Annotated in this window: 41 protein-coding genes (1 of these 41 running past the window's edge); 21 read left to right on the top strand and 20 right to left on the bottom strand. The window is 70.3% G+C overall.

What is annotated here, in order from left to right; genetic code table 11:
• Positions 1-49: 49 nt before the first annotated feature.
• The 3 genes from AB0M88_RS14985 to AB0M88_RS14975 form a co-directional block, all read right to left on the bottom strand.
• Complete coding sequence (locus AB0M88_RS14985) at positions 50-1,294, bottom strand: phosphatidylserine decarboxylase (RefSeq protein WP_364101088.1); 1,245 nt, start codon at positions 1,292-1,294, stop codon at positions 50-52.
• A 65-nt stretch (positions 1,295-1,359) separates the two neighbouring features.
• On the bottom strand, positions 1,360-1,722 hold the full coding sequence (locus AB0M88_RS14980; RefSeq protein ID WP_364101085.1) for a hypothetical protein: 363 nt from the start codon (positions 1,720-1,722) through the stop codon (positions 1,360-1,362).
• Positions 1,719-3,509, bottom strand: a complete 1,791-nt coding sequence (locus tag AB0M88_RS14975; protein WP_364101083.1) for a PspC domain-containing protein — start codon at positions 3,507-3,509, stop codon at positions 1,719-1,721. The genes AB0M88_RS14980 and AB0M88_RS14975 overlap by 4 nt, the downstream gene beginning before the upstream one ends.
• Positions 3,510-3,662: 153 nt before the next feature.
• Between AB0M88_RS14975 and AB0M88_RS14970 the strand changes: the two genes are divergently transcribed.
• The 7 genes from AB0M88_RS14970 to AB0M88_RS14940 all read left to right on the top strand — a co-directional run bounded on the left by AB0M88_RS14970 (position 3,663) and on the right by AB0M88_RS14940 (position 11,480).
• A complete protein-coding gene (locus AB0M88_RS14970) occupies positions 3,663-4,931 on the top strand; it encodes a PspC domain-containing protein (protein ID WP_364101097.1) in 1,269 nt (422 codons plus the stop codon).
• Complete coding sequence (locus AB0M88_RS14965) at positions 4,928-5,596, top strand: response regulator transcription factor (RefSeq protein WP_364101080.1); 669 nt, start codon at positions 4,928-4,930, stop codon at positions 5,594-5,596. Before AB0M88_RS14970 ends, AB0M88_RS14965 begins: the two co-directional genes overlap by 4 nt.
• 251 nt (positions 5,597-5,847) lie before the next feature.
• A complete protein-coding gene (locus tag AB0M88_RS14960; protein ID WP_364101077.1) occupies positions 5,848-7,482 on the top strand; it encodes an ABC transporter substrate-binding protein in 1,635 nt (544 codons plus the stop codon).
• 134 nt (positions 7,483-7,616) lie between these two features.
• Positions 7,617-8,543 carry an ABC transporter permease gene (locus AB0M88_RS14955; protein WP_364101075.1) on the top strand — a complete coding sequence of 309 codons (927 nt, stop codon included), beginning with the start codon at positions 7,617-7,619 and terminating at the stop codon, positions 8,541-8,543.
• Positions 8,536-9,468 carry an ABC transporter permease gene (locus tag AB0M88_RS14950; RefSeq protein ID WP_364101072.1) on the top strand — a complete coding sequence of 311 codons (933 nt, stop codon included), beginning with the start codon at positions 8,536-8,538 and terminating at the stop codon, positions 9,466-9,468. Before AB0M88_RS14955 ends, AB0M88_RS14950 begins: the two co-directional genes overlap by 8 nt.
• A 4-nt stretch (positions 9,469-9,472) precedes the next feature.
• Positions 9,473-10,504, top strand: a complete 1,032-nt coding sequence (locus AB0M88_RS14945) for an ABC transporter ATP-binding protein (RefSeq protein ID WP_364101070.1) — start codon at positions 9,473-9,475, stop codon at positions 10,502-10,504.
• On the top strand, positions 10,497-11,480 hold the full coding sequence (locus AB0M88_RS14940; RefSeq protein ID WP_364101067.1) for a dipeptide ABC transporter ATP-binding protein: 984 nt from the start codon (positions 10,497-10,499) through the stop codon (positions 11,478-11,480). The genes AB0M88_RS14945 and AB0M88_RS14940 overlap by 8 nt, the downstream gene beginning before the upstream one ends.
• Before the next feature lie 5 nt (positions 11,481-11,485).
• Here the strand turns inward: AB0M88_RS14940 and AB0M88_RS14935 are convergent, their stop codons facing one another.
• Complete coding sequence (locus tag AB0M88_RS14935) at positions 11,486-11,782, bottom strand: chorismate mutase (protein WP_364101064.1); 297 nt, start codon at positions 11,780-11,782, stop codon at positions 11,486-11,488.
• A gap of 223 nt (positions 11,783-12,005) precedes the next feature.
• Positions 12,006-13,304, bottom strand: coding sequence for a hypothetical protein (locus AB0M88_RS14930; RefSeq protein ID WP_364101061.1), 1,299 nt, complete (start codon positions 13,302-13,304; stop codon positions 12,006-12,008).
• A 293-nt stretch (positions 13,305-13,597) separates the two neighbouring features.
• Here AB0M88_RS14930 and pcrA point away from each other — a divergent pair, with 293 nt between their 5' ends.
• Positions 13,598-15,976, top strand: coding sequence for a DNA helicase PcrA (gene pcrA / locus AB0M88_RS14925; RefSeq protein ID WP_364101058.1), 2,379 nt, complete (start codon positions 13,598-13,600; stop codon positions 15,974-15,976).
• Positions 15,977-16,052: 76 nt separating this feature from the next.
• On the opposite strand, the gene AB0M88_RS14920 is transcribed toward pcrA, so the two are convergent.
• Positions 16,053-16,799, bottom strand: coding sequence for a M23 family metallopeptidase (locus tag AB0M88_RS14920; protein WP_364101055.1), 747 nt, complete (start codon positions 16,797-16,799; stop codon positions 16,053-16,055).
• A 395-nt stretch (positions 16,800-17,194) separates the two neighbouring features.
• Between AB0M88_RS14920 and AB0M88_RS14915 the strand changes: the two genes are divergently transcribed.
• The 4 genes from AB0M88_RS14915 (at position 17,195) to AB0M88_RS14900 (ending at position 21,732) form a co-directional block, all read left to right on the top strand.
• Positions 17,195-17,599 carry a cobalamin B12-binding domain-containing protein gene (locus AB0M88_RS14915; protein ID WP_364101052.1) on the top strand — a complete coding sequence of 135 codons (405 nt, stop codon included), beginning with the start codon at positions 17,195-17,197 and terminating at the stop codon, positions 17,597-17,599.
• A gap of 429 nt (positions 17,600-18,028) precedes the next feature.
• On the top strand, positions 18,029-19,207 hold the full coding sequence (sucC, locus tag AB0M88_RS14910; RefSeq protein WP_364101049.1) for an ADP-forming succinate--CoA ligase subunit beta: 1,179 nt from the start codon (positions 18,029-18,031) through the stop codon (positions 19,205-19,207).
• 4 nt (positions 19,208-19,211) lie between these two features.
• Positions 19,212-20,093 (top strand): succinate--CoA ligase subunit alpha, encoded by an 882-nt coding sequence (sucD, locus tag AB0M88_RS14905; protein ID WP_364101046.1) that lies wholly within the window; start codon positions 19,212-19,214, stop codon positions 20,091-20,093.
• Between the two features lie 112 nt (positions 20,094-20,205).
• Entirely contained in the window at positions 20,206-21,732 is a 1,527-nt protein-coding gene (locus tag AB0M88_RS14900; protein ID WP_364101043.1) for a DUF6350 family protein, read from the top strand.
• 21 nt (positions 21,733-21,753) lie between these two features.
• On the opposite strand, the gene AB0M88_RS14895 is transcribed toward AB0M88_RS14900, so the two are convergent.
• Positions 21,754-22,098 (bottom strand): hypothetical protein, encoded by a 345-nt coding sequence (locus tag AB0M88_RS14895; RefSeq protein WP_364101041.1) that lies wholly within the window; start codon positions 22,096-22,098, stop codon positions 21,754-21,756.
• A 67-nt stretch (positions 22,099-22,165) separates the two neighbouring features.
• Here AB0M88_RS14895 and purN point away from each other — a divergent pair, with 67 nt between their 5' ends.
• The 4 genes from purN (at position 22,166) to mdh (ending at position 25,968) form a co-directional block, all read left to right on the top strand.
• The gene (purN, locus tag AB0M88_RS14890) at positions 22,166-22,783 is read left to right on the top strand and encodes a phosphoribosylglycinamide formyltransferase (protein WP_364101038.1); all 618 of its coding nucleotides are present in this window, start codon (positions 22,166-22,168) and stop codon (positions 22,781-22,783) included.
• Positions 22,780-24,345 (top strand): bifunctional phosphoribosylaminoimidazolecarboxamide formyltransferase/IMP cyclohydrolase, encoded by a 1,566-nt coding sequence (gene purH / locus AB0M88_RS14885; protein WP_364101035.1) that lies wholly within the window; start codon positions 22,780-22,782, stop codon positions 24,343-24,345. The genes purN and purH overlap by 4 nt, the downstream gene beginning before the upstream one ends.
• Entirely contained in the window at positions 24,345-24,941 is a 597-nt protein-coding gene (locus AB0M88_RS14880; RefSeq protein ID WP_364101032.1) for a pentapeptide repeat-containing protein, read from the top strand. Before purH ends, AB0M88_RS14880 begins: the two co-directional genes overlap by 1 nt.
• Before the next feature lie 76 nt (positions 24,942-25,017).
• Positions 25,018-25,968 carry a malate dehydrogenase gene (gene mdh / locus AB0M88_RS14875; protein ID WP_364101029.1) on the top strand — a complete coding sequence of 317 codons (951 nt, stop codon included), beginning with the start codon at positions 25,018-25,020 and terminating at the stop codon, positions 25,966-25,968.
• A gap of 51 nt (positions 25,969-26,019) precedes the next feature.
• Here the strand turns inward: mdh and AB0M88_RS14870 are convergent, their stop codons facing one another.
• Positions 26,020-26,814 carry an MBL fold metallo-hydrolase gene (locus AB0M88_RS14870; protein ID WP_364101026.1) on the bottom strand — a complete coding sequence of 265 codons (795 nt, stop codon included), beginning with the start codon at positions 26,812-26,814 and terminating at the stop codon, positions 26,020-26,022.
• A gap of 308 nt (positions 26,815-27,122) precedes the next feature.
• Between AB0M88_RS14870 and AB0M88_RS14865 the strand changes: the two genes are divergently transcribed.
• Complete coding sequence (locus AB0M88_RS14865; protein ID WP_364101023.1) at positions 27,123-27,734, top strand: DUF6082 family protein; 612 nt, start codon at positions 27,123-27,125, stop codon at positions 27,732-27,734.
• On the opposite strand, the gene AB0M88_RS14860 is transcribed toward AB0M88_RS14865, so the two are convergent.
• Complete coding sequence (locus AB0M88_RS14860; RefSeq protein ID WP_364101020.1) at positions 27,705-27,971, bottom strand: DUF397 domain-containing protein; 267 nt, start codon at positions 27,969-27,971, stop codon at positions 27,705-27,707. The two genes, AB0M88_RS14865 and AB0M88_RS14860, sit on opposite strands and share 30 nt — an antisense overlap.
• Before the next feature lie 129 nt (positions 27,972-28,100).
• Between AB0M88_RS14860 and AB0M88_RS14855 the strand changes: the two genes are divergently transcribed.
• Both AB0M88_RS14855 and AB0M88_RS14850 read left to right on the top strand, forming a co-directional pair.
• On the top strand, positions 28,101-29,315 hold the full coding sequence (locus tag AB0M88_RS14855) for an NADP-dependent isocitrate dehydrogenase (RefSeq protein ID WP_364101017.1): 1,215 nt from the start codon (positions 28,101-28,103) through the stop codon (positions 29,313-29,315).
• Between the two features lie 701 nt (positions 29,316-30,016).
• The gene (locus AB0M88_RS14850; protein WP_364101014.1) at positions 30,017-30,286 is read left to right on the top strand and encodes a hypothetical protein; all 270 of its coding nucleotides are present in this window, start codon (positions 30,017-30,019) and stop codon (positions 30,284-30,286) included.
• 57 nt (positions 30,287-30,343) lie between these two features.
• Here the strand turns inward: AB0M88_RS14850 and galT are convergent, their stop codons facing one another.
• The 4 genes from galT to AB0M88_RS14830 form a co-directional block, all read right to left on the bottom strand.
• Positions 30,344-31,432 (bottom strand): galactose-1-phosphate uridylyltransferase, encoded by a 1,089-nt coding sequence (galT, locus tag AB0M88_RS14845; RefSeq protein ID WP_364101011.1) that lies wholly within the window; start codon positions 31,430-31,432, stop codon positions 30,344-30,346.
• Positions 31,429-32,205, bottom strand: a complete 777-nt coding sequence (locus tag AB0M88_RS14840; protein ID WP_364101008.1) for a DeoR/GlpR family DNA-binding transcription regulator — start codon at positions 32,203-32,205, stop codon at positions 31,429-31,431. The genes galT and AB0M88_RS14840 overlap by 4 nt, the downstream gene beginning before the upstream one ends.
• 72 nt (positions 32,206-32,277) lie before the next feature.
• Positions 32,278-33,204, bottom strand: a complete 927-nt coding sequence (locus AB0M88_RS14835) for a glycosyltransferase family A protein (protein ID WP_364101006.1) — start codon at positions 33,202-33,204, stop codon at positions 32,278-32,280.
• Positions 33,204-34,190: a sulfotransferase gene (locus AB0M88_RS14830; protein WP_364101003.1), complete on the bottom strand. Its 987-nt coding sequence runs from the start codon at positions 34,188-34,190 to the stop codon at positions 33,204-33,206. The genes AB0M88_RS14835 and AB0M88_RS14830 overlap by 1 nt, the downstream gene beginning before the upstream one ends.
• A gap of 33 nt (positions 34,191-34,223) precedes the next feature.
• Here AB0M88_RS14830 and AB0M88_RS14825 point away from each other — a divergent pair, with 33 nt between their 5' ends.
• Together AB0M88_RS14825 and AB0M88_RS14820 are read left to right on the top strand one after the other, a co-directional pair.
• Entirely contained in the window at positions 34,224-35,018 is a 795-nt protein-coding gene (locus AB0M88_RS14825) for a WecB/TagA/CpsF family glycosyltransferase (RefSeq protein ID WP_364101000.1), read from the top strand.
• A gap of 3 nt (positions 35,019-35,021) precedes the next feature.
• Positions 35,022-35,150 carry a hypothetical protein gene (locus tag AB0M88_RS14820; protein WP_364100998.1) on the top strand — a complete coding sequence of 43 codons (129 nt, stop codon included), beginning with the start codon at positions 35,022-35,024 and terminating at the stop codon, positions 35,148-35,150.
• Here the strand turns inward: AB0M88_RS14820 and AB0M88_RS14815 are convergent.
• The 7 genes in view from AB0M88_RS14815 to AB0M88_RS14785 are tightly spaced (at most 5 nt apart) and all read right to left on the bottom strand, a layout consistent with a single transcriptional unit that may run on beyond the window.
• Positions 35,140-36,129, bottom strand: a complete 990-nt coding sequence (locus AB0M88_RS14815) for a glycosyl hydrolase (RefSeq protein ID WP_364100995.1) — start codon at positions 36,127-36,129, stop codon at positions 35,140-35,142. The genes AB0M88_RS14820 and AB0M88_RS14815 overlap by 11 nt on opposite strands.
• Positions 36,122-36,850, bottom strand: coding sequence for a methyltransferase domain-containing protein (locus tag AB0M88_RS14810; protein WP_364100992.1), 729 nt, complete (start codon positions 36,848-36,850; stop codon positions 36,122-36,124). Before AB0M88_RS14810 ends, AB0M88_RS14815 begins: the two co-directional genes overlap by 8 nt.
• Positions 36,847-38,379 carry an MATE family efflux transporter gene (locus AB0M88_RS14805; RefSeq protein WP_364100989.1) on the bottom strand — a complete coding sequence of 511 codons (1,533 nt, stop codon included), beginning with the start codon at positions 38,377-38,379 and terminating at the stop codon, positions 36,847-36,849. Before AB0M88_RS14805 ends, AB0M88_RS14810 begins: the two co-directional genes overlap by 4 nt.
• Entirely contained in the window at positions 38,379-39,254 is an 876-nt protein-coding gene (locus AB0M88_RS14800) for a sulfotransferase domain-containing protein (RefSeq protein ID WP_364100986.1), read from the bottom strand. The genes AB0M88_RS14805 and AB0M88_RS14800 overlap by 1 nt, the downstream gene beginning before the upstream one ends.
• A gap of 5 nt (positions 39,255-39,259) precedes the next feature.
• A complete protein-coding gene (locus AB0M88_RS14795) occupies positions 39,260-40,489 on the bottom strand; it encodes a hypothetical protein (protein ID WP_364100983.1) in 1,230 nt (409 codons plus the stop codon).
• On the bottom strand, positions 40,486-41,862 hold the full coding sequence (locus AB0M88_RS14790) for a hypothetical protein (RefSeq protein ID WP_364100980.1): 1,377 nt from the start codon (positions 41,860-41,862) through the stop codon (positions 40,486-40,488). Before AB0M88_RS14790 ends, AB0M88_RS14795 begins: the two co-directional genes overlap by 4 nt.
• Positions 41,859-42,538, bottom strand: partial view of a Wzz/FepE/Etk N-terminal domain-containing protein gene (locus AB0M88_RS14785; protein WP_364100977.1) — the 3' end only. 1,099 nt of this gene lie beyond the right edge of the window; 680 of the gene's 1,779 nt are visible here — the last part of the coding sequence; the start codon falls outside the window, past its right edge — the gene reads right to left on this strand; it ends in the stop codon at positions 41,859-41,861. The genes AB0M88_RS14790 and AB0M88_RS14785 overlap by 4 nt, the downstream gene beginning before the upstream one ends.

The following is a 42,538-nucleotide window of genomic DNA, read 5'->3' as shown; positions in this document are numbered from 1 at the left end:
GATGCGGACGCCCTCTACGACCTGGGATGGATCCGTTTTGCCCTGGGGCCTAGACCCAGCGGGCGATGACCGTCGAGCCGCCGACGACCTTGTCCTGGACGGCGACCAGGGGCTCGGCCCGGTCGGCGGGGAGGTAGACGTCGGTGCGGGAGCCGAAGCGGATCAGGCCCATGCGCTCGCCCCGGGCGACCAGCGTGCCCACCGGCACCCGCTGCACGATGCGGCGGGCGATCAGGCCCGTGCGCTGGGCGACCACGACCGTGCCGCGCTCGGTGTCGAGCACCGTGTAGGCCGCCACGTTGTGCTCGGCGGCCGCGGTCATCGCGTTGGCGTAGCCGCCGTCCTCGACGAAATAATCGGCCACCCGGCCGGCCACCGGCACCCGGTTGACGTGCACGTCGAGCACCGACAGGAACACCGCGACGCGCAGGAACTCGCCCGAGCCGAACCGCTCGTCGGTCATCCGCTCGACCGACAGCACCCGGCCGTCGGCCGAGGCGACGACCGCGGCTGGGTCGGACGGGATCTCGCGCTCGGGGTCGCGGAAGAACGCCGCCACCGGCGCGGCGGCCAGCGCGGGCAGCAGCCACAGCTTCGACTTCGGCCGGGCGACGCGGGCCACCGCGGCCAGGCCGAGCGCGATGCCGGCCGCGACCACACCGTTGGAGTCGAGGTGCATGCCGCGGGTGATGGGCACGCTGGACGGCCGGTAGGCCGGGGAGAGGGTGGCCGCCACCCGCGGCGACGCGGCGGTGAACCGCAGCTTGTGCACGCGCAGCGGGGGCTGGTTGCGCACGACCAGGTCGGATCCGACCCCGAAGAGCGCGCTCTGCCGGAACAACTCGGCCGCGGCCCCGCCCGTACGCCCCGGGAGCGCCGGCGTCGCGAGGGTGACCACCGCGCCGTCGGTGAGGTATTTGCCCACCCGCTCGAGTAGGCCCCGCACCTCGTCGGCCGTGCCGGTCAGCGGCTCACCCAGGATGACCACGTCGGCCGGCTGCGCCTCGTCGAGCGAGTCGACGATCTTCACCCGGTCGGCGATCCAGCTGCCGAGCCCGTTGATGTGGTCACGGAGCAGGTCGGCGGTGCTGCGCTCACCGGCCACCAGGGTGAGCGTGTCACCGGGCAGCAACGCCTCGACGGCCGACGCCACCACGAGCGAGGCGTGGTCGGCTCCGACGACCAGGGCGGACGTCGCCGCGTTGGGCCGGGCGAACTCGGCGGTCAGGGCACGCGCGGCGATGGGGCCGACGCCGGCGACGGGCGCATTGGACACGGCGGGAAACGGGGTCATGAAGTCGAGCATAATGACGCCGCCCGCAGGCCATTGACCTGCGGGCGGTGTCTTCGTGCCGGTTGTCAGTCGCGGTCGCCGGTCTCCGGCCGGGCGTCCGGGTGCTCCTGGTGGAAGCGGTCGGCCGGGTCGTCCAGCAGTTCCCGCACGATCGAGGCGTGCATCTCGGGCGGCAGATCGCCCGGGGTCTCGACGGCCGGCGCCTCGGGGGTGGTCGCGGCCACGTGCAGCGGCTGCGGGGTGCGGTGGCCCGAGCGGATCGCCCCGAACAGGCCGATCACGCCGAAGAGGATGAGCGCGCCGGCGATCAGCCAGCCCACGGCCGGCAGGTGGATGTTGACCACCCGCGAGACCGCCCACCAGAGCGCGACCAGCAGGAAGATCACGCCGAAGCTCAGCGAGACGCCGTCGGTGCGGTGCGGCTTCATCGGGCCACCTCCAGGTTGCCGGTGTCCATCTGCAGGTCGAGCTTGAGGGTGCCGCCGCCGGCGCCGTCCGGGCCCTGGTCGGAGACGGTCGTGTCGACGTTGTGGTCGTTGAGCTCGTGGCCCAGCACGACCGCCCGCCCGTTCTTGAGCTGCACGGTGGCGGTGGTGTCGACGTTCGGCGGGAGCAGCACCTTGAGCTGGCCCACCTTCATCGTCGCGGTGACCGTCTGCTGCTGCCCGTCGAAGGCGACGTCGCGCAGGTCGAGGGTCGCGTTGCCGGCCGTGAAGTCGTAGCGGTCGGCGACCGCGGCCAGGGTGGCCGGGCGGTAGACGCTGTTGCCGAACTGGCTCCCGAAGCGTTCGGCACTGGTCGAGGCGCCCAGGCCGAGCGAGACGAGCAGGGCGAGGAAGATCAGCCCGCGGGCCCGGCCGAACCAGGTCCCCACGATCAGGCCGAGCGCGACGACGACCAGGGCGGCCGCGAAGTACGCCGAGATCGCGATGTGGGCTCCGGCGTTGTCGAGCACTGCCATCAGGCCGATGACCACGACGACCGCGAAGAAGGTCAGCCGGCCGAGTTTGGAGCGCTCGCGCGGCGGCTTCGGTGGGCGGGGCTGACGCGGGTGCCGTTCGGGCTGCGGGTACGGCTGCTGCCCGCTCGGCGGTCCCCACGGGCCGTGCGGCGCGAACGGCGGCCGGTAGCCCTCGGCCGGCGGGGCCGACGAGTAGCTCGGCGCGGCCGGCGGCTCGGGCGGCAGCGGGGGCAGCGGCGCGGTCACCGGTTCCTCGGTCGCAGTGCTCGCGGCCGGCGCGGTGAACTGGGGCGCGCCGTACGACGGCGCGGTGAACTGGGCCGTCGGAGTCGTCGCACCCGCAGGCGGCGGAACCGGGCCCGCGGCCGCGGCCGGAAATGTCGCGGCGTCCGAGGACGGACTCGAGCCGCTCCGCTTGATCAGCAGGATCGCGCCGAGGATGACCGCGGCGGCCAGCACCGCCGCCCGCATGCCGTCGTGCACGATGAACGCGAACGAGAGCACCGCGGCGGCGCCGAGCACGACCACCGAGAGCGGCGCCATGCCCGAGCGGCCCTTGCCGAGCAGCGACTCGATCGGCGAGGCGGTGTCGCCCTCGGCCGGGATGATCAGCCAGCCGATCAGGTAGAGCAGGACGCCGACGCCGCTGAGGATGCCGAGCACGGCGAGCAGCACGCGCCAGAGCACCGGGTCGGTGTTGGTGGCCCGGGCCAGCGCGGCGCAGACGCCGGCGATGTAGCGACCCTGGCGGGGCCGCACCAGCTTGTCGCGGGAGAACCCGGGACCGCCGAGGTTGGTCATCCACGGCGGCATGTTGTTGGCGCCGGGCGGCGGGGGCGGTGGCGTCGTGCCGCCCGGTGGCGGCGTGCTGCCGTGCGGCGGCGTGCTGCCGTGCGGCGGCGTGCTGCCGTGCGGCGGGGTGTCGGCCTCCGGGATGCCGCCGGTGGGCGGTGCCCAGGCGGCCGGCTTCTCGTCGGCCGGGCCGGTGGCCGCCGGGATCTCGGTGGCCGGGATCTCGGTGGCCGGGATCTCGGTGGTCGGCGTCTCGGCGGGCGTCTCGGCCGTGGGTGCCTCGGCCGCCGGCATCTCCAGGGTGGGTTCGGCCCGGGTCGTCCCGGTCTGAGTCGCCTCGGCCGTCTCGGTCGGGACCGCCTCGGTCGGTGTATCGGAATCGGGCGTGGCGGGGACCGAAGGCGCCGGTGCGTCCTGCGACGGACCGGACGGGCCCCGCGATTCGGCAGCTTCGTCGTTCATGCCATCGATCCTGGCCGTGACGGCACCCGAGACGCTTCCGGCGCCGACCCTGACGCCACCCTGAGATCCCCGGGCTCCGATCCTCGGGGAAGTTCCCCGTGGCCCGGCGCCCCCATACGTGTGACGATCGGAGTACACGACCGAGGAGGAGCCATCACCGCCGCCGCCCACCCGCCCGTCCGCCGGCTGTACCGGCCACGCGACCACCGGATCATCGCCGGGGTCGCCGCCGGTCTGGCCGAGCATCTGGGTCTTCCCGTGCTGGCGGTCCGCATCGCTCTCGTCGTCCTCCTCGGCTTCTCCGGTCTCGGCCTGCTGCTCTATGCCGCCTTCTGGGCCGTGCTCCCGCAGCAGCAGCTGACGGGGGGCGAGGCCCCGCCGCGCCGCGAGCTCGCGATGCTGCTGCCGTTCGCGGCCATCGGCCTCGGGGTGATTCTCCTGCAGGCGCTGGTCTTCCGCGACAATGTCGCGGGCACCGTCGGCTGGCTGGTCGCGGTGATCGCGGTCGGCGCCGGCATCATCTGGCACCAGTCCGACCCGAGCCGGCGCGGCCTCGGCCTGCGCGGCGGCAGCCTGCCCCAGGCGCCCTGGCTGGCCGCCGTGGTCGCCGAGAGCGACCGCCGCGCCTTCCTGCTGCGTTTCGTCGGCGGCGGCGTGCTGGTCGCCACCGGCATCATCGGCGTGGTCGCGGTCTATGCCCCGGCCGGCAACCTGACCTCGGTGATCAACGGGGTGATCTTCGCGCTGGTCGGTCTGCTCGGGGTCGGCGTGGTCGCGGCGCCGCTGCTCTGGCGCATGTTCAACCAGCTGCGGGCCGAGCGCGAGGGGCGCATCCGGGAGCAGGAGCGGGCCGAGGTGGCCGCCATGATCCACGACCAGGTGCTGCACACGCTGGCGCTGATCCAGCGCAACTCGGCCGATATCAAAGAGGTGCAGCGGCTGGCCCGGGGCCAGGAGCGCAGCCTGCGCAACTGGCTCTACAAGCCCAGCGCCTCGCCGACCGAGCGCTTCGCGGCCGCCCTCGAGCAGGCCGCGGCCGAGGTCGAGGACACCTATGCGATCAGCGTCGAGACCGTGGTGGTCGGCGACACCCAGTGCGACGAGCGGGTCGCGGCCCTGGTCGCGGCCGCCCGCGAGGCGCTGGTCAACGCGGCCCGGCACGCCGGCGTGCAGACGGTCTCGCTCTACGCCGAGGTCGAGGCCGACGAGTTGAGCGTTTTCGTCCGGGACCGCGGCGCCGGTTTCGACATCAACGGCGTGGAAGAATCACGCCACGGCGTCCGAGGTTCGATCATCGGGCGGATGAAGCGGCACGGGGGCCGCGCCGAGATTCGCAGCACGCCGGGCGAGGGCACCGAGGTCCGCCTCACGATGTCCGTCGCCCGAGAGAGCATGACGAGCGGGAAGGAGACCGCACGATGACCGAACCCATGGGTGCGACCGACGGCGGGCGGCTCAAGGTCTTCCTGGTCGACGACCACGCGATGTTCCGCGCCGGCGTGCGATCCGAGCTGGGCGCGCACGTCAACGTGATCGGCGAGGCCAGCACGGTCGCCGAGGCGATCAGCAGGATCGGCGCGCTGGAGCCCGACGTGGTGCTGCTCGACGTGCACATGCCGGACGGCGGCGGCCGCGCGGTGCTGGACGCGATGCGCCGCAGTCACCCGCACATCCGCTTCCTCGCTCTCTCGGTCTCCGACGCGGCCGAGGACGTGATCGGCCTCATCCGGGCCGGCGCCCGGGGCTACGTGACCAAGACGATCTCGCCCGACGAGCTGGCCGCCGCGATCAAGCGGGTGGCCGACGGCGACGCGGTGTTCAGCCCGCGGCTGGCCGGGTTCGTGCTCGACGCGTTCGCCTCCCGGCCCGACGTGCCGGTCGCCGACCCCGAGCTCGACCAGCTCACCAACCGCGAGCGCGAGGTGCTGCGGCTGCTCGCGCGGGGTTATGCGTACAAGGAGATCGCCAAGGAGCTGTACATCTCGATCAAGACGGTCGAGACCCACGTCTCCAACGTGCTGCGCAAGCTGCAGATGAGCAACCGTTACGAATTGTCACGGTGGGCGGCCGATCGGCGGCTGGTCTGACCCCGGCCGCCGCGATCGTCACGCCCTGTCCGCGCTTGGTTCCGCTCCGTCGACATTCCCGGGCCGCGCCGGATTTCCGCAGGTCAAGGCGGAAATGAGCGTCTAACCAAGACGGCCCGTGGTGAGTTACCCTGCCCCGGTCTGGCTAGTATCGGCTTGGTAACGGGGCTCGGGGCTGCCCGTGTCTCTGTGTCACAGTGGCAGCTGCTCGCACACCCCCTCGTGAGCCCCCAAGAGGAGGCACCCTTCCCATGTTCGGGAAACGCCCGTGGAAGATGGCGGTCGGCGCGGCCGCCATCGCTCTGTTGGCCGCCGGCTGTAGCAGTGGTTCGTCGGACGACACCGAGGCCCTGTCCAACAGCGTCGTGATCGGCATCGGTGAGCCGGAGCACCTGCTCCCGACCAACACGACCGAGGCCAACGGCTCCGAGGTTCTGGCGTCGTTGTACTACCCGCTGGTCAAGTTCGACGCGAAGAACGAGCCCCAGCTGGTGGCCGCCGAGTCGATCAAGCCGGACAAGAACAACAAGGTCTGGACGATCAAGCTCAAGCCGGACTTCACGTTCAGCAACGGCGAGCCGGTGACGTCCGACGACTACATCAACGCCTGGAACTACGGTGCCTACGGGCCGAACGGCCAGTTGGCGGGTTACTACTTCGCCCGCATCCAGGGTTACGCCGCGATGCAGCCGGTCGACCCCGACGCCGACGGCCCCGAGAAGGCCAAGGCGCCGACCGCGACCAAGCTGAGCGGCCTGAAGAGGATCGACGACCTGACGTTCACGGTCACGCTGTCCGAGCCGTTCGCGGGCTGGGAGGCGGTCATGGGTTACGACTGCTTCTACCCGCTGCCCAAGGCCGCCTTCTCCAGCCCGGGCGTGATCGTCAAGGGCTTCGAGGACGCGCCGATCGGCAACGGGCCCTTCAAGATGAAGGGCAAGTGGGAGCATGACCAGCAGATCCAGGTCGAGAAGGTGCCCGACTTCAAGGGCCAGGTGCCCAAGGTCGACGCGATCACCTGGAAGATCTACCAGGACCTCGGCGCGGAGTACGCCGACCTGGTCGCGGGCAACGTCGACGTGCAGACCCAGATCCCGGTGGAGGATCTCTCCGCGGCCTCGACCGACCTGGGCACCCGCTTCCAGAAGAGCCCCAACTCGCTGTTCCAGTTCATCGGGTTCCCCCTCACCGATCCGCAGTTCAAGGACGTACGCGTCCGTAAGGCGATCTCGATGGCGATCAACCGCCAGGAGATGACCGACCAGATCTCGCTCGGCTCGCAGACGCCGGCGACGGCGTTCGTCTCCCCGGTGGTCGACGGCTACCGCGCCGACTCGTGCGGCGAGAACTGCGAATACAACCCGACCAAGGCCAAGCAGCTCTACCAGCAGGCCAACGGGCCCAAGACGATCACGGTGTCCTACAACACCGACGGTGGTTACAAGCCGTGGATCGATGCCATGTGCAACCAGATCAAGGGCTCGCTCGGCGTGAACTGCGTCGGCCACGCCGAGGCCAAGCTTCCCGACATCCTCAAGAAGCTCGAGGCGGGCGACAACGTCGGCCTGATCCGTCTGGCCTGGCTCATGGACTACCCGCTGATGGAGGACTACCTCACGCCGCTCTACTCGACCGGTGGCTCGTCGAACTACTACGGCTACAGCAACCCGACGTTCGACAGCCTGGTCAAGGACGGCGCGGAGGCCAAGACGCCGGCCGCCGCGGTGAAGGACTGGCAGAACGCCGAGGACATCCTCGTCCAGGACATGCCGGTGATCCCGCTCCGCTTCGGGCAGAACGTCTTCGGTTACTCCGAGAAGGTCACGGGCGTAACGGTCGACCTGTTCCAGAAGGTGGACATCTACAACATCGAAGTAGCCGACTAATCTGACCGCTCGAACGGTGGTGGCGCCACGGGGCACGTGAAACCGTGGCGCCACTTCGTGTTTGACCACCCCTCGTGTGTTCCGCCGTGCCCACAAGGCGCGGCGAGCTTGATGCGGAAGAGGCAACATCGACGATGTTCCGCTACGTCGTGCGGCGCCTGCTGCTGATGGTTCTGACCTTCTTCGGCGCGACCTTCGTGGTCTACGCGCTGGTCTTTCTCAACCAGGACGACCCGATCGGGGCGCTGGCCGGCGACCATCCGCTGACCGACAGCCAGCGACAGGTCCTGACCGAGCAGTTCCACCTCGACGACAGCTTCCTGCAGCAGTACTGGTACTACGTCAAGGGGCTGCTCACCGGCGACCTCGGCACGTCGCTGACCGGTCGTTCCATCGGGGACATGCTGGGCGACGCGTGGCCGCTGACGCTGCGGCTGGCGGTGATGGCGATCGTCATCGCGGCGGTCATCGCGATCGGGGCCGGTGTGGTCGCCGGGGTGCGCCGGGGCGGCCTCTTCGACAGCGGGACGCTCGCGGTCACGCTGGTGCTGCTGTCGCTGCCGATCGTGGTGCTGGCCCCGCTGGCCCAGCTGATCTTCGGCATCAAGCTGGGCTGGTTCGCCCCGACGGCAGGGAAGAACGCGACCTTCATGCAGCTGCTGCTGCCGGCGTTCGTACTGGCCAGCACGGTGGTGGCGGCCGAGCTGAGGGTCAGCCGGGCGGCGGTGTCGGAAAATATGCGCGCGGACTACGTGCGTACGGCTCGCGCGAAGGGCCTGTCCCGAGCGCGAGTGATCGGCGTGCATGTCCTGCGGAACTCGCTGATCCCGGTGATCACGCTGATCGGGGTCGACGTCGGCGTGCTGATGTCGGGCGCGATCGTGACCGAGAAGGTCTTCAACATCCCGGGCGTCGGGTTCAACCTGTGGCGTGGCCTGCGCACCGAGGACGGGCCGGTCGTGGTCGGGTTCGTCAGCGTGCTGGTGATCGTCTTCCTGGTGCTGAACCTCGTCGTCGACCTGCTCTACGCCGTGCTCGACCCGAGGATCCGCTATGAGTGACATCAACCTGGTCGCGACCGCCGAGGCACCGGCCGCGGCCACCGGGCCGCGCCGTTCCAACCGGCCCGGCAAGCCCCGCAGCCTGGCCGCCGACGCCTGGTACGACCTGCGGCGCAACAAGATCTTCTGGGTGGCCGGGGTGCTGGTCGCGCTGGTCGTGCTGATGGCGGTCTGGCCGTCGCTGTTCACCTCGGCCGACCCGCGCGAGTGCGTTCTCGGGCGGGCCCACCGCGGCGCCGACGGGAAGGCGCTGCTCGGCTACGACTTCCAGGGCTGCAACGTGTACGCGCGGACCATCTACGGCGCGCGCGACTCGATCGTCGTCGGCGTCTTCGCGACCCTGATCTCGGGCGTGCTCGGCCTGCTGTTCGGGCTCGTGGCCGGCTACTACGGCCGGTGGGTCGACGCGGTCCTCTCCCGGTTCATCGACATCGTGCTCGGCATCCCGTTCCTGCTCGCCGCGATCGTGCTGACCCAGCGCCTGGAGGGCCCGACCTCGACCGGCCTGCTCGCCGTGACCGTGACGCTGGGCGTGCTCGGCTGGACCACGGCGGCCCGGGTCATGCGGTCGTCGGTGATGTCGGCCAAGGGCCAGGACTACGTCTCGGCGGCCCGCATGCTCGGCGCCGGTCCGGCCCGCATCATGTTGCGCCACATCCTGCCCAACGCGGTGGCCCCGTTCATCGTGGTGCTGACCATCCTGCTCGGCATCAACATCGCGAGCGAGGCGACGCTCTCCTACCTCGGCGTCGGGTTGCAGGGCGACGCGATCAGCTGGGGCACGGCGATCTCGGACGAGGGGGCGTACGTCCGCATCCACCCCGGACCGCTGGTCTGGCCCTCGGTCTTCCTGGGCGTGACCGTGCTCGCCTTCATCATGCTCGGCGACGCGATCCGCGACGCCTTCGACCCGAAGCTGCGGTGAACCGATGACCGATATCCAGGCCGAGATGGACGTGCTGCCCGGCGTCGATCCGAACGCGCCGCTGCTGCAGGTCGACGATCTGCACGTCGAGTTCCGCACCCGAGACGGCGTGGCCAAGGCGGTCAACGGTGCGAGCTTCTGGGTGCGGCCGGGGGAGACCCTGGCCGTGCTCGGCGAGTCGGGCTGCGGCAAGTCGGTGACCGCGCAGGCGATCATGGGCATCCTCGACACGCCGCCGGCCGTGGTCACCGGGGGCCGGGTGCTCTATCGCGGCGTCGACCTGCTGAAGCTTTCCGAGCGCGACCGTCGCCGGGTGCGCGCCAACCGGATCGCGATGATCTTCCAGGACGCGCTGTCCGCGCTGAACCCGGTCTACTCGGTCGGCTTCCAGGTCGCCGAGCTGTTCCGCAAGCACCGCGGGATGTCGCGCAGCGACTCCAAGCGCCGGGCGATCGGCCTGCTCGACCAGGTCAGGATCCCGGGGGCGCGCAGCCGGATCAACGACTACCCGCACCAGTTCTCGGGCGGCATGCGGCAGCGCGTGATGATCGCGATGGCGCTGGCCCTCGACCCCGAGCTGCTGATCGCCGACGAGCCCACCACCGCGCTCGACGTGACCGTGCAGGCGCAGATCATGAGCCTGCTGGCCGAGCTCCAGCGCGAGCGCAACATGGGCCTGATGCTGATCACCCACGACATGGGTGTCGTCGCCGATGTCGCCGACCGCATCTCGATCATGTATGCCGGGAGGATCGTCGAGGAGGCACCGGTCTACGACATCTACGGCCGGCCCGCTCACCCGTACACCAAGGCGTTGCTCGAGTCGATCCCTCGGCTCGACCGCAAGGGCTCTCAGCTCAACGTCATCGGCGGGCTGCCGCCCGCCCTCACCGACATCCCTCGCGGATGTCCGTTCCACCCGCGCTGCGCGTACGCCCGGGACGTGTGCGCCCAGGATCCGCCGCCGCCCGCGTACCGGATCGGCGACTACCGCATGGCGCGCTGCCACTTCATCCGGGAGGTTCTCGGTGTCTGACGTCGTGCTCGAGACCCGGGGCCTGGCCCGGCATTTCCCGTCCCGCCACGGCGCCGTACGCGCGGTCGACGGCGTCGACCTCCAGCTGCGACGCGGCGAAACCCTCGGCATCGTCGGCGAATCCGGCTGCGGCAAGTCGACGCTGGCCAAGTTGCTGGTCGGGCTGGAACGGCCGACCAGCGGCTCGATCGTGGTGCGCGGGCGGGACACCGCCACACTGCGCGGGGCCGAGATGCGGCGGTCGCGGCGGCACATCCAGATGGTGCTGCAGGATCCGTACACGTCGCTCAACCCGCGGATGACCGTCGGCGACATCATCGGCGAGCCGTACGAGATCCACCCGGACGTCGTGCCGCGCGAGCAGCGGGTCCGGGTCGTGCAGGAACTGCTCGACGTCGTCGGGCTCAACCCGGACCACATCAACCGCTACCCGCACCAGTTCTCCGGCGGCCAGCGCCAGCGCATCGGCATCGCCCGGGCGCTCGCCCTCAAGCCCGAGATCATCGTCTGCGACGAGCCGGTGTCGGCGCTCGACGTCTCGATCCAGGCTCAGGTGATCAACCTGCTGGAGCGGCTGCAGCGCGAGTTCGGACTGTCCTACATCTTCATCGCGCACGACCTCTCGGTGGTGCGGCACATCTCGGACCGGGTCGCGGTCATGTACCTCGGCAAGATCGTCGAGATCGGCCAGGACCAGGCGATCTACGAGCAGCCCACTCATCCCTACACGCAGGCGCTGCTCTCGGCCGTACCGGTGCCGGACCCGCGCCTGCGCGGCCGGCGTGACCAGATCGTCCTCGAGGGTGACGTGCCGTCGCCGGTCGATCCGCCGACCGGTTGCCGGTTTCGCACCCGGTGCTGGAAGGCGCAGGGTGTGTGCGCGCAGCACGAGCCGCAGCTGGAGATGCGGCCGCGGTCACCGCATCCCAGCGCGTGTCACTTCGCCGAGGTCCGCAACGTGATCCGGCGTTACTGAGAGGGTCAGAGGGGGCCGCGGCCGGCGCGGAGGATCATCTGCGCGACCTGGATGCCGTCGGCGCCCAGCGCCGAGCGGAAACGCTCGAAGATCGCCTGCTCGCGGGAGAGCACCAGGCGGGTGCCGCCGCTCGCCATCCGCGTGCGGCCGACCTGCTGGGACAGCCGGGCCCGCTCCAGCCAGAGGTCGATGATCGCTTGATCGATCTCGTCGATCCGCTCCCGCATGGCCTTGATCTCGTCGGCGGCCAGTACCTCGCCGGCACCGGTATCTTCGGTGTCGGCCACGACGTCGGCGCTCATTTCCTGCTCCTCGGGTGCTTGCGTCCCGGTCGTCCCGGCCCGGGCAGCATCAGGCCCCGGGCTCGGAAGCCCGGGGCCTGATGGAAGTCGCTCGTTCAGACGCGTCCCACGGCGGCCGGGCCTCCGGTGCCGTAGAAATAAAATCGCGCCCGCTGGATCACGAGCCGAGTATGCCCCCGCCAAAGTGGCCTCCGCAAGGAAACCGCCCGAACCGTGAGACGGGTCAGGAATGCTGCTTCATCCAGGTGAGGCAGCCCTTGTCGACGGTCTTGAATGAGCTGCCGAACGCCGTCTGGGCGGCCTCGTCGAGGTCGTCGTCCTCGCGCAGCTTGAGCCGCACGAAGTTCATCGCCTTGGCCTCGCCGTACTTCGTGGCCAGACATTCCACCGCGAAGTGGCCGAGGCCGTAGAAGCGGGCCACCGCGCGGTCGGAGGCGTCGTTCTTCAGCGCGGTCCCGACGATCGACTTGGGTGGGTGGCTGCCGTGCAGCGCGTCGCGTACGGCCGAGAAGTTCCAGTCCTGGCGGGTGTGCTGGGGAAGCCATCCGATGTAGTCGGCGACGCCCTCCATCAGCCAGAGGTCGGCGCTGTCGGCCGAGGTGAGGTTGCTCAGCGTGGCGACGTGGCCCATCTCGTGCTGCAGCACGACCTTGAGCTCCTCGCGGTCGCCCTCGAGCTTGGGCATGTGCAGGACGACGTCGCTGCCGGCCGAGCCGGTCGGGATCGTGTATGCCACGGCGTAGCTCGCGTCGTTGCCGCCGTACCAGGTCTTCCAGGCCTTGTCGGTGGCGAGGAAGACGCGGTAGCGCAGTTGCGGGTTGCCGACGAAGGTGGCGAACCGGTCGTCGGTGCGCGCGGCCTTGTCGGCGATCGCGAGCACGGTCTTCATCTGGCCGGACAGCGACCTGGGTGCGCCGACGGTGACCCGGGAGCCCTGGGCGAAGACCATGTCGCCGGCCTCCCACGGGTAGGGCTGCAGCGTGCTCTGGTAGGCGCCCTTCGCCGCCTTGCTGATCAACCAACGGCCGTTGAGCTGCCTGAGCGTCAGCTTCTGCGGGATGTGGGACGGCCCGTTGTCGCTCTGCGCATAGGGCGGGCAGGTCTTCTGGCTCAGACAGAAGACCATTTCGCTGTTGAGGTCGACCGGGCCGTCGGACCGGCCGCCGGTCGAGTTCTGATATTCGAACTGGGTCACGTGCAGCGCCTGGAAGCTCGAGTAGAGCTGCTCGAAATGCTTGCGCAGGGCCGGCTGTTTCGGGTCGACCGCGGCCATCCAGCCGGCGTGGTCGTGCCGGGTGAGGGCGGTGGCCTGGGCGGCGAGGGCCTTGACCGCCAGTTCGTAGGGGGTGGGCGGGGCGCTCGGGGTGGCGGCCGCGGCGGGGGCGGCGCCGATGCTGCTCGCGGGCGTCCGGGATCCGAACGGCAGGACGGTGATCGCCGCGGCGGCGGCGAGCACGACGGCCACGATCGCGGCGATCAGAAGACCGCGGCGGCGGCGCCTGGGCGGAGCACTGTAGAGCACATCGTGATCGGGGAGCCGCTGCGCGGGGATCGCCGGTATCGACAAACCGGACTTGTCGGATTCATCGGCTTCGAGCGGGCCGGGATCTTCCGCCGAAACGGCTGTATCCGGGTCAGAACCGGAAGAATCGAGCATCGTGCGGCCCCCGCTGAGCGCATATGAGAGAGGCGCTGATTGAAGCAGATCTAAGCCGGGAGCGGCGAGGCGGATTCCGGTTCTTGTCGGGGGGTCGGCCTAGACTTGCTCCCGCGATGCGAGCTTCCTCTGAACCCCCTGCCGGCACCCTGTTCTCCATGCCTTCCGTGCGAGAGCCCGGTGATGCTCCTCCTCGTCCGCCCCGAAACCGGCTCGATCCCGAGACGCTGCTGGTCGGGCTCAACGGTCCGCAGCGCGACGCGGTCACCCACGCGGGTTCGCCGCTGCTGATCGTGGCCGGCGCCGGCTCGGGCAAGACCCGCGTGCTCACCCACCGGATCGCCTATCTGCTGGCCGAGCGCGACGTGCACCCCGGCCAGATCATCGCCATCACCTTCACCAACAAGGCGGCCGGCGAGATGAAGGAGCGGGTCACCCAGCTGGTCGGCCCGCGGGCCCGGCTCATGTGGGTGTCGACCTTCCACTCGGCCTGCGTGCGCATCCTGCGGGCCGAGCACGAGCACGCCGGGCTCAAGAGCACCTTCTCGATCTACGACGCCGACGACTCGCGCCGCCTCATGCAGCTGGTCGGCCGCGAGCTCGACCTCGACCCCAAGCGCTACACGGCGCGCGGTCTGGCCGCCCAGGTGTCCAACCTGAAAAACGAGCTGGTCGAGCCCGAGGAGTTCAAGGAGAAGGCCAAGGGCCCGCAGGAGCGCGCCGTCGCCGAGGCGTACGAGCTTTATCAGCGCCGTCTGCGCGAGGCCCACGCGCTCGACTTCGACGACATCATCATGGCGACCGTGCACCTCTTCCAGTCGCACCCGCACGTCGCCGAGGCCTATCGCCGCCGCTTCCGGCACGTGCTGGTCGACGAATACCAGGACACCAACCACGCGCAATACATGCTGGTCAAGCAGCTGGTGGGGGAGAAGGGCGGCGAGATGCCGCCGGGCGAGCTGTGCGTGGTCGGCGACGCCGACCAGTCGATCTACGCGTTCCGCGGCGCGACCATCCGCAACATCCTCGAGTTCGAGCGCGACTACCCCGACGCGCGCACGATCCTGCTCGAGCAGAACTACCGGTCGACCCAGACGATCCTCTCGGCCGCCAACGCGGTGATCGACCGCAACACGTCGCGCAAGCCCAAGCGGCTCTGGAGCGACCAGGGCGCGGGCGAGCAGATCGTGGGCTACGTCGCCGACACCGAGCACGCCGAGGCCGACTGGGTGGCCCGCGAGATCGACCGGCTCCACGACCGGGAGGACGTCCGCCCCGGTGACGTGGCCGTCTTCTACCGCACCAACGCGCAGTCCCGGGTGTTCGAGGAGGTGTTCATCCGGGTCGGCCTGCCCTACAAGGTGGTCGGCGGGGTGCGCTTCTACGAGCGCAAAGAGGTGCGCGACGCGCTGGGTTACCTGCGCGCGATAACCAACGACGACGACACGGTCAGCCTCCGGCGCGTGCTCAACACCCCCAAGCGGGGCATCGGCGACCGGGCCGAGGCGTGCGTCGAGGCACTGTCCACACGCGACCGTATCTCGTTCGGGCAGGCGTTGCGGCACGCCAAGGACGCTCCCGGCATCGCCGCCCGGTCGGCCAACAGCATCGCCGAGTTCGTGCAGATGCTCGACGACCTGCGGGTGCTGGCCGAGACCGCGCCGCCCGAGGAGGTGCTCGAGGCGGTCCTGGGGCGCAGCGGCCTGCTCAGCGAGCTCGAGGAGAGCCTCGACCCGCAGGACCAGGGCCGGGTGGAAAACCTCCAGGAGCTCGTCAGCGTCGCCCGCGAATACACCGAGCGGGTGGAGGCGCAGGCCGACGAGGAGGCGCCCCAGGCGGCCACGCTGGCCGGTTTCCTCGAGCAGGTCGCCCTGGTCGCCGACGCCGACCAGTTGCCCGACGACGATCCCGACAACCAGGGCGTGGTCACGCTGATGACCCTCCACACCGCCAAGGGCCTCGAGTTCCCGGTGGTGTTCCTCACCGGACTGGAAGACGGCGTCTTCCCGCACATGCGGGCGCTCGGCGACAACGCCGAGCTCGAAGAGGAGCGCCGTCTGGCCTATGTGGGCATCACGAGGGCCCGCCAGCGGCTCTACCTCTCCCGCGCGGTCACCCGCGGCGCCTGGGGCCAGCCGCAATACAACCCGCCCTCGCGCTTCACCGACGAACTGCCGCCCGAGCTGATCCGCTGGGAGCGCACGGCCGGCAACTACACGTCGTGGTCGGGCACCGGCGGCGGGGTGGGCGGCCGGGCGGGCGGCGACCGCGGGCGCGGCGGCGGTTTCGCCGGCGGCACGCCCAAGGCACAACAGCTGGCGAGCCGGCTCGGCATCGACGCCAGCAAGCTCGCCACGGCGAGCGAGCTGCCGCAGGCGCCGAAGGTCGCGGTGGGCGACCGGGTCAACCATCAGAGGTACGGCCTGGGCCGCGTGCAGGCGGTCGAGGGCCACGGCCCGGGAGCCCGCGCTCAGATCGACTTCGGCGACCAGGTGATGTGGCTCATCCTCCGCCACGCTCCGATCGAGAAGATCTAGCGAGGCATGCGGTCGGCGATGTCGGCCGCATGCGGGAGGGTTCTGCCGGCCGAGTCGTGACTCGGGGCGGGCGAGCTCAGGAGGCGGCGTCCGCCATGCTCGCGTAGACCGACTCGACGCCGAGCTTGATGTCGACGCCCCGCTGCCGCAGGAACGGGATCGGGTCGGTCGGCTGGCCGTTCACGTGGATCTCGAGGTGCAGGTGCGAGCCGTACGACGCGCCGGTGTTACCGACCTCACCCATCGCCTGCCCGGCCTTGACCGGCTGCCCGGCCTTGACGAAGAGGCGGCGCGCGTGGGCGTAGATGACCTCGGTGCCGTCCGTGTTCTTCACCGTGATGCAGTAGCCGTAGCCGCCGTTGTAACCCGCCTGGGTCACCGTGCCGGCGTGCACCGCCTTGAACAGGGTGCCCTCCGGGTCGGCCAGGTCGATGCCGGCGTGGAGCTTGCCCCACCGGACCCCGTAGGGCGAGGTGAAGGTGTATTCCTCCATCGGCAGCATCCAGACGTCGGCGGCGGCCTGGTCGGCGCTGAGCTTGGTCTTGTCGACCGAGGCGCTGCGGTCCTCGCTGCGGGAGGCGGCGTGGTTGTCGGTCGAGCGGTCGGCGATCGCGTCGGAGGCGACGTGCGCGCTCTCGAGGTTTTTCAGGACCTCGGGGCTGACCGCCTTGTGGTCCGGGATCTGCGAGGCGGCGCCGAGGGCGACGACGCCCGCGCCGACGAAGGCCGACGTGACGACGATGGCGTAGCGGCTGCGGGGAGGGGTGGGTACGCGGCGGCGGCCGCGATAGCGATCGGGCTCAGACGACAAGCGCTGGCGCACGAACAACCCTCCATCAGAAGCAATTCCCTGGCGATCCCGGGACCGTCGAAATTTCGGTGATCCGGAGTCCGTCCTGGCCGTCGGATCGGGTTTATCCGGTTGACGGCCGGGAGCCACGGTAACGAAACGGCTGCCGACCCACAAGTCGCAGAGCCAATTCGCTGACAGTTCGCCGTCCGTATTGCAGGGAGAATGTCCGAATTCGTTACCTTTCCCGAACGGCTTCGTTGTGCACTCTCTGTGATCATCTAAGAAACGTAAAGTCAGGTAACTCTGAATGCACTTTCGGTCACCCGCTGTTATTCCACTTTCCCGAGCCGCTTACCGTCGGCCGGTCCGCCGGGTTAACCTTCGTTCAGGTGGCAACGGTGCCCGGGAGTCGGAGGATCGGCAGGATGCAAGCACGGATCAGGGTTGTGGTCGCGAAGCCCGGCCTGGACGGGCACGACCGTGGGGCCAAGGTGGTGGCGCGGGCGCTGCGCGACGCGGGCATGGAGGTCGTCTACACCGGCCTGCACCAGACGCCCGAGCAGATAGTCGAGACCGCTATTCAGGAGGACGCCGACGCGGTCGGCCTCTCTGTTCTCTCCGGCGCGCACATGACATTGTTCCGGCGAGTAATCGAGCTGTTGGCGGAACGTGACGCAAGTGACATCGTCGTATTCGGCGGCGGCATCATTCCGGCCGATGACATCGCGGAATTGGAATCGCTCGGGGTGGCCAAGATTTTCACTCCCGGCGCCACTACCGCTTCCATCATCGAATGGGTACGCGCCAATGTGACCGAACCGGTGTCCTGACCGGGGCAAAAGCGCTGGCCAAGTGCTGTATGCAAGGGGAGAGGCCGGACGCACCCCTCACACGTCCGGCCCCTCATGCACGATGCCCCGCCGCCACCCCTCGACCGACAGGGCATCGGCCGTCTCGCGCCGGTCCGCTCCAGCGGTCCGACACCACTCTCAACGACGCCTTACCGGGCGGGTTACGCGACTTCACCGGAGTTTTTCCGGCCCGTCCCACCGGCCCCGGGTGTGCTGTCTTGCACACCGCGTACCCGCGGCTACGAGCCACCCCATCTGGTCGCTAGTCTGCGACTAGAGCCCTCTCGCAAGCCGGGAAGGCCGGGACATTCTTCACGCCGGCGACGCCAGAAACGAACGCCGGGCACACAGGTCGGGACGCAACGGTGCGGCTTGCCGGCGCTTGGCGTCGCGAGCGAAAGGAGACACGTGGACCTGTTCGAGTATCAGGGGCGTGACCTGTTCGAACGGCACGGGCTGCCCGTGCTGGGCGGCGGCGTCGCGGAGACCCCGCAGGAGGCTCGGGCGATCGCCGAGCGCCTGGGCGGCAAGGTTGTCGTCAAGGCGCAGGTCAAGGTGGGCGGCCGGGGTAAGGCGGGCGGCGTCAAGCTGGCCGACGGAGCCGACGAGGCCGAGGCCCGCGCGACCGACATCCTCGGCATGGACATCAAGGGCCACACGGTCCACAAGGTGATGCTGGCCGAGACGGCCGACATCAAGGAGGAGTACTACTTCTCCTACCTGCTCGACCGGGCCAACCGTACGTTCCTCTGCATCGCCAGCGTGGCCGGCGGCATGGAGATCGAGACGGTCGCTGAGGAGCAGCCGGACCGGGTCGCCAAGATCGCGATCGACGCGAGCAAGGGCGTCGACGAGGCCAAGGCCCGCGAGATCGTCGCCGCGGCGCAGTACCCGGCCGAGGTCGCCGACCAGATCGTCGACATCGCGGTCAAGCTGTGGCAGGCCTTCGTGGCCGAGGACGCCACGCTGGTCGAGGTCAACCCGCTGGCCAAGGTCGGCGACGGCCGGGTGCTCCTGCTGGACGCCAAGATCACGCTGGACGAGAACGCGGCGTTCCGGCACCCCGACCACGAGGCGCTGGTCGACCAGTCCGCGGTCGACCCGCTGGAGCAGGCGGCCAAGGCCAAGAACCTCAACTACGTCAAGCTCGACGGCGAGGTCGGCATCATCGGCAACGGCGCGGGCCTGGTCATGTCCACCCTCGACGTGGTGGCGTACGCCGGGGAGGGGCACGGCGGCGTCAAGCCGGCCAACTTCCTCGACATCGGCGGCGGCGCGAGCGCCCAGGTGATGGCGAACGGTCTCGAGATCGTGCTCGGCGACCCGGCCGTGAAGTCGGTCTTCGTCAACGTCTTCGGCGGCATCACCGCCTGCGACGCGGTCGCCAACGGCATCGTCCAGGCGCTCGCCCTGCTCAACGAGCGCGGCGAGACGGTCACCAAGCCGCTCGTGGTGCGCCTCGACGGCAACAACGCCGAGGCCGGCCGCGCCATCCTCGACGGTGCGAACAACCCGCTCGTCGAGCGGGTGGACACGATGGACGGAGCGGCCGAGCGGGCCGCCGAGCTCGCGGCTGCGGGGAAGTGACGTAATGGCGATCTGGCTCACCAAGGAATCCAAGGTCATCGTCCAGGGCATCACCGGCTCGGAGGGCTCCAAGCACGCCCGCCGGATGCTCGCCGCGGGCACCAATGTGGTCGGCGGGGTCAACCCGCGCAAGGCGGGCACGACGGTCGACTTCGACGGCACGCAGCTTCCGGTCTTCGCGACCGTCGCCGAGGCGATGAAGGAGACCGGCGCCGACGTGTCGGTCATCTTCGTGCCGCCGGCGTTCACCAAGGCCGCCGTGGTCGAGGCGATCGACGCCGAGATCCCGCTCGCCGTGGTGATCACCGAGGGCGTGCCGGTGCAGGACTCGGCCGCGTTCTGGGCGCTCAACCTCGACCGCGGTCAGAAGACCCGGATCATCGGGCCGAACTGCCCGGGCATCGCCTCGCCGGGTGCCTCGAACGCCGGCATCATCCCGGCCGACATCACCCCGGCCGGCCGCATCGGCCTGGTCAGCAAGAGCGGCACGCTGACCTACCAGATGATGTACGAGCTGCGCGACATCGGCTTCTCCACCTGCGTCGGCATCGGCGGTGACCCGATCATCGGCACCACCCACATCGACGCGCTCAAGGCGTTCCAGGACGACCCGGAGACCGACGCGATCGTGATGATCGGCGAGATCGGCGGCGACGCCGAGGAGCGGGCGGCCGACTTCATCAAGGCCCACGTGACCAAGCCGGTCGTCGGCTACATCGCCGGTTTCACCGCGCCTCCCGGCAAGACCATGGGTCACGCCGGCGCGATCATCTCGGGTTCGGCCGGCACCGCCGACGCCAAGAAGGCGGCCCTCGAGGCGGTCGGCGTCAAGGTCGGCAAGACCCCGAGCGAGACCGCGCGGCTCATGCGCGAGGTCATGAGCTGATTTTGGTATCGGACCGGCCGACGCGCCGCCAGCGGAGTCTGATCGACCCCGATGGCGGCGCGTTGCCGTATCCGGATCGCTCGAACGCCTCCGGCGTGCCAAAGTAGTCGCGATGCCGAGCCCAAACGACCGATCCGACGACCCGGACGACGCGTTCGCGATCGCCGAGGCGGCGCAGGTCGCCGCCCGCGAGACCGTGCCGCTCGACCGGGCACGGTCCGATGGCGACCGGCCGCGGCCGAACGGCGACCGATCGCGGCCGGACGGTGACCGGCCTACCGGGCGCGTGGATGTCCGGCCCGGCGCGGCGGATGAGCCGACCGGTGCTATCCCGGCCGCCGCGCTTCTCGGTGACACGACGGCCGGGGCTGACGGACGACCGACGGTGCCGGTCGACAACCCCGCGCTGGGCAACCGCGAGACGGTCAAGGTGCCCGGCCAGCGCCGGTCCCCGGAGCAGAGACGTCGCGCCCCGCTGCCGCTCGCGGCCGCGTTCGCGACGATCTGGGCCGCCCTTCTGTCCTATCTGCCGGTCGCCGCGGTGATCGGCCTGGCCCGCACGATCGAGGGCCAGGGCGGGCTGGGCGGGGCCGCGCACGCCGGGCTGGCCGGCTGGCTGCTCGGCCACGGGGTGCCGATCGGCACCTCGATCGGCGCGCTCGGGCTGGCCCCGCTGCTGCTGACCACGCTGATCGTGTGGCGGCTCAACCGCGCCGGTCTGCACGTCACCCGGGCCATCGGCGCCCGGCATTCCGGCAAGATCGGTGACGCGCTGCTGGTCGGGTTCGCGATCGGCCTGTTCTATTCGCTGCTCGGCTCGCTGGCCGGGCTCGCCGTCGACGGGCCGCACACCGAGGTCTCGTCCGGCCACGCCGCGATCAACTTCTTCCTGCTCGGCGCCGCCGGTGCCCTGTTCGGCGCGCTGCGCGGCACCGACGCGCTGAGCGTGCTGGCCCAGCGGGCGCCGCAAGTGCTGCGACACGGGGTCCGCACCGGCATGGTGGCGGCGCTCCTGCTGCTCGCGGCGGGCGCCGCGGTGGCCGGCCTGTCGATCGCGGTCGGCGGTGGCCCGGCGGCCGACATGATCTCGGCCTACCGCACCGGCGTCGCCGGGCAGGCCGGCATCACGCTGGTCAGCCTGGCCTACGGCGCCAACGGCGTGGTCTGGTCGGCGGCCTATCTGCTCGGGCCGGGCTTCGCGCTCGGCACCGGCTCGGCGGTGCGGCTCACCGAGGTGACGGCCGGCCCGCTGCCGACCCTGCCGCTGCTCTCCGGCCTGCCCAACGGCCCGATGGGCGCGGCCGGCATCGCCCTGCTGGCGATCCCGGTCGTGGTCGGCCTCGCCGCCGGCTGGCTGATGATCCTGCGGTCGCTCAGCGACCGGAAAGACCAGCCCAAGCCGGCCGACCTGCCGTGGTCGCTGGTGCTCGGCGGCGGGCTGCTGGCCGGCCCGGTGGCCGGCGTGCTGCTCGGGCTGATGTGCGTCTTCTCCAGCGGCTCGCTGGGCGACGGGCGGATGGCCATGGTCGGCCCCGACCCGTGGCAGGTCGGGCTGGTGGCCACGGCCGTGGTCGCGGTCTCGACGACGATCGGCGCCGCCGCCGGCCGCATCTTCTTCGGCCCCAGCCCGAAAAACTGAGCGGCCGTCCGGAACGGCCGATCAGGAGAAGTTCGTCGACCAGACCTCCCAGTGCCCGGTCGCGAGCAGGATGACCCAGCTGATGATGCCCAGAACGGCCGCGATGCCGCCGCAGATCAGGCCGGCCATCGCCTGGCCGCGGTTGGTCGCCCGGCCCTGATTGGCCTTCTGCAGGCCCAACCAGCTGACCACGGCACCGGCGATGCCGGCCGGGACCCCGAGCCCGCAGCAGCAGACCAGCGGGATCGCCGCGATGCCGAGGATCATGCCGACCAGGCCCTGCGTGTTCTGCGGCGCGGCCGGGCCACCGGGGTAGCCGCCCGGCGGAGGCCCGTAGTACGGGGGAGGCGGGGGAGGAGTGGACACGGAAACCTCCAGATAGTCGTGTGACCCGTCGACGGGGCGGCCCGAGGGCGGGAGATAGGGTTCTCGGGTGACCGATCCCGCCCCCGCCCGCCTGGTCGTTCTGATCTCGGGATCGGGCAGCAATCTACAGGCTCTCATCAACGCGACCAGCGATTCCGCTTATGGGGCAGAGGTGGTCGCGGTCGGGGCCGACCGGGACGGCATCGCCGGGCTCGAGCACGCGGCGGCCGCCGGCGTCCCCACTTTCGTCGACTCGGTGAAGGACTACGCGACCCGCGAGGAGTGGGACCGGGCGCTCACCGCGCACGTCGAGGCATACGCGCCCGACCTGGTCATCTCGGCCGGCTTTCTCAAGCTGGTCGGTGCCCACTTCCTGGCCGCGTTCGGCGACCGCTATGTCAACACCCACAACGCGCTGCTGCCCGCGTTTCCCGGCATCCACGGCCCGCGCGACGCGCTCGCCTACGGTGTCAAGATCGCCGGCGCGACCCTCTTCTTCGTCGACGCCGGTGTCGACACCGGCCCGATCATCGCCCAGGTCAGCGTCCCCGTGCTCGACGACGACACGGAGGAGACGCTGACCGAGCGGATCAAGGTGGCCGAGCGTGCCCAACTGGTCGACCACGTCGGCCGCCTGGTGCGCGAGGGCTGGACCATCGAGAACAGGAAGGTACGGATCCCGTGAGTTCGTCTGACGAGGGCCGGCGCCCGATCAAGCGGGCGCTGCTGAGCGTTTACGACAAGACCGGCCTCGTCGAGCTGGCCCAGGCGCTGGCCGGCGCCGGAGCCGAGATCGTCTCCACCGGCTCGACCGCTGCCACGATCGAGGCCGCGGGGGTGCCGGTGACCAAGGTCGAGGAGCTCACCGGGTTCCCGGAGACGCTCGACGGCCGGGTCAAGACGCTGCACCCGCGCGTGCACGCCGGACTCCTCGCCGACCTGCGGCTCGACGCCCACGCCGAGCAGCTGCGCGAGCTCGAGATCGAGCCGTTCGACCTGCTGGTGAGCAACCTCTACCCGTTCAGCCGGACCGTGGCGTCGGGCGCGAGCGTCGACGAGTGCGTCGAGCAGATCGACATCGGCGGGCCGGCCATGGTCCGCGCGGCGGCCAAGAATCACGCGTCGGTTGCGGTTGTGACGGCCGTCGAGGCGTACGAAATCGTGCTGGAGGCCGTCAAGGCCGGCGGTTTCACGCTGGCGCAACGCAAGCTCCTGGCCGCCCGGGCCTTCGCCGATATCGCCGAATACGACATCGCGGTCGCCAACTGGACCACGACGACTCTCGTCGGCGAGCAGGAGTGGCCCGAGTTCGCGGGCATCGCGCTGCGGCGCGAAAACACGCTGCGCTATGGGGAAAACCCGCACCAGCAGGCCGCGCTCTATCTCGACCCCAGCGCGCCGGCCGGGCTCGCGCAGGCCGAGCAGCTGCACGGCAAGGAGATGTCCTACAACAACTACGTCGACGCCGATGCGGCCTGGCGCAGCGCCAACGACTTCGCCGAGCCGTGCGTGGCGATCATCAAGCACGCCAACCCGTGCGGCATCGCGGTCGGCGCCGACGTGGCCGAGGCGCACCGCAAGGCGCACGCGTGCGACCCGGTCTCGGCGTTCGGCGGCGTCATCGCGGTCAACCGTGAGGTGACCGTCGAGCTGGCCCGGCAGCTCGGTGAGATCTTCACCGAGGTGATCGTGGCGCCGTCGTTCGAGGACGCGGCGCTCGAGCTGCTGCGCGAGAAGAAGAACCTGCGCGTGCTGACCGCCCCGGCGTGGAACCCGCCTCCGGCCGAGTTCAAGCAGGTCGGCGGCGGCGTGCTGGTGCAGATGGCCGACCGCGTCGACGCGCCGGGCGACGACCCGGCCGCCTGGACGCTGGCCACCGGTTCGCCGGCCTCGCCCGAGGTGCTCGGCGATCTCGCGTTCGCGTGGCGGGCGATCCGCAGCGTGAAGAGCAACGCGATTCTGCTCGCCCACGACGGCGCCACGGTCGGCGTCGGCATGGGCCAGGTCAACCGGGTCGACTCGGCCAAGCTGGCGGTTTCGCGGGCGGGTGCGTCGCGCGCGGCCGGCAGCGTCGCCGCCTCCGATGCGTTCTTCCCGTTCCCCGATGGGCTCGAGGTGCTGATCGCGGCCGGTGTCAAGGCGGTCGTGCAGCCCGGCGGGTCGATTCGCGACAACGAGGTCATCGCCGCCGCCGCGGCAGCCGGCTTGACCGTCTACCTGACCGGAACACGGCACTTCTACCACTGATGGAAGATTTGGTGCAGAACGTCACCTTCTCCGGCGAGGACTGGGCGCTGGAGGAGGTGACGCACGCCCGCTACGAGGACTGCGCCTTCCACGACGTCGACTGGTCGGAGGCGCGCTTGAACGGTTGCGTGTTCAGCCACTGCACGTTCGGCGGGGTGCGGTTCAACGCGGCGGTCGTGGAAAACACGGCGATCCTGCACTCGACCTTCCGCAAATGCTCGTTCTTCGACACCACGCTGACCGACTGCAAACTGACCGGCACCCAGTTCCTCGACTGCGGGCTGCGGCCGCTGACCGTCGTCGGGGGCGACTGGGCGTACGTCGCCCTCCGCGGCCAGAACCTGGCCGGCGCCAAGCTTCGCGGCCTTCGCCTGCGCGAGGCCGATCTGACCGGCGCCGACCTCACCCGGGCCGACCTCCGCGACGCCGACCTGGCCTACGCTCGACTCAAGGAAACCCGGCTCGACGGCGCCGACCTGCGCGGCGCCGACCTCGACGGGATCGCACTGCGCGAGGTCGACCTGCGCGGCGCCCGCATCGACCTGGCTCAGGCCGGCTTCTTCGCCGCCGCTCACGGAGCGATAGTGTCGCCTTGACCACCCCAGGCCGACCGGCCGGTAACCCCGGGTTCACCGCTTGATACGGTCCGGAAAAACGGAAGTGGGAGAGCTAATGGGCAAGAAGGTAACCGTCGTCGGTGCCGGTTTCTACGGTTCGACGACCGCGCAGCGCCTGGCCGAATACGACGTCTTCGAGACCGTCGTGCTCACCGACATCATCGACGGCAAACCGGCCGGCCTCGCCCTCGACCTCAACCAGTCCCGGCCGATCGAGGGCTTCGAGACCAAGGTCGTCGGCGCCACCACCGGCCCCAACGGCGAGGGCTACGAGGCGATCGAGGGCTCCGACGTCGTCGTGGTCACCGCCGGCCTGCCCCGCAAGCCGGGCATGAGCCGCATGGACCTGCTCGAGGTCAACGCCAAGATCGTGCGCCAGGTGGCGGAAAACATCGCCAAGTACGCCCCCAACGCCGTCGTCATCGTCGTCTCCAACCCGGTCGACGAGATGACCGCCCTCGCCCAGCTCGCCACCCAGTTCCCCAAGAACCGGGTCTTCGGCCAGGCCGGCGTGCTCGACACCGCCCGCTTCACCAACTCGATCGCCGAGACCCTCGCGGTGCCGGTCAAGAGCGTCAAGGCGCTCACCCTCGGCTCGCACGGCGACACCATGGTCCCGGTCCCGTCCCGCTGCACGGTCGACGGCAAGCCGCTGTCCGACCTGCTCCCGGCCGACAAGATCGAGGAGCTGGTCGTCCGCACCCGCAACGGCGGCGCCGAGGTGGTCGCCCTCCTGAAGACCGGCTCGGCCTACTACGCCCCGTCGGCCGCCGCGGCCCGCATGGCCAAGGCCGTGGTCGAGGACGCCGGCACGGTCATGCCGGTCTGCGCCTGGGTCGACGGCGAATACGGCATCTCCGGGGTCTACCTGGGCGTCGAGGCCGAGATCGGCGCGCAGGGCATCAAGCGCGTCGTCGAGGACAAGCTGACCGACGCCGAGATCGCCGGCCTCAAGGAGGCCGCCGAGGCCGTCCGGGCCAAGCAGGCCGACGTCGCCGATCTCTGAGTTCGACGGAGGCCGGGCCGTTGTCGGCCCGGCCTTTTCCGTACGCGGGGGCTAGCGGAACTCGGTGCCCAGATGCGAGACGGCCAGGGCTGACCCTCGCGTGCGTACGTCGTCGAGGACGGCTCGGCGGGTCGCGCGAGCCAGCGAAGGGTCCACGTCGTTGGCGTACGCCACATCGGGGTCGACCAGCTGCACCGCGTGCACGAGCAGATCACCGGTGACCAGCAGGCTTTCCGAACCCTGATAGGCCCACACGGACTGGTGGCCGGGCGTGTGCCCGGGCGTCGGCACGATGCGTACGCCCGGGGCCAGCACCAGCCCGCCGTCGAGCTCCTGCAGCCGGCCGGCCGCGCGGAGCGGGGCGATCAGCCGGTCGTACTGCCCGGCCTGGTCGCGGTTCGCCGTGTACGAGGCGACATCCGCCCGCTGCGCGATGACCCGCGCGTTCGTGAACGGCGAGTCGTCCGGCACCGCCCAGCCCACGTGGTCGCCGTGCAGGTGGGTCAGGACGATCGCGGTCACCTCCGCCGGGTCGATGCCGGCCTCCGACAACTCGGCCGGCAACCGGCCGGGGACCGGCGCGTACGACGCGGCCAGCGAATCGGCCGGGCCCACGCCGGCGTCGACGAGGAACACGGGGCCGTCGGCGTACCGGATCGCGAAGCTGCGGAAGGACAGCCACCAGGAACCGTCGGCAGCCACCGCGCCCGGGTCCAAGCTGCCCGCTTCGGCCCACTGGGCGTCCGTGGCCTCGGGAAACGCCGCCGAGCGGGTCAGGAAGGCCGGCCCGGCCGCGTCGAGCAGGGCGGTAACGGTGATCGGTCCGACCGTGCGCGTGAGCGGCATAAGGACCGAGTGTGAAGCCTGGGCGGCCCGGATTGCAAATTTGCATTCCAGCGCTTGTCGTTCGTCGCTTTAATTGTGCAACATGCGATTCGGTGAGCAATTTGCGACCCGGCAGCTTGCCAAGTAGCAAGTAGTTGCGAGGTGGGATTATGCATGAGTGAGCAGCTGTGAATCCGGCTGCCGGGCCGCAAGGTTGTAATTAGCTGGTCCAGGGGGTCGAGATGGCGGCTGGGGAACTCCAGGCGTTCCGGGTGCCTGATAGCAGAACTGCGGGCGCCGGCGCCCTTGCCCTATCGGTGATCATATTCGTGGCGACGTTGGCGGTCGTCGTCGCCTCGCCGATCATCCTCGAAACCATCTACGCACCTGATCGCGACTATTCGGTGGCCGGCGATGTGGGTCAGGCGTACGGTGGCGCATCGGCGGTCGTGGGTGCTATTGCCCTGCTCGTGGTGGCCGCTTCGGTTCTGCTGCAATACCGGCAGCACGGCGCCCAGCGGGCGGAATCGTTGGGGCGCTTCAACGAGGAGCTGGTCGCGCTGGCGATGGAGAACCCGAAGTATCGCCAGTGCTGGGGCGCCCGGGTCTCCCCGCAGGACGTCGACGAAGATCTGTTCTACTACTGCAGCAAGCTCATAAAGATGTGGACGCAGGCGTGGGAACTTCACCGCATCGACGAGCGGCAGGCGCGGGAGTATCTGAAGAACTTCTTTGACAGCGAGATTCCGCGGTTGTTCTGGGAAAGTCACGGCGACTGGCATCGGCGCGGGGCGGCGCGCAGCCCGGCCGATCGTTTCCGCGAGTTGGTCAACGAGGAATTCCTGCTGGCCAAGAAGGGCGGAGCGCCCAGTCGGGCGTATGAGGTTTTCCCGCCCGCCGGAGCTGAACTCTCAGGCCCCCGGACGACGATCGAGCAGTAGATCTCCGGATCGGAGATCTTCGATGAAGATCCTCCATTCCGCCACGTCGAACGTCAGGGTGATTTCCGGCTGCCGGGAGTTTCGGAGGCCGATCACGGAGCCGTTATCGGCAACCTCGACACAATGGCTTTCACCGACGCAATAGGTACTTTTGCGCCAGGACTCCGTGGAGAACGACGGTTCGGCAGCCAAGGTGGAGCGCTCCGTGGGCGGTCGCGATGTGGGTGTATGAACCATGTGTACCACAGGCCGGAACACGCATATGGCGAACGCAGGGTGACTAGCGTACCTGGTCCGCACCGCGCCCACCCTATGCAGTACGCTCGTACTGCTTAAGCGTGTGTTTTCGGAGAGGAGCGCCGGCCGATGGCGAAAATCAAGGTCAAGAACCCGGTCGTGGAGCTCGACGGCGACGAGATGACCCGGATCATCTGGAAGCAGATCCGTGAGCAGCTGATCCTGCCCTACCTCGACGTCAACCTCGAGTACTACGACCTCGGCATTCAGTACCGTGACGAGACCGACGACCAGGTCACGGTCGACGCGGCCAACGCCATCAAGCGGCACGGGGTCGGCGTCAAGTGCGCCACCATCACCCCCGACGAGGCCCGGGTCCAGGAGTTCGGCCTCAAGAAGATGTGGCGCTCGCCGAACGGCACGATCCGCAACATCCTCGGCGGCGTCGTGTTCCGCGAGCCGATCATCATGTCGAACGTGCCGCGGCTCGTCCCCGGCTGGACCAAGCCGATCATCATCGGCCGTCACGCCCACGGCGACCAGTACAAGGCGACCGACTTCGTGGCGCCGAGTGCCGGCAAGTTCACGATGACCTTCACGCCCGAGGACGGCTCGGCGCCGATCGAGTTCCACGTCGCCGACTTCCCCCAGGGCGGCGTCGGCATGGGCATGTACAACTTCGACGAGTCGATCCGCGACTTCGCGCGCGCCTCGTTCCGGTACGGCCTGGCCCGCAACTACCCGGTCTACCTCTCCACCAAGAACACGATCCTCAAGGCGTACGACGGCCGGTTCAAGGACCTGTTCGCCGAGATCTTCGAGTCCGAGTTCGCCGACCAGTTCAAGGCGGCCGGCCTCACCTACGAGCACCGGCTGATCGACGACATGGTCGCCGCCGCGCTCAAGTGGGAGGGCGGCTACGTCTGGGCCTGCAAGAACTATGACGGTGACGTGCAGAGTGACACCGTCGCGCAGGGCTTCGGCTCGCTCGGCCTGATGACCAGCGTGCTGATGACTCCGGACGGCAAGACCGTCGAGGCCGAGGCCGCACACGGCACGGTCACCCGGCACTACCGGCAGTGGCAGAAGGGCGAGAAGACCTCGACCAACCCGATCGCCTCGATCTTCGCCTGGACCGGCGGCCTCAAGCACCGCGGCCTGCTCGACAGCACCCCCGAGGTGACCGCGTTCGCGCAGACCCTCGAGCAGGTCTGCGTCGACACCGTCGAGGGCGGCCAGATGACGAAGGACCTCGCGCTCCTCATCTCCCGCGACGCCCCGTGGCTGTCGACCGACGAGTTCATGAACGCCCTCGACGAAAACCTGGCCCGCAAGCTCGCCTGACGTTTCCGTCGGAAGTAAAGGCCGCCGATGGCGGCCTTTACTCATTTCTCGCGCCGACCGGCGCCCCGACACTCGATGCATGAAATTATGCGGCATTCTGCATGTTTATTTCCGTAACCGGGGGTTATACGGGTCGTTTCTCATGCAGAACGGATGACGGTCGCGACAGTGAGGGGTCGCCCACCGAGCCGGCCGCCTTGTCCCGGGCGCCGTTCGGTTCCCCTCGTCGTCGTGCCCGGCCAGTAGGCGTCGACGCGCCTGCCGTCCCTTCCCGCGGGGGGCCTTGTCCCGGGCCCCCCGCCCCTAAAAGTCGTCGGCCGGTCCCGTAGGGGCCGTGTCCTTTGTAGTTGGTGATGACGTCCAGCCCGCAGCCGGTCGCGTTCCCGGTGCCCGCCAGCCCGGTGAGGTCGCCTCGGTCGTCGAACAGCAAGGGTGCCGGCGGGCAAGGCGGCCACGGCCACTGCGGTGAGCGCACCCTGCACATCTATGCGGGTGCTGGGCGCGCGGATCCCATGAGGCATGGATCGGCTCGGCGATCGGGCTGACCACGCCGTGGTAGGTCTACACGTCAGCAACCTGAGACGTAGTGCAGGTCGTACGCCGTGGCGGTGGACCGGGCCTGCCCGGGTCTTGGAACGGGTCGAGACGCCTTAGGAGGGTTGGAGAAGTTGGAAGCAGCTCTCGAGCGAGAGAACAGGTTGGTGCTTGACCTCGTCCAGGCGGCGCTCGGACTCGTCTCTCAAGAAATGCGAGCTATCTCGTTCCAACTGAATGCCGACCGAGTCGATCTGTACATTGCCGTGCGTGAGCGTGGTCAGCATGTCGACGAGGACGTCGAGGACTTGGTGTTCGAGTTGGAGGCACTCCAGGACGGTCCAGTCGACATAGAGCCGCACATCTTTGTAGGTTCACCGGGTCCTGATTGGCCAGGAAATTCAGGCCGTCGCGTCTACCTGGCCAAAGAGGTCTGACGCCAGGGGAGGCCGAGGCTCGTCGTCGCCTCGGCCTTTGATCCCGGAGCCCGCGCTTCAGGCCTCGCGGAGCATTTCGGCCGCCTTCTCGGGGACGATGTCGTTGACGAAGAAGCCCATCGCGGACTCCGAGCCGGCCAGGTATTTCAGCTTGTCGGCGGCGCGGCGGATGCTGAACAGCTGCAGGTGCAGATAGCCCAGCTCGCGTCCCTCGCCGACCACCGCCTGGTGCCAGGCCGAGATGTACGGCATCGGCTTGCCGAACAGCCGGTCGAAGCGGCCGAGCACGTCGAGATAGAGCGGGCCGAACGCGTCCCGTTCCGCGTCGGACAGGGCCGGGATGTCGAGGACCTTGCGGTGCGGCGCCAACTGCACCTCGAACGGCCATCGGGCGGCCGCCGGCACGTACGCCGTCCAGTGCTCGTTCTCGCCGATCACGCGGACGCCCGCCTTGCGTTCGGCGGTGAGGACGTCGGTGTAGAGGTCGTGGCCGGTGCGCGTGCGGTAGCGGGCCGCCGCCGTGAGCATCGACCGGGTTCGCGCCGGCACCGTCGGGTAGGCGTAGATCTGGCCGTGGGGGTGGTGCAGGGTCACGCCGATCTCGACGCCGCGGTTCTCGAACGGGAAGACCTGGGCGACCCCGGTGAGCCGGGACATCTCGGTGGTGCGGTCGGCCAGCACGTCGATGACCGTGCGGACGCGCGCCGGGGTGAGGGCGCCGAACGAGCTGTTGTGGTCGCTGGTGAAGCACACGACCTCGGCCCGCCCGATGCCCGGCCGCACCGGCACCAGCTCGGTCAGCGAGGTGATCTCGTCGGGGGCGACGCGGTCGCTGAACGACGGGAACTGGTTTTCGAAGACCACGACGTCGTAGGAGGGCGCCGGGATCTCGCTGGCGAACGACGGCGTCGACGGGCAGAGCGGGCACGCGTCGGACGGCGGCAGGAAGGTGCGCGTCTGGCGGTGCGCGGCCACCGCCACCCACTCGTCGACCAGCGGGTCGTAGCGCAGCTGGGACGTGTGCGGGGGTGGCGGCAGGTGCCGGGTGTCGGGGAACGAGGCGCGCCCGGAGGCCGGCGCCTCGTCGAAGTAGATGAGCTCCCGGCCGTCCGAGAGGCGGATGGCCTGGCGCGAGGCGAACGTCACTGCCCGCTCACCACCACGAGCTCGGGCACGGTCTCGTCGAGCAGCGCGCGGGCTTGTTCGTCGAGCCCGTCGTCGGTGATCAGCACATCGGCCCGTTCCAGGGCGACGATCGAGGAGATGCCGACCGTGCCCCATTTGGTGTGGTCGGCCAGGACGACCAGGCGTTCGGCCGCCTCGACCAGGGCGCGGTTGACGTCGGCCTCCATCAGGTTGGGGGTGGTGTAGCCCGCGCGCTCGCTCATGCCGTGCACGCCGAGGAAGAGCATGTCGAGGTGGAGCGTGCCGATCGCGGCGACCGCCACCGGGCCGACCAGCGCGTCGGACGGGGTGCGGGTGCCGCCGGTCAGCACCACGGTCTGGTCGGGGCGGCCGGCGCGGTAGAAGATGTCGGCGACCGGGATCGAGTTGGTCACCACGGTCAGGGCGGGCACGTCGACCAGGCGCTGGGCGAGGCCGGCGGTGGTGGTGCCGGCCGAGAGGGCGATCGCGTCGCCGGGCGAGACCAGCGCGGCCGCCCGCATCGCCATCGCGGCCTTCTCGGCGCGCTGGCGCACCGACTTGGCGGCGAAGCCGGGTTCGTGGGCCGAGCCCGGGCTGACCGTGGTCGCGCCGCCGTGCACCTTGGACAGCAGGCCGCGGTCGGCCAGCGACTCGAGGTCACGGCGGATGGTCATGTCGGAGACGCCGTACTCCGAGGCCAGCTCGCTGACCCGGACGCCGCCGGCGGCCCGGACCCGGTCAAGAATTGCCGCCTGGCGCTGTTGAGCGAGCATCAGCGGCCGATCACATTTTCGAACACACCCGAACAATACCTTGCGATCGGGGATGGGCGAAAGAGTGAGGGTTCAGATACCGCGACCCCGCTTGTGTAGGGCCGACAAGACGTTCTCGACCTTGACTGCGCCGGTCATCGCGGCCAGAGCGATCGCGGTCCGCGGTTCCTTCCAGTTCGCCCGCACCGCCTCCTTGCTGAACTGCCAGGCCTGGCTGCGATTGCCGGTCGCCGCCGACCAGCACGCCAGCTGCCCGTAGACGCGCGCCGCTCCGGGCCGGCATCCGCTGATCTCCGGGTGCCTCTGCATCATCCAGCGCAGCGAGGAGATCTTGGTGGCGTACTCGTAGGCGTAGTGCGACGAGCGTCCCCACAGCACCCGCACCAGCGGCTCGTCGAGGTGCACGATCGGCACCCGGCGGGCGGCCCGCAGCAGCAGGTCCCAGTCCTCGTTCTGGCTGCCCGGCGCGTCCTCGGCGACCAGGCCGATGGCGTCCGGCGCGAGCGCCGACCGCCGGATCAGGAACGACGACGAGTGCAGCATCGACATGCGGGAGCGGGCGAGCTGGTCGACGGTCACCCGGCTGCCGCCGGCCAGCCTCGCGGTCGTACGCCCCTCGAACTCGACTTCGATCGCACAGGTGGCGAACTCGGAGTCCGGTTCGGCCAGCAACGCCGCGACCTGCCGCCGCAGCTTGTCCGGCTGCCACTGGTCGTCGTCGTCGCAGAACGCCACGAACTCGGTGTCCAGGGCCAGGATGCCGGTGTTGCGCGCGCCGGCCAGCCCCGAGGACCGCCAGTTGGTCAGCACCAGCACCGGCACCGAGCCGGCCTCCGGCGACGAGGAGGCGAGCAGATAGTCGGGTTCGGTCTGGTCGTAGACCACCAGGATCTTCAGCTCGCCCGGGTAGCGCTGGTCGCGGACCGCCGCGATCGCCTTGCGGACCAGTTCGGGCCGGTTCCGGGTGGGGATCACCACCCCGACCGAGGGCCAGTTCATCACGCCTCCTGTGGGGCCGAGAAGGGGGCCGAGAGGGGGGCCGAGAGGGGGTAGCCGTACGCCCGGAGCAGCGGCCCGCAGACCGTGCCGACCAGCCGCCGCTGCGAGCTGGGCATCGCTCGCACCCAGGCGTCGTCGCGGCGCAGCGTCACGCGTCCGACGGTGAAGCGCATCGGGTTGCCGGCCGCGCTGTGCCCGACGCCGAGGTCGGCGTACTCGGACCGGACAAAGGAAAGGTCCTCGGTGGTCAGCCGCAGGCCGGCGAAGTCGGCCAGTTTGATCAGTTCGGTGCGCGGGTCGGCCAGGAACTCCTCGTAGCGGATCCGGCGTACCGGGACGCCGCGGCGGCCGAGCAGGCCGAAGGCGGCGTTGTGGGCGTTCCAGAGCAGCGCCGAGCGGCCGGGGGAGTAGCGGGTCATCTCGTCGGTGCCGTCGGTCTCGGGCCGCGAGACCCGCTTGGTCCACGAGTACGCCACCCCGCGCGCGTCCCGCACGACGTGCACCACCCGCAGGTCGACGTCGGCCGCCCAGCGCAGCACGTGGGCGAGCGCCGAATGCTTGGACGAGTCGACCACCACCGGCGAGCCCGAGACCTCGGCCGCCGCGGTGTAGACCCGGCCGTAGTAGCTCGCGTATTCGCGGACGTCGTCGGGAACGTCGGTGGCCCGGGCCAGGCGCGGGATGTGCCGCGTGCGCTCGACCGTGTCGCGCAGCGCGTGCACCCGTTCGACGTCGACGTTGGCCCAGCCGTTGAACGCGCGCTCGCCGACCTGCTTCCAGAACGTGCAGGCCGAGAACCGGGCGCCGCAGCCGCAGCGCTCGTCGTCGCGGATGTCGCGCTGCCAGAGGTGGACTACTTCGCCGAGGGCGCACACGCCCGGGAGCTCGCCGAGGACACGTTCGACGAGCGTTGTTCCGCTACGTCCTAATCCACCCAGAAATAACACGCGTGCCACTTTGGTCCGCCTTCGCTCGTTTCGCCTCATATAACGAGCGAATGGTCCCGAAGGAGGCGTTAGGTGGGCATCGAGGCTTTCGACCGCGTGCACCTGGACGGCACCGGCATCGACCGGATCACCGAGGCCGAGGTCGTGGCGATCGTCCGGGACGCGCTTACGCGCGGCCGGGGCGGGCGCATCGTCACCCCGAACATCGACATCCTGAGACGGGCGCAGCGGGAACCCGAGGCGCGCCGCTTCCTCGACGACGCCGATCTGGTCGTGGCCGACGGCATGCCGCTGATCTGGGCCAGCAAGCTCGGCGGGGCGCCGCTGCCGGAACGGGTCGCCGGCAGCAGCCTGATCTGGTCGCTCTCGGCCGGACTGGGCCGCGACCGCCGCTCCATCTTCGTCATCGGCGGGTCACCCGCCGATCAGGGTGCGACCGACGGAGCGACCCGGGCCGCCGATCGCCTGGCGGCCGCGTGCCCCGGCCTCCGCGTGGCGGGCGCGCTCTGCCCCCCGTACGGCTTCGAGCGCGACCGCGGCGCGGTGGCCGACCTGTGCACCAAGGTCTCCGGCGCCGAGCCCGATCTGGTCTTCGTCGGCCTGGGGTTCCCGAAGCAGGAACGGATCGTCGACCGGCTGCGGCCGGAGCTGCCGAACGCGTGGTTCGTCGGGTGCGGAGCGGCGGTGAACTTCGTGGCCGGCGACGTCGGCCGGGCGCCGCGCTGGATGCAGCGCACCGGCCTGGAATGGGCGCACCGGCTGGGCACCGAGCCGGGCCGGCTGGCCGGCCGCTATCTGCGGCACGACGCGCCCTACGCCCTGCGGCTGCTGGCCGGCGCCCCCGTGCAGAGGGCCCGGACCAAATAACCTTTGGCGCGAAAACTGGAAACCGCCGGTCGCCCGGTCAAGTGGGATCCCCACTTCCCGGGCTACCGGCGGTTCCACAGCGCGGACGACCACGGCAATCGCCTGGAGTTCCTGGAGAGCGTCAAGGATTGAAGTACGGATCCGTGACCAGCCGGTGGAACGCCTTGAACGCCGGTTTGTCGCCGGCCAGCTGGAACTGTTTGTCGGGCGCGTTACCGTCCGGATTGGACTCGAAGTAGGCCACCGCCTTGATCTGGGGGTTGGCCTTGAAGGTCCGTTCGGCGTCGGACAGCCAGGCCGCCCGCCCGGCCGATCCCCACGATCTGGCCACCCCGAACTCGCCGATGATGATCGGCTTGGGGTGCTGGGCCGCCCACTGCAGGAACGGCTCCATGAGCTGCCCGATCGGCTCGAACTGGGTGGCGGCGTAGACGTCGACGCAGGTCCAGTCGACCTGGTCGTCGCCGGGATAGAACGGCGCCGCGTCGCCGCGCTGGAAGCCCTCGGCGGTCGGGCACCACACCCAGCTGACGTTGTCGGCCCCGACCGTCCGGAAGATGTTCCGCACGTACTTCCAGGCCGCGATGTAGTCCGGGCCCGACCACATCGTGGCCCGCAGGTTGGGCCGGTCCATCTCCCAGCGCATCCGCAGCAGCACCGGTACGCGCAGCGCCTTGATCTCCTCGGCCTGCCTGCGGATGAGGTCGTCGTGCTCGCCGTCCACGATGGACCGGTTGTCGCCGGTCGCCCAGCTGACCATCAGGGTCGCGCCCTGGGCCAGGAACTCCTTGTCCGACGACGTGCCGACCATCTGCTCGAACCGTCGGTACGTGTTGACGATCTTCAGCTTGCGGCCGAGGCTCGACTCCATGTCGTCCACCGCGGCGAGGCGGCCGACGTGGGTGAGTTGCTCCGGCTTGATCCAGGCCCCGACGTAGGCCCCTTCACGAGGCGCCTTGAACGGGCCGGACTCGAACGGACCGGGGTTGATCGCGATGCCGGCGGGTCTCTTCGACAGATCGGGCGGCGGCGCCGGGGTCGCCTTCTTCGGGCTGGAGCAGCCGGCAAGCACCAGGACCATCGCCGTGAAGATCAAGAATGCCCTACGCACGGCGCGCCGCATAAAGGACGTTGACCGCGTACTGATCGCTGCCGGGAAGGCGGCGAACCGCCGCGTCGGCCACCCGGGCGAGCGGGTTCTGATGCAGCCCCGGCGTGATCATCGAGAACCCGCGCCGCTCGACGATCTCGAACCCGTGCCGGGAGAACAGCCGGTAGATCTGCTCGTGCGACAGCTCGGCGAACCACCGCTCGCCGTCGTGCCGCCGCGCCCGCAGGTGCCGCAGCGACCCGGCGTTGCCGTGGTTCTCGACCACCAGCAGGCCCGCGTTGGAGTCCGGCAGCGCCTTGGCCGCGAACGCCATCGCCCGGTCGCGCACCGCGTCGTCCACATTGAGCAGCAGCCGGAACATCGTCACCAGCACCGGCTGACCGGCCAGCACCGGCTCGGGCACCGGGCCCTCGATCGGCACCTTGTGCCACACCGCGTGCGAGCCGACCTCGGCCGCCTTGGCCATCATCTCTTCCGAGGTGTCGTAGCCGTGGGCCTCGCGGACCATGCCGTGCAGCGTGCGGATCGCCCGCCCGGTGCCGCAGGCGAAGTCGTGCTGCACCGGGGCCCGGGGCCCGAACTCCCGCTTCACCAGCGCCCGCAGATAATCACGCTGCCGCTGATTGATCTGCCACGCATAGCTGTCCGGCGCGTAGGTGATGTTCTCGTACTTCTCGACCGCCGCGGCGTCCTGAAACACCTTGGTGTAGTCCGTGGTCAACTGGTCCTCCTCTTCCCGAAGGGTTTGAACGCGTCCAGAGCCAGGGGGCCGCGCAGCAGCCAGGCCCCGGCCAGAAAGGCGGGCACCGCGACGAGCACGGCCAGGGTCAGGCCGACCGTTCCGCCGCCGGCCAGGCCGGTGGCCAGCCGGGGCAGAAGGCCGAAGCAGCCGATCGACAGCAGCGCGGCCGCGCGGGTGCCGGCGCCGAACGGATGCAGGCCGACCGCGCGGCCGACCTGGATCAGCGGCAGCAGGTTGTTGGCGACCATCGCGCAGGCCAGGCCGATCGCCGCGCCGAGCGCGCCCATCCGGGGCACCAGCAGGCAGTCGAGCCCGATCGTGACGGCCAGCGCGACCAGCACGTTGACCAGGTTCCACGAGGTGCGGCCGGCCATCGCCAACACCATGTCGACCATGCCGCAGCCGGTCGCGACGAGCATCGCCCCGGCCAGCACGACGACGACCGGGACGCCCTTGGTGTAGCCGTCGCCGAAGAACCGGAGATAGACCGGCGCGAACAGCATCACCAGCAGGTTGATCGGCCAGGTGACGAGCACGAGCCAGCCGGTCGCGGTCTGGTAGAGGTGGTTGGCCGCGTCGCGGTCGCCGGTCGCCAGCGCCTCGGCCAGCCGGGGTTGCACCGACTGCGAGATGCCCTGGTTGGCGAACTGGATCAGCACCACGAAGCGGCCCGCCACGGCGTAGATCGCCGCCGGCACCAGGCCGCCGAGCGCGGCCACCAGCAGCACGTCGACCCGCTGCAACGCCAGCTGGGCGACGCTGGCCAGCGCGCGCGGCCCGGTGAAACGCCAGAAGGCCCGCCGCACCTCGCTCCGCTCGGCGCGGGTCGTGGTCACTCCGGGCGGCTTGCTCGCGCGATAGAGCTTTCTCAATCCGTACGCGGCGAGCACCGTCACCGGCAGATAGGGGGCCGCCCAGGCCGTGGCGAACACGGGCAGCGACAGCGCGGCGATCCCGGCGCCGGCGACCAGCACGACCTGCAGCCCGCTGCGCAGCACCCGGTCGAGCACCACCGTCGGGCGCATCGCCTTGTAGCCGCGGGTGGCCGTGAGCAGGGCGTCGGTCATCGCCTGCAGCGGCACGAAGACAGCCAGCGCGCGGAGCCCGGCGGTGTGCGCGCCGACCACCCCGGCCGCCTGATGAGCGGTGGTGCGGGCGATGGCCGGCGCGAGCGCCCACATGGCGGCGGCCAGCAGCAGCGACAGCACGAGCACCGGCAGGAGGCCGGTCCGCAGGCAGGCGCCGACCAGGTGGTCGCGCCCGGTCGCCCGCAGCCGCGCCGGCCAGTAGACGAGCCCGGTCTGGGTGCCGAGCTTGGCGAGCCCGCCGGTCAGCACGAACGCGGCCGTGGCGGCGAAGAACGCGCCCGCCTGGTCGGTGCCGAGCGACCTCGCCACCACCCAGGTGACGATGACGCCGGCGCCCCCCGCCAGGGCCGATCCGGCCATGTTGGCCAGGCCCCCGCGCGCGACCTTCTTCGTCGCCTCGCGTTCGAGGACGGCCGTCATCAGCGACGCCAGACGGGGGTGTGCCCGAGCCAGGACGCCAGGGCGTCGTCGTGGCGCTGGTAGTGGGCGGTCAGCTCGCGGCGCAGCGCCGGATCCATGTCGGACTGCCGGGGACGCGCGTTGTGCTGCTCGAACGCCGGCCGCTCGAAGTAGGTCGGCAGCCCGAGGAAGTCGCAGATCTCGTCGTAGACGTCGGCCGGCTGGGCGAAGAACCGCTCGCTCTCGACCACGTGGATCCGCTCCCGGCCGACGTGCTGGGCCATCACGCTCAGGTAGCGGGCGTACTCGCCGCGGGCCCGGTAGGCGTGGTGCTGATGAGCGAAGCTGTAGTAGCGCGGGTCCTCGGCCAGCCGGTCCTCCTGCCGGTGCAACCGGGCCGGTTCGAGCGCCAGGGCCGCCCCGAAGTCGCGCTCGGTCTCGAAGCCGCGCGCCACCTCGTGGTGATGCTGGGAGTACGCCCGCTCGACCGGGTCGCGCACCAGCGCGATCAGCTTGGTCTGGGGCAGGTCGCGGGCGATCCGGGCGGCCGCCTGCGGGTGATACATGTAATACGGCGCCGATTCGAAGGTCTGGGCCGGCGAGCCGTAGCGCTCGGTCAGCCGGTCGGCGTGCCGCTGCAGCGGGAAATGCGCTTTGTACCAAGGCATTCCGCGGTCGTAGGACACGTCGAAGTAGTGCACGCCCTTGTGCAGCACCGCCTTGAGGATCATCGGATGGCCGGCCAGCGCGCGGTAGAGCGAGGTCGTGCCGCAGCGCTGCCCACCGCAGATCAGGAAGGCCGGCGTCATCCGGCTCGGCGCGGTCAACCGGCCGTATGAGCGGGAGCCCAGGTGGACCACCCGCTTCACCGGCGCCGGAACCTTGCGAACGTCCACTGTGCTCAGAGCTCCTCGACCCGGCGGATCAGCACCGGCAGCAGCCAGGTTCCGAGCACGCCCAGGCGGGCGCCGGCCTCGGCCTGGCGATCGGTCAGATAACGGGTGGCCAGGTCGACCAGGTAGAGCAGCGCGGTCAGCGTGCGGCCCTCGGCCGGAGCGCCGAACGGGGCCAGCAGCTCGCCCGCCCGCTGCACGGTCGCCTCGACCGCGTCCCGGGCGTCGTCGGTCGACTGGATGCGCCGCTGAAGCTCGTGGTGCACCGCGTCGAAGCCGAGCGGCACCCCGGTCGCGAACCGCTCCCAGTCCCAGACCAGCAGGGCGTCGTCGACGTTGGCCATGTTCCAGGGCGCCCAGTCGCCGTGCCACGCGCCATAGCGGAAGCCGGTCTCGCCGGCGTGCTTGACCAGCAGCTCGGCGGCCGAGGCGAGACTCGCGCCCTCGGGCCGGTCGGCCACCGCGGCCAGCCGCTGGCGCAGCTCGTGCCAGTACGACCCGGCGGCCAGCGTGCCCTGCGTGTAGCCGCAGCAGCCGGCGATGTCGAGCATGGCCGCGACCAGGCGGCGCGGGGTCAGGGTGGCCCGGGGCAGCCAGACCGGCAGCGCCGACTGGACCAGCACCTGCAGGCCCTGCCACTGCCCGGCGTGCAGCACCCGGGGCACGGTCAGCTTGGTCAGGCCGCTGCTGCCGAGCGCGGTCAGCGCCGCCGTCTCGGCCTTCACCAGCCGCTGGGTGAGCGGGCCGGTCCCGAGCTTGCCGAAGCCGAACGTGTCGCCCTCGGGGCCGATCAGCTGCAGCACCGGCTTGCGGTTGGCCCGGGCCGGTCCGATGTGGATGCTGATCGCCAGCTCGCGGGCCAGCGCCTCGCTCAGATAGCCGTCGATGCTGGTCGAGAACGGGCCGGTCACCCGGATCTTGTCGCGCAGCAGCACCCCTGAGGCGCCGGTACGCAGCGCGGCCACGACCGCGTCGCGCTTGAACCGTGCGGTTCGCGACTGTGGTTCGGCGTACCGGCGGACCGCGACCGCCGCGACGCGGCGCGAGACCGTCGGCACCAGCAGGCGGGGCCGCCGGGCGTCGGGGACGACCAGATATTCGGCGATCGGCGTGCCCGGCGAGCCGTCGGTGCGGCACGGCTGCGGGTAGAGGAGGTCGAGCACCTCGGTGAGGTACTGGGTGCGCAGGGCCGCGTCGCCGGCGGTCAACTCGGGCGGTGCGGTCTTGACCGGGCTCATGCTTGTTCCCCCTCTTGTCGGACTACCTGATTTCGCCAGAGCAGCGCATATGCCAGGACCATGAAGGCAAGAGGGGTGACGAGCGAGTTGTACCAGAGCATCGCCGAGAACGAGGTGACGATCGCGGCGCTGCCGGCTATGCCGATCGGGCTGCGGTCACGGCGGAACCGCCACAGGCCGAACAGGAAGAAGCCGAGGTAGCCGAGTGTGCCGACCGCGCCGTGCGCGTACAGCAGCTGCCACAACTGGCCGTTCCCGCCGACGGTGAAGTTGCCGCAGCGCTCGCAGCCCGCGCTCTCGCCGACCGTGATCGACTGCCGTCCGCCGGCCGTGTTCCGGGTGCTGCCGTAGCCGACGACCGGCGACGCGGCGAAACCGTCCAGCGCCTTGTCGATCAGGAACGAGCGCACGCCGTTCGACTTGCCGTTGTCCAGCCGCGCCGAGACGACGTTGCCGAGCGGGGTGGCGACGAGGCCGACCGCGAGCACCGCCCCGGCCAGCGCGACGACGCCCAGGATCCAGAGCCGGCCGGCCAGCACGAGGCGGGCGGCGACGTAGAGGGCGAGCACGCCGAGGCCGATCCAGAGCCCCCGGTTGAGCGAGACCACGGCCGGCACGATCGAGACGCCCAGACAGATCAGCGCCCACATCCGGGTGCGGCCCCGGCCCGACTGCCAGGCCGCCACGACCAGCCAGCCGGCCAGCAGGCAGAAGTTGTTGCCCCAGGTGTTGGTGTAACCCCAGGGCGCGGCCGGCCTCGGACGGTCCCCGCCGACCAGGTCCATGATCTGGGCGGCGTAGGGGTGGACCATCGACTGGATGAAGCTCATGTTGCGCAGGTGACCGGGCAGCAGCATCTCGACCGGCGAGGTGAACTCGAAGCTCCCGGCCACGATGCCGAGCAGGCCGCCCAGCACCGTCACCACGAACATCCAGCCGAGCAGTCGCACCAGCCGCTTGCGCGGGAGCTCGGACTCCTTCAGATTGCCGGCGTAGAGCAGGAGCACGGTCAGGGCGGCGTACATCCCGAGCCGGAACACGACGGCGGGCAGGCGGCCCGACGCATGCCCGGGCACCGTCCCGGCCGGGTCGGCGCCGAGGGCGCCGATGCTGACGACCACCGCGATGAGAAACAGCGCCCACCAGGCGAAGCCGGGTGGCAGGCGCAGCCGCCTCCCGGCGGCCGCGCGCCGCAGCAGAAGGAACAGCATCGGCGCGGCGACCAGGGCGAAGATGAGTACGCCGAGACCGAGCGCCCACCACAGGGGATAGAGCGTGAGCACGACGGTGACCGGCCAGGCGGGCAGCGCGCGTTTTTTGCCGTCCTCCGCCGGGCCGCCGGGTTTCTCCGGGGCCGCGACCGAAAGGCTCACTGCTGGTCGCCGTCCTTGGTGCCGTCAGGGCTTCCGGCGGCCTTGACCACGTCGGACATGTCGATGATCGCCGTGTCGTCGAGCGGAGGATGCGGACTGGGCAGAGCCTTCGGGCCCTTGTCCCTCGTGGCCTCCTTCTGCGCCGCCGACAACGTGCCGGTCGGGAAGCGCATCGGCTGGGTCATGTCGTTGTCGCGCACCGGCTTGCCGCCGGCCACCGGCATGCCCGCGGTCAGCGTCACCGCCGGACCGTGCACGTCGGCCGCCCGGATCGGGGCCAGACGCGGCAACACGACCGCGCCGAGCAGCGGAGTCCCCACCCGCTGCAGCTGCTCGACGGCGTCGAGCAGGGCCGGGCGCCGCGAACGTCGCAGCTCGACCGCGAGGATCGCCGCGTCGGCCAGGCTGGCCAGACCCTGCGCGTCGGCGCTGCTGCTGGTCGACGGCGCCTCGATGACCACGTAGCCGCCCTGCCCGCGCAGCGCCTGCAGGGTGTCGCGCAGCCGCTGCGACTGCATCAGGCCGGCCGCGGTGGCGGCACCACCGGTGGTGATCACCCGCAGCGACGGGATACGCGGCGTGCGCTGCAGCACCCGGGCCAGGCTCACCCGCCCGGCCAGCAGCTCGGAGAGGCCCGGCGTCGCCGAGACCCCGAACATCCGCGCCAGAGGCGCGG

It is taken from the genome of Actinoplanes sp. NPDC051411, assembly GCF_040682075.1.
GTDB lineage: Bacteria > Actinomycetota > Actinomycetes > Mycobacteriales > Micromonosporaceae > Actinoplanes.
The sequence above is the reverse complement of the archived record's forward strand: the minus strand, read 5'-3'. Positions and strand labels throughout refer to the sequence as shown.

Coding starts and splice junctions, on each gene's coding strand:
- AB0M88_RS14985 (WP_364101088.1), bottom strand. CDS start 1,294: ATGACCCCGTTTCCCGCCGTGTCCAATGCGCCCGTCGCCGGCGTCGGC.
- AB0M88_RS14980 (WP_364101085.1), bottom strand. CDS start 1,722: ATGAAGCCGCACCGCACCGACGGCGTCTCGCTGAGCTTCGGCGTGATC.
- AB0M88_RS14975 (WP_364101083.1), bottom strand. CDS start 3,509: ATGAACGACGAAGCTGCCGAATCGCGGGGCCCGTCCGGTCCGTCGCAG.
- AB0M88_RS14965 (WP_364101080.1), top strand. CDS start 4,928: ATGACCGAACCCATGGGTGCGACCGACGGCGGGCGGCTCAAGGTCTTC.
- AB0M88_RS14960 (WP_364101077.1), top strand. CDS start 5,848: ATGTTCGGGAAACGCCCGTGGAAGATGGCGGTCGGCGCGGCCGCCATC.
- AB0M88_RS14955 (WP_364101075.1), top strand. CDS start 7,617: ATGTTCCGCTACGTCGTGCGGCGCCTGCTGCTGATGGTTCTGACCTTC.
- AB0M88_RS14950 (WP_364101072.1), top strand. CDS start 8,536: ATGAGTGACATCAACCTGGTCGCGACCGCCGAGGCACCGGCCGCGGCC.
- AB0M88_RS14945 (WP_364101070.1), top strand. CDS start 9,473: ATGACCGATATCCAGGCCGAGATGGACGTGCTGCCCGGCGTCGATCCG.
- AB0M88_RS14935 (WP_364101064.1), bottom strand. CDS start 11,782: ATGAGCGCCGACGTCGTGGCCGACACCGAAGATACCGGTGCCGGCGAG.
- pcrA (WP_364101058.1), top strand. CDS start 13,598: ATGCCTTCCGTGCGAGAGCCCGGTGATGCTCCTCCTCGTCCGCCCCGA.
- AB0M88_RS14915 (WP_364101052.1), top strand. CDS start 17,195: ATGCAAGCACGGATCAGGGTTGTGGTCGCGAAGCCCGGCCTGGACGGG.
- sucD (WP_364101046.1), top strand. CDS start 19,212: ATGGCGATCTGGCTCACCAAGGAATCCAAGGTCATCGTCCAGGGCATC.
- AB0M88_RS14900 (WP_364101043.1), top strand. CDS start 20,206: ATGCCGAGCCCAAACGACCGATCCGACGACCCGGACGACGCGTTCGCG.
- AB0M88_RS14880 (WP_364101032.1), top strand. CDS start 24,345: ATGGAAGATTTGGTGCAGAACGTCACCTTCTCCGGCGAGGACTGGGCG.
- mdh (WP_364101029.1), top strand. CDS start 25,018: ATGGGCAAGAAGGTAACCGTCGTCGGTGCCGGTTTCTACGGTTCGACG.
- AB0M88_RS14870 (WP_364101026.1), bottom strand. CDS start 26,814: ATGCCGCTCACGCGCACGGTCGGACCGATCACCGTTACCGCCCTGCTC.
- AB0M88_RS14860 (WP_364101020.1), bottom strand. CDS start 27,971: ATGGTTCATACACCCACATCGCGACCGCCCACGGAGCGCTCCACCTTG.
- AB0M88_RS14855 (WP_364101017.1), top strand. CDS start 28,101: ATGGCGAAAATCAAGGTCAAGAACCCGGTCGTGGAGCTCGACGGCGAC.
- AB0M88_RS14840 (WP_364101008.1), bottom strand. CDS start 32,205: ATGCTCGCTCAACAGCGCCAGGCGGCAATTCTTGACCGGGTCCGGGCC.
- AB0M88_RS14835 (WP_364101006.1), bottom strand. CDS start 33,204: ATGAACTGGCCCTCGGTCGGGGTGGTGATCCCCACCCGGAACCGGCCC.
- AB0M88_RS14830 (WP_364101003.1), bottom strand. CDS start 34,190: ATGAGGCGAAACGAGCGAAGGCGGACCAAAGTGGCACGCGTGTTATTT.
- AB0M88_RS14805 (WP_364100989.1), bottom strand. CDS start 38,379: ATGACGGCCGTCCTCGAACGCGAGGCGACGAAGAAGGTCGCGCGCGGG.
- AB0M88_RS14795 (WP_364100983.1), bottom strand. CDS start 40,489: ATGAGCCCGGTCAAGACCGCACCGCCCGAGTTGACCGCCGGCGACGCG.